41 protein-coding genes, 1 tRNA gene and 1 pseudogene (1 of these 43 running past the window's edge) are annotated in these 57671 nt (G+C 46.3%); 32 read left to right on the top strand and 11 right to left on the bottom strand.

Going from position 1 to position 57671, the window contains the following annotated elements; genetic code table 11:
* Positions 1 to 1393: the end of an autotransporter domain-containing protein gene (locus HMPREF9439_RS05330; protein ID WP_244862394.1), read on the top strand. 1823 nt of this gene lie to the left of the window's left edge; 1393 of the gene's 3216 nt are visible here — the last part of the coding sequence; its start codon lies off the left edge, out of view; it ends in the stop codon at positions 1391 to 1393.
* Positions 1394 to 1517: 124 nt separating this feature from the next.
* On the top strand, positions 1518 to 2852 hold the full coding sequence (locus HMPREF9439_RS05325) for an anaerobic C4-dicarboxylate transporter (protein ID WP_040603436.1): 1335 nt from the start codon (positions 1518 to 1520) through the stop codon (positions 2850 to 2852).
* Between the two features lie 422 nt (positions 2853 to 3274).
* Here HMPREF9439_RS05325 and HMPREF9439_RS05320 read toward each other — a convergent pair whose 3' ends face one another.
* Both HMPREF9439_RS05320 and HMPREF9439_RS05315 read right to left on the bottom strand, forming a co-directional pair.
* On the bottom strand, positions 3275 to 4096 hold the full coding sequence (locus HMPREF9439_RS05320; protein ID WP_040603435.1) for an SGNH/GDSL hydrolase family protein: 822 nt from the start codon (positions 4094 to 4096) through the stop codon (positions 3275 to 3277).
* A gap of 339 nt (positions 4097 to 4435) precedes the next feature.
* Positions 4436 to 5359: a LysR family transcriptional regulator gene (locus HMPREF9439_RS05315; RefSeq protein ID WP_008864037.1), complete on the bottom strand. Its 924-nt coding sequence runs from the start codon at positions 5357 to 5359 to the stop codon at positions 4436 to 4438.
* 389 nt (positions 5360 to 5748) lie between these two features.
* Between HMPREF9439_RS05315 and HMPREF9439_RS05310 the strand changes: the two genes are divergently transcribed.
* Entirely contained in the window at positions 5749 to 9201 is a 3453-nt protein-coding gene (locus HMPREF9439_RS05310; protein WP_008864035.1) for an autotransporter domain-containing protein, read from the top strand.
* Between the two features lie 130 nt (positions 9202 to 9331).
* Positions 9332 to 10646 (top strand): annotated as a pseudogene (locus HMPREF9439_RS05305) (anaerobic C4-dicarboxylate transporter).
* A 322-nt stretch (positions 10647 to 10968) separates the two neighbouring features.
* Here HMPREF9439_RS05305 and HMPREF9439_RS12910 read toward each other — a convergent pair.
* Together HMPREF9439_RS12910 and HMPREF9439_RS05295 are read right to left on the bottom strand one after the other, a co-directional pair.
* Positions 10969 to 11595, bottom strand: a complete 627-nt coding sequence (locus HMPREF9439_RS12910; RefSeq protein WP_008864032.1) for a cytochrome c3 family protein — start codon at positions 11593 to 11595, stop codon at positions 10969 to 10971.
* 66 nt (positions 11596 to 11661) lie between these two features.
* A complete protein-coding gene (locus HMPREF9439_RS05295; RefSeq protein ID WP_008864031.1) occupies positions 11662 to 13128 on the bottom strand; it encodes an FAD-dependent oxidoreductase in 1467 nt (488 codons plus the stop codon).
* Between the two features lie 146 nt (positions 13129 to 13274).
* Between HMPREF9439_RS05295 and HMPREF9439_RS05290 the strand changes: the two genes are divergently transcribed.
* From HMPREF9439_RS05290 to HMPREF9439_RS05280, 3 genes are read left to right on the top strand one after another with little or no spacing between them, the layout of a single operon-like run.
* The gene (locus HMPREF9439_RS05290; protein WP_167535257.1) at positions 13275 to 15014 is read left to right on the top strand and encodes an ATP-binding protein; all 1740 of its coding nucleotides are present in this window, start codon (positions 13275 to 13277) and stop codon (positions 15012 to 15014) included.
* Between the two features lies 1 nt (position 15015).
* Complete coding sequence (locus tag HMPREF9439_RS05285; RefSeq protein WP_008864029.1) at positions 15016 to 15651, top strand: response regulator transcription factor; 636 nt, start codon at positions 15016 to 15018, stop codon at positions 15649 to 15651.
* A complete protein-coding gene (locus tag HMPREF9439_RS05280; RefSeq protein ID WP_008864028.1) occupies positions 15632 to 16882 on the top strand; it encodes an FAD-dependent oxidoreductase in 1251 nt (416 codons plus the stop codon). Before HMPREF9439_RS05285 ends, HMPREF9439_RS05280 begins: the two co-directional genes overlap by 20 nt.
* A gap of 379 nt (positions 16883 to 17261) precedes the next feature.
* On the opposite strand, the gene HMPREF9439_RS05270 is transcribed toward HMPREF9439_RS05280, so the two are convergent.
* The gene (locus HMPREF9439_RS05270; protein WP_167535256.1) at positions 17262 to 18467 is read right to left on the bottom strand and encodes an AAA family ATPase; all 1206 of its coding nucleotides are present in this window, start codon (positions 18465 to 18467) and stop codon (positions 17262 to 17264) included.
* A 1023-nt stretch (positions 18468 to 19490) separates the two neighbouring features.
* Between HMPREF9439_RS05270 and HMPREF9439_RS05260 the strand changes: the two genes are divergently transcribed.
* From HMPREF9439_RS05260 to HMPREF9439_RS05205, 12 genes are all read left to right on the top strand, one after another.
* Complete coding sequence (locus HMPREF9439_RS05260; protein ID WP_008864024.1) at positions 19491 to 20456, top strand: LysR family transcriptional regulator; 966 nt, start codon at positions 19491 to 19493, stop codon at positions 20454 to 20456.
* Between the two features lie 83 nt (positions 20457 to 20539).
* The gene (locus HMPREF9439_RS05255) at positions 20540 to 22747 is read left to right on the top strand and encodes a molybdopterin-containing oxidoreductase family protein (RefSeq protein WP_008864023.1); all 2208 of its coding nucleotides are present in this window, start codon (positions 20540 to 20542) and stop codon (positions 22745 to 22747) included.
* Positions 22748 to 22756: 9 nt separating this feature from the next.
* Positions 22757 to 23308, top strand: coding sequence for a 4Fe-4S dicluster domain-containing protein (locus HMPREF9439_RS05250; RefSeq protein WP_008864022.1), 552 nt, complete (start codon positions 22757 to 22759; stop codon positions 23306 to 23308).
* Positions 23305 to 23889: a TorD/DmsD family molecular chaperone gene (locus HMPREF9439_RS05245; RefSeq protein ID WP_008864021.1), complete on the top strand. Its 585-nt coding sequence runs from the start codon at positions 23305 to 23307 to the stop codon at positions 23887 to 23889. The genes HMPREF9439_RS05250 and HMPREF9439_RS05245 overlap by 4 nt, the downstream gene beginning before the upstream one ends.
* A 30-nt stretch (positions 23890 to 23919) precedes the next feature.
* Positions 23920 to 24888, top strand: a complete 969-nt coding sequence (locus tag HMPREF9439_RS05240) for a formate dehydrogenase subunit gamma (RefSeq protein ID WP_008864020.1) — start codon at positions 23920 to 23922, stop codon at positions 24886 to 24888.
* Positions 24889 to 24950: 62 nt separating this feature from the next.
* On the top strand, positions 24951 to 25646 hold the full coding sequence (locus HMPREF9439_RS05235) for a 4Fe-4S dicluster domain-containing protein (protein ID WP_008864019.1): 696 nt from the start codon (positions 24951 to 24953) through the stop codon (positions 25644 to 25646).
* A gap of 11 nt (positions 25647 to 25657) precedes the next feature.
* Positions 25658 to 28621 (top strand): molybdopterin-dependent oxidoreductase, encoded by a 2964-nt coding sequence (locus tag HMPREF9439_RS05230; RefSeq protein WP_050789278.1) that lies wholly within the window; start codon positions 25658 to 25660, stop codon positions 28619 to 28621.
* Between the two features lie 619 nt (positions 28622 to 29240).
* Complete coding sequence (locus HMPREF9439_RS12905) at positions 29241 to 30401, top strand: porin (protein WP_008864016.1); 1161 nt, start codon at positions 29241 to 29243, stop codon at positions 30399 to 30401.
* Between the two features lie 211 nt (positions 30402 to 30612).
* The gene (locus tag HMPREF9439_RS05220) at positions 30613 to 31437 is read left to right on the top strand and encodes a nitroreductase family protein (protein WP_087941994.1); all 825 of its coding nucleotides are present in this window, start codon (positions 30613 to 30615) and stop codon (positions 31435 to 31437) included.
* Between the two features lie 82 nt (positions 31438 to 31519).
* Positions 31520 to 33283 (top strand): sensor histidine kinase, encoded by a 1764-nt coding sequence (locus HMPREF9439_RS05215; RefSeq protein WP_008864014.1) that lies wholly within the window; start codon positions 31520 to 31522, stop codon positions 33281 to 33283.
* A 22-nt stretch (positions 33284 to 33305) separates the two neighbouring features.
* Positions 33306 to 33902 (top strand): response regulator transcription factor, encoded by a 597-nt coding sequence (locus tag HMPREF9439_RS13335; protein WP_217176397.1) that lies wholly within the window; start codon positions 33306 to 33308, stop codon positions 33900 to 33902.
* A complete protein-coding gene (locus HMPREF9439_RS05205) occupies positions 33895 to 35331 on the top strand; it encodes an FAD-dependent oxidoreductase (RefSeq protein WP_008864012.1) in 1437 nt (478 codons plus the stop codon). Before HMPREF9439_RS13335 ends, HMPREF9439_RS05205 begins: the two co-directional genes overlap by 8 nt.
* Positions 35332 to 35385: 54 nt before the next feature.
* Here HMPREF9439_RS05205 and HMPREF9439_RS05200 read toward each other — a convergent pair whose 3' ends face one another.
* On the bottom strand, positions 35386 to 37287 hold the full coding sequence (locus tag HMPREF9439_RS05200) for a flavocytochrome c (protein WP_008864011.1): 1902 nt from the start codon (positions 37285 to 37287) through the stop codon (positions 35386 to 35388).
* 299 nt (positions 37288 to 37586) lie between these two features.
* Here HMPREF9439_RS05200 and HMPREF9439_RS05195 point away from each other — a divergent pair, with 299 nt between their 5' ends.
* Complete coding sequence (locus HMPREF9439_RS05195; protein ID WP_021868568.1) at positions 37587 to 38414, top strand: hypothetical protein; 828 nt, start codon at positions 37587 to 37589, stop codon at positions 38412 to 38414.
* A gap of 126 nt (positions 38415 to 38540) precedes the next feature.
* On the opposite strand, the gene HMPREF9439_RS05190 is transcribed toward HMPREF9439_RS05195, so the two are convergent.
* Positions 38541 to 39767 carry a M20/M25/M40 family metallo-hydrolase gene (locus HMPREF9439_RS05190; protein WP_040603430.1) on the bottom strand — a complete coding sequence of 409 codons (1227 nt, stop codon included), beginning with the start codon at positions 39765 to 39767 and terminating at the stop codon, positions 38541 to 38543.
* A 335-nt stretch (positions 39768 to 40102) separates the two neighbouring features.
* Between HMPREF9439_RS05190 and HMPREF9439_RS05185 the strand changes: the two genes are divergently transcribed.
* Positions 40103 to 40567 carry a hypothetical protein gene (locus HMPREF9439_RS05185; protein WP_008864008.1) on the top strand — a complete coding sequence of 155 codons (465 nt, stop codon included), beginning with the start codon at positions 40103 to 40105 and terminating at the stop codon, positions 40565 to 40567.
* Complete coding sequence (locus tag HMPREF9439_RS05180; RefSeq protein WP_008864007.1) at positions 40564 to 41430, top strand: hypothetical protein; 867 nt, start codon at positions 40564 to 40566, stop codon at positions 41428 to 41430. Before HMPREF9439_RS05185 ends, HMPREF9439_RS05180 begins: the two co-directional genes overlap by 4 nt.
* A 49-nt stretch (positions 41431 to 41479) precedes the next feature.
* Here HMPREF9439_RS05180 and HMPREF9439_RS05175 read toward each other — a convergent pair.
* Positions 41480 to 41555: transfer RNA gene (locus tag HMPREF9439_RS05175), tRNA-Leu, on the bottom strand.
* A 331-nt stretch (positions 41556 to 41886) separates the two neighbouring features.
* Positions 41887 to 43356, bottom strand: coding sequence for an FAD-dependent oxidoreductase (locus HMPREF9439_RS05170; protein WP_155168013.1), 1470 nt, complete (start codon positions 43354 to 43356; stop codon positions 41887 to 41889).
* Positions 43357 to 43513: 157 nt separating this feature from the next.
* Here HMPREF9439_RS05170 and HMPREF9439_RS05165 point away from each other — a divergent pair, with 157 nt between their 5' ends.
* From HMPREF9439_RS05165 to HMPREF9439_RS05120, 10 genes are all read left to right on the top strand, one after another.
* On the top strand, positions 43514 to 44959 hold the full coding sequence (locus HMPREF9439_RS05165; protein WP_008864005.1) for an FAD-dependent oxidoreductase: 1446 nt from the start codon (positions 43514 to 43516) through the stop codon (positions 44957 to 44959).
* 5 nt (positions 44960 to 44964) lie between these two features.
* Complete coding sequence (locus HMPREF9439_RS05160; protein ID WP_167535255.1) at positions 44965 to 46722, top strand: sensor histidine kinase; 1758 nt, start codon at positions 44965 to 44967, stop codon at positions 46720 to 46722.
* Positions 46712 to 47326: a response regulator transcription factor gene (locus HMPREF9439_RS05155; RefSeq protein ID WP_040603428.1), complete on the top strand. Its 615-nt coding sequence runs from the start codon at positions 46712 to 46714 to the stop codon at positions 47324 to 47326. Before HMPREF9439_RS05160 ends, HMPREF9439_RS05155 begins: the two co-directional genes overlap by 11 nt.
* A gap of 80 nt (positions 47327 to 47406) precedes the next feature.
* The gene (locus HMPREF9439_RS05150; RefSeq protein WP_008864002.1) at positions 47407 to 48471 is read left to right on the top strand and encodes an acyl-CoA--6-aminopenicillanic acid acyl-transferase; all 1065 of its coding nucleotides are present in this window, start codon (positions 47407 to 47409) and stop codon (positions 48469 to 48471) included.
* Between the two features lie 135 nt (positions 48472 to 48606).
* Positions 48607 to 48801: a hypothetical protein gene (locus tag HMPREF9439_RS05145; RefSeq protein ID WP_155165838.1), complete on the top strand. Its 195-nt coding sequence runs from the start codon at positions 48607 to 48609 to the stop codon at positions 48799 to 48801.
* Positions 48802 to 48923: 122 nt separating this feature from the next.
* Positions 48924 to 50768, top strand: a complete 1845-nt coding sequence (locus tag HMPREF9439_RS05140; protein ID WP_157645837.1) for a sensor histidine kinase — start codon at positions 48924 to 48926, stop codon at positions 50766 to 50768.
* Positions 50765 to 51376 (top strand): response regulator transcription factor, encoded by a 612-nt coding sequence (locus tag HMPREF9439_RS05135; RefSeq protein ID WP_008863999.1) that lies wholly within the window; start codon positions 50765 to 50767, stop codon positions 51374 to 51376. The genes HMPREF9439_RS05140 and HMPREF9439_RS05135 overlap by 4 nt, the downstream gene beginning before the upstream one ends.
* A gap of 13 nt (positions 51377 to 51389) precedes the next feature.
* Positions 51390 to 52844 carry an FAD-dependent oxidoreductase gene (locus HMPREF9439_RS05130; protein ID WP_157645836.1) on the top strand — a complete coding sequence of 485 codons (1455 nt, stop codon included), beginning with the start codon at positions 51390 to 51392 and terminating at the stop codon, positions 52842 to 52844.
* A 104-nt stretch (positions 52845 to 52948) separates the two neighbouring features.
* Positions 52949 to 54436 (top strand): FAD-dependent oxidoreductase, encoded by a 1488-nt coding sequence (locus HMPREF9439_RS05125; protein WP_008863997.1) that lies wholly within the window; start codon positions 52949 to 52951, stop codon positions 54434 to 54436.
* 378 nt (positions 54437 to 54814) lie between these two features.
* The gene (locus tag HMPREF9439_RS05120) at positions 54815 to 56125 is read left to right on the top strand and encodes an anaerobic C4-dicarboxylate transporter family protein (protein ID WP_008863996.1); all 1311 of its coding nucleotides are present in this window, start codon (positions 54815 to 54817) and stop codon (positions 56123 to 56125) included.
* Between the two features lie 100 nt (positions 56126 to 56225).
* Here the strand turns inward: HMPREF9439_RS05120 and HMPREF9439_RS05115 are convergent, their stop codons facing one another.
* Together HMPREF9439_RS05115 and HMPREF9439_RS05110 are read right to left on the bottom strand one after the other, a co-directional pair.
* Positions 56226 to 57017, bottom strand: coding sequence for a hypothetical protein (locus HMPREF9439_RS05115; RefSeq protein WP_008863995.1), 792 nt, complete (start codon positions 57015 to 57017; stop codon positions 56226 to 56228).
* On the bottom strand, positions 56998 to 57671 hold a 674-nt coding region (locus HMPREF9439_RS05110), incomplete at its 5' end, for a LysR substrate-binding domain-containing protein (protein WP_008863994.1). The genes HMPREF9439_RS05110 and HMPREF9439_RS05115, both read right to left, overlap by 20 nt.

The raw sequence follows: 57671 nt of genomic DNA, 5'->3' as shown, positions 1-57671 counted from the left end.
GCTCGTCGACATTGCTAGAGCTCCGATACAGAAGGCCAATATAGTGGTGAACAACGGGGGCACCTATGCAATTGTTGCTGATCAGGACGTTCAAGTCGGAAATTTGACGTTTAATCCCGGATCGCTGGTTACGGTCACATCATTAACAAATGATGCTTTCGAAAAAGCTTACGACGGCATCGATCAAGTCGGAACTGTGACAGCCGATAAAATTGAAGGCTTTAACCAAAATGCTGTTGTTACGCCCGACTACGCCTTAGTGGATCATAAAGTGACACTGGAGGGAAACACTTTAACCGGTATCCTGACCAAAAGTGATAAAACGCTCGCCGATTATGCTTTGACATCTAACGGGGTTGCGGTGGCCAACGCTCTAATGGCCGACAGCAATCTTTTAGGAGGGCTGGCGGATTCGACAAAAGCTGAGGCAAGAAAAACGATTGCTTCTCTTGCCAATGATATTCATGTGACAGCCAATGCGATGACGATTGCAAACGGCCAGTCTTTAGTGAGAGAAATTAAAGATCAGGCAATCGGGATCGACGGATCGGCTCGAGTTGCGGAAGTTGACGGCGGTCGGGCTCGATTGTGGATGTCCACAATTGGTAACTGGTCGAAAATGGACCGTGACGGAGCATCCAAGCTGAAGTCAGATTTTTATACCGGCTTGATTGGTCTTGAGGCAGATGTCAATGTCAGCAATAAGGTTGGCATATTCTTCGGCGCAGGTAAGACCAAGTTTAAAGGCGGCCATGACGGCAAGATTGATTCCAAGGATTTCCATTTCGGTATTTATGGCCAGTCGAATTTGGATCCGGTACGCTTAAGTTACGGTTTTGCTTATACTCATCAGGACCGAGATTCCAATCGAGCGCTGTTCTATAAGAGTCAAGGCTTCGGTTCTTCGGCCAGCTATAACGCCAAACTCGCTCAGGTCTTTGGAGAAGCAGCATATACCGGTCTGAATCTCGGCACGGTAAATATTGAGCCCTATGTCGGATTGGCTTGGATGCATTTGTCTGCCGACGATTTCTCAGATACGTATGCCGGTCAGAATGTGAAGACTAAGTTTGATAGTCAGAATCTGGCGGTCACGAATGTCGGTACGCGTGTGAAAGTTCCATTCGAAGTTGGAGCCGCTAAATTCAAGGCGGTTGCGGATGTGAACTGGACTCAGTTTATGGGTGATACTCGCGGTAAATCTACTCTCAAGATCGGCAGCGGAGTCGGTGCCAAGATCCAAAGTGACAAGCTGTCCTCTGTTGCAGCAGTCGGACTCGGCCTTGAAGCTCAATTGGCGAAAAGAGCATCTCTGGGAGTTTCCTATTACGGTGCCTATGGCAGCAAGATCAAATCCAACGGCGTTGGCGCCACATTCAAATTTGCTTTCTAAAGAAAGTTTTATCTTGGAGGAAGGGGCCCTGGTTTGAATTGGCCCCTTGGCAGAGGGCGATTTCCCCTTGGCCCTCTGCCGCTTCCTTTTTTCGATCTCAATAAAGTTAATAGAAGGAAAAATTATGGATATCATGATTATTCTTCAGCTCATTGTTCTGTTAGGAGCTATTTATATCGGTGTTCGTCTCGGCGGGATCGGCATCGGATATGCAGGCGGTGCGGGTGTATTAGTACTGGGACTTTGTCTCGGGATGAAACCGGGCAATATTCCTTGGGACGTGATCATGATCATCGGCTCGGTAATTGCGGCTATTTCCGCAATGCAGCTGGCCGGCGGTCTCGAGTATCTGGTTTACATTGCTGAAAAGATTCTCTACAAGAATCCGAAGTACATCAACTATCTTGCGCCGATCGTAACCTATGTCTTAACGATCTTTGCTGGTACCGGTCATACGGCTTTTTCAATGATTCCTGTCATCGTTGAAGTAGCTAAAGGCGAAAACATCCGTCCTTCTGTCCCGCTGTCGATGTCGGTAGTTTCCTCTCAGGTCGCTATTACAGCTTCTCCGGTTTCAGCTGCCGCTATATTCATGACGGGCGCTTTGGAACCTTTTGGCTGGAGTTATCCGACGCTGCTTGGAATTTGGATTCTCACCACTTTCGTGGGCTGTATGCTGACCGCTTTTATCATGACGCACATCTCCAAACTGGATCTGTCTTCAGATCCTATTTATCAGGAACGCCTGAAAGAAGGCTTGGTTAAACCGCCTGTTGGCCTCCAGGAAATGGTCATTACTCCCACAGCCAAATTGTCTGTTTGGATCTTCCTGGTAGGTGTTTTATGTGTGGTTGCTTACGCCTCTGCTATTTCGCCGGCAGTTGGTCTTATTAAACCGGTTGTCGTCCCCCGAGACGCAGCGATCATTAGTTTGATGCTGGCAGTGGGCGCGCTCATCACTATCTTTTGCAAGATCAAGCTTGGTGATGTGGCAGGAACTTCAGTCTTCAAATCCGGAATGGTGGCATGTATCTGTGTTTTAGGAGTTGCGTGGCTTGGTGACACGTTTGTTTCCGGCCATACCAAAGAGATTAAGGATTTTGCTTCGCACACGATTAGCCAATACCCGGCGCTTCTTGCAATTGTGTTTTTCTTGGCTTCAATGCTTCTGTATTCTCAGGCGGCTACGGCAAAAGGTATTACGCCGACGGTTATTGCCGCTCTCGGCATTACGACAGCGAATCCGGATAATTCATACATGCTGGTTGCATGCTTCGCGGCAGTTTCCGGAATCTTTGTGCTTCCAACCTATCCGACGGTACTCGGAGCCATTCAAATGGACGACACAGGTACTACTCGCATCGGTAAGTGGATTTTCAACCATTCATTCTTCTTGCCCGGAGTTTTAGCGGTCTTCATCTCGGTGGCTTTAGGATTTGTGGTTTGCGGATTCATCTAAAAGGACATCAATTTCAATTGCAATATTTATTCTAATCGTCATGACCGCAATCTTTCTGTGGATTTGTAAGGCAGGCATCGTTCTCTACATGCTGACGATGGTGGTTTTGGCTATCGCCTATTGTTGTGTGAGTGTCTACCGAAAATTCGTAGATAAAACTATTAATTAGGTTAGAAAATTCTCCTGTCTGCCTCGAGATCTCGAGGTTTTAGGCAAAGGCGGAGAAGCCTGCGGCTTCGATACCTTTGCCTCTTTTTTGCGCCTGCGTTCTGTTATATGTGTGCCGCGGCTAGTTGGGTTAAAAGGATCTTTTACTGTAAGAAAAAAGGAGAGGCTAACGAAATAATTAGCATCCCTCCTTTTTGTTCAACGCGAAGTTATTAGCGTGAATACCGTAACTGGAGTTGAACTACTAGCCGAGATTATTTCCATCCATAGAAATTTTTTACGGTATCCCAGGCCACTTGCTGCAAAAACGCTGCGTCTTTTTCTTTTAATGGTTTCTCACAGCCGCCTAAAAAAGAAGCGCCTTCCGGAGATTTTTTCGTCAAGGCGGCTAGGATCGTTGCGGCTTCAAGATATGTGCCGGCGGCCGTTGGATGACGATTATCAGCAACAGTCAGTTTTAAATCTGGACGCTGCTTTAATGCGTTAGCAAAAGCAAGGCCGGCCGGAATGACCAATGCATTGTTCTCGTTTGCAACCGCAGTGGTTGCATCAGCTAACTGTTTGGTCATTTCCGGTTTATCTGCATAGGCCCAAGTCATCAAGAAAATAGGTGCTGCTCCGGTTTCTCGTATGTCCTTACTGTGAATTGCTGCGTATTTCTTAAAAAACTTTGATAATTCCGGATGGATTGGTCCTTGGCTATTGTCTTGAAGCACAACAGCTTCAAAAACTTTTCCGTCAGGATATTTGTTGAAACTCAGTTTGTTGCTTCCGTCGTTAAGCGTTGAATAGCTTGCAAGGCCATCCTTACGTAAATAAGTCTTTACTAGGTGCCAATCCAACCCGGCCCCGCCAATGGTCGCCATTGTGGTGCTTAACTTGATGCCTAAAGACTTGCTTAGGCCGCTGATATAACTGTTGACCCCGCAGTTGTAGTACATGAAGGAGTTTCCGACCAAGAGAACTCGGCTTGGCGTCTGTGTTAACTCAGTTACTTTTGGTTTGACGGAATAATCGGCGGCACACACAGACAATGATAAAGAACAGAGAAGTGTGGCTAAAAATAGTTTTTTCATGAGCAATCCTTTAAAAGGCAGTATGTTGTTAAGAGCAGCAATGAATTCCTTCTACCAGGCGGTGTTTGGCTTGTTTGCCGCGGTGTTTCCGTGAAGCTCATCACCTGTATTGGCTATCATTTGCTCAGGATTTATCGTAATAGCCCTCGAATTTTATTGTCACAGGGAAAACGAGTAATTTAGTTGTTAATACGGCCAATAAAAATTGTATTTAGAGGTCTGTCAAGGCGGATTTTTCCAAGATTCAAGCAAATAAAACTCGCTGCAGCACAGGCTTTTTAGACTGAATGGACCGCAACGAGACGATGCATATAAGGACACTGGCAGTGTTCCTCAAACTTACCAAAGTTCAAAATGCTTTTGTTCTAGATTTACAAACTCTATGATCTTCAGGATCTTTTTAACTTGCTCGGTTGGATGCCTGGAATAAATAACACCGAATGGAATGGTTTCATCGACTTCTAAAGGTACGGACTTGAGAAGCGGATGGGAGAACGTCCAGGCATTAGTAGCTAAAAGCAAGGAACCCGAACTCGCGCACCGATTCAATATTTCCATATTTAACGAGTCGAAATATTCCTTTCTCACTAAGTTGTCCTTAAGAAAAATCTCCCTGACGCTGTTATAACCTTTGACAAGGTCTCGGCTCATTAATAAGAGAGATTCTCTTCCGGATCGAATATCTTCGATGGTTAATTTGTCTTTATTCGCCAATCGGTGATTCAATGACATTGCGATGGAAAGCGATAAGTCTGTTAACTTGAGTGCGGTGCACTTCTTCTCAATTAAGAAGTTCTCGTCATAGGTCGTAAGCATGATATCGACCAGACCTTCGTTTCCTAAGTGGCTGATAATATCTGCCTCAACGACCTTTTCATTCTCAAACGGAACAAGCTCGACACGCAGGTTCGGATATTGTTTCATAACTACTGGCCAAACTTGTTTTAGAAACGCGACTGGGGTTAAAGGCGAAAAGGCAACTCGAATAAGATTTTCTGAGTTCTTTTCGATTTTTTTCGCTCTCTTTACGGCTTCTTTAGCGAAGGACTGAAGAAACCTTGCGTCCTTATAGAAGGAACGCCCGGCTTGGGTAAGTTTCATTCCGGCTGGGCTTCTGTCAAAAAGTTTTATCCCAATTTTATTTTCGAAGGAAGAAATTTGTCTAAAAATGGTTTGAGGGCTTTTTTTTAATTGACATCCCGCTCTAGAAAAACTTCCTAAATCTGCGACAGAAATAAAAATAGGTAAATTAGAGTCAATCATTGCAGATCTCCTAAATGGTAATGTCCAATAAAATTAAGCTCAATCCTATTACTTCGATCAATAAAATTAAAGCTCTAAATAAATTGTTCTATTTGTTTTTTAATGAAATTGTCTATTTGAACAACTATGGATTGTTATTATTAAATTATCCTTAAAATTCAAATAAATAAAAATAAATCAACAATTTATAAAAATAGTGAAACGTGTTGATTAAATTGATAAAACATAATCAAAATTTAGTTTTTTTGTTGGCATTTTTACCGATGTTTAATTTTCTTAAATCCTAAAGACTAAAAGGGAGAGATTTGCTTAGATAAATAAAGACATGAGGAGCTTTTTATTTATCTCTCTCAATTCCATTTTTATGGATAATCAAAGGAGATTAAATAATGAATAAAGCATTTAGGACGATATGGAACGATGTTCGGCAGTCTTTTGTCACGACCAGTGAGATTCAAACTTCTCACGGCAAAAGCACAAAATCTTCCGTTAGTCTTTGTGTCGCCGCAGCCCTGTTTGTGATGGGAGGTGTCGCCTCTGCTGCCTACGTGGAAACCGGTGTGGTCGGCGATAAGTCTTCCTGGGAAACCCCTGAATATCAGGCAGATTGGGGTCTTGAGGCTATGAAGTCTTCCTCTGCTTATTCTCTTGGCTTTTTTGGTCAAGGATTAACTGTTGGAGTCATGGATTCCGGGGCACTTCTTGCCCATCCGGATTTGTCTGGAGGACGTATCACGGGAACTGTTGTGTCCGGAACATACGGATCGAATGGAAATCGTTATCCGCAAGCTGTGTTAACCACGATTTACCCAGGAGAAACGCCCACTTCTTCTAATGGAGCGCCTTTTAGTGAGGGAGAGGCCTTTAATGTTACAGGCGATTGGATAAAAGACGTCAACGACAGACATGGTACTCATGTGACAGGCACTGTCGGAGCAAGTAGAAATGGCATCGGTATGCATGGTGTTTCTTGGGGATCTGATGTTCTTGTAGGCAATACAGGCGCAACGGACAGTAATAATTACGGACCGTTTCAGGATTACAAATATTTCTACCAAGGCTGGAAAGCCATGGCAGACAAATTAGTCGCCGACAACGGAACTGAGCGGGGTGGTGTGATAAACAATTCCTGGGGAACAAATGTTCGCGTGGCAGTAGTACAGCAATACGACGCAGCTGCAGACAAGTGGCGAACGATAAACCAGTTACCGACAGTCTCTGAAGCCAAAGACGTAATGAATCAGGTAAATGCCGGCACGACGGAAGCGCCTCAAGACGGCGACTTGAGACTCTCTTTTTCAGGCCACATTCCGACCAATAACGTTGCTCAAGCGGAATATGAATTCTTCTACCACAACAAAACTTATGGAGGCATGGATAAAAGTTTTGTAGACGCTGCTTGGGATGCTGTTAGGGGTACAAATGTAGTCCAGATTTTCACTACTGGCAATAGAGATTCGAACAACCCGTTTTACCGGCCTTTATTCCCGTACTTTAATCCTCAAGCTGAAGGTCAGTGGATAGCAGTAGCTGGATTGCGTCGGGTTCCGGGGACGGCGGGAAATCCTGATACCTATACTCTCTATGACACTTTCAATGAGGCAGGATTAGGAAAATGGTGGACAGTCGCAGCTCCGGGCAGAGATATTTACTCAACAAATGTAGACATGACAACAGGGGAGCCGGCAGGATATCGATATTCGAGTGGTACTTCTATGGCAGCGCCTCATGTTGCAGGAGCGATGGGTGTCTTAATGTCGCGTTATCAAAGTATGAGTGCACCTCAAGTCCGCGATGTCATGTTTACTACCGCTAATCATAAGAATCCTGACGGTACGGATATGCTTGGTTGGAGCAACAAAGATGGGACGACTCCGCTTGAGGGAGAAGTTTCTGATGCAATGGGATGGGGCGTTCCGGATCTGGAAAAAGGAATGCATGGGCCGGGCCAGTTTTTGGGTAAATTTGACTACAACCTGAATTCAACTCCCTTAGATGTGTGGACGAATGATATTTCTGAGGTGGCGTTAAAACAGCGAGAAAGAGAGGATAACGCATGGATGGCCGCAACCAAGAACGGTACGGATACAGTCGGAGAATATGAGCTGGGTAACGGTTTTGTCGTAGGCGATGGTGATACAGATCTGACGAACCATATTATTTCGCAAGAGGAGGCCAGACAATGGAGAACTGAGTATTACAAACGCCGTGCCCAAGCGATCCAAAACAGAATCGACCACGATCTCTATAAAGGATCTTTGGTGAAGCGAGGTTCCGGCACGCTGGTTATGACCGGTAATAACTCGTATACCGGAGGTACCACGGTTGAAGACGGCGGTTTGTTTGGTTTCTCCGAATCCTTCGGCTCCGGAACAGTTAATGTTAACGGTGGAGTCTTCGGTATCTTGTCGAGCTTCAATGATAATTTCACTCAGAAGGGACTGCTTAATTCTCTTGTCGGCGTCGCCAGAGCTCCGATGCAGAAGGCCAACGTTGTTGTCAATAACGGAGGTACCTATGCGATTGTTGCTGATCAAAATGTACAAGCTGGCAGCTTAACATTTAACCCCGGTTCGCACGTTGCGGTTATTTCTTTAACCGGGAATGCTTTCGAGAAAGCCTACAAGGGTGAAGATCAGGTTGGAACCGTAACAGCCGACAGCGTTAATGGCTTCAATGAAAATGCTCTGGTAACACCCGATTATGCATTGGTAAACCATACTGTTACATTGGACGGCAATACACTTACCGGTGTTCTCTCGAAGGGCGACAAGACACTTGCTGATTATGCAGCCAATAGCAACGGAGTTTCTGTTGCCAAGGCCTTGTCGGCTGATCCGGCTCTTCTTGGCGCCTTGGCTGACGCCACAAAAGACGAAGTCAGAAAAACTCTGAGCTCCTTAGCCAATGACATTCATGTCACTGCTAATGCCATGACGGTTGCCAACGGACAGTCTCTGGCCCGTGCTATTAAGGATCAGGCCATGGGAATTGACGGAGCGGCTCGTGTCTCAGATGTCGACGGCGGCCGTGCTCGACTCTGGGTATCCGGTCTTAGCAACTGGTCTAAGATGGACCGCTCCGGAGCCTCTAAATTGAAATCTGACTTCTACACCGGTCTGATCGGTTTGGAAGCTGACATCAATGCCAACAACAAAGTGGGAGTATTCTTCGGTGCTGGTAAGACGAAGTTCAAGGGCGGCCACGACGGAAAGATTGATTCGAACGATCTCCACTTCGGTATCTACGGACAGTCTAAGTTTGAACCGGTTCGTCTGGACTATGGCTTTGCTTACACGCATCAGGACCGTGACACAAATAGTTCAGTCTTCTTTAAAGATCAGATTTTCAGAGCCTCCCCGAGTTACAACGCTAAAGTGGCTCAGATCTTTGGTGAAGCGGCATATACAGGTTTGAACTTTGGTTCTGTCAGTATTGAACCGTATGCCGGTTTGGCTTGGATGCATCTGTCGACCGATGATTTCAGCAATGACATCGGAGGCGTGAAAGTCAGCACTAAGTTTGAAAGCCAGAATCTTGCGGTTTCGAGCCTCGGCGCTCGCGTTAAGGTTCCGTTTGAAGTCGGCCCGGCTAAGTTAAAAGCCGTGGCAGACGTGAACTGGACTCAGTACATGGGCGATACCCGCGGTAAGGCAAAACTTCAGTCCGGCGCATTAAACGCCAAGATCAGAAGTGAAAAACTTTCTGCGGTCGCAGCAGTCGGTGTCGGACTTGAGGCCCAGCTCAGTAAGAGAGCCGCCTTGGGCGTTTCTTACTACGGTGCTTACGGCGGCAAGATTAAATCCAACGGTGTCGGCGCGACATTCAAACTGGCTTTCTAACAATCAACGCTTTGCTTGAGAAAGCAGGGGCTCTTAAAGAGCTCCTGCGGCAGAGGCCCTTTTTTCTTAATGCTCTGAGTCTTCGTTATATCTCTGTCTATTTCAAGCGAAAGTTAATAAAAGAAATTTTATGGATATCATGGTTATTCTTCAGATCATCGTCCTTGTGGGCGCGCGATCTTCATCCGTGTACGCTTAGGTGGAATCGGTATCGGCTACGCCGGCGTGTTAGTCCTGGGCCTTTGTCTCGGCATGAAACGGGGCAGCATCCCCTGGGACGTTATCCTGATTATTGCTTCTGTCATCGCAGCAATTTCTGCTGTGCAGTTAGCCACGGTCTTCAGTACCTTGTCTATATAGCTGAAAAAATCCTCTACAAGAACCCTAAGTACATTAACTATCTTGCTCCGGTAGTTACTTATGTTCTGACCATTTTTGCAGGTACCGGTCATACTGCTTTCTCAATGATTCCGATGATTGTGGAAGTAGCAAAAGGCGAGAACATCCGTCCTTTGGTTCCGTTTCTATCGCAGTGGTCGCTTCTCAGATCGCGATTACAGCTTCTCCGGTATTTGCAGCCGTCATTTAAATGACAGGCGTCTTAGAGCCTTTCGGCTGGAGTTATCCTGAACTGCTCGGAATTTGGATCTTAACGACCTTCTTAGGCTGCATGATTACTTCATTCATCATGACGCACATTTCTAAGATGGACCTCTCAAGTGATCCGGTCTATCAGGAACGCTTGAAAGAAGGTTTAGTTAGACCTCCTGTCGGCCTTCAGGATATGAAGATTACATCTTCAGCAAAACTTTCTGTTTGGATCTTCCTGACTGGTGTTCTTTGTGTTGTCTTCTATGCTTCTGCGATTTCTCCGGCTGTCGGTTTGATTAAACCGGTCATTGTTCCTCGTGACGCAGCCATCATGAGCTTAATGCTCGCAGTCGGAGCACTCATCACGATCCTTTGCAAAGTTAAGCTAGGAAACACTGCCGGAACTTCTATATTTAAGTCCGGTATGGTTGCTTGTATCTGTGTGCTCGGCGTGGCCTGGTTTGGAGATACTTTTGTTTCCGATCACACAAAAGAGATTAAAGACTTTGCTTCCCAGACAATCAGCCTATATCCGACTCTGCTTGCCGTCGTGTTTTTCTTGGCCGCTATGCTTCTGTACTCTCAGGCTGCTACTGCTAAAGCAATCACTCCAACGGTTGTTGCAGCGCTTGGTATTACAGCTGCCAGTCCGGATAACTCCTACATGCTGGTTGCGTGCTTTGCAGCCGTCTCCGCACTGTTTGTTCTTCCGACTTATCCGACATTGCTTGGCGCGGTCCAGATGGACGATACGGGTACAACACATATCGGGAAATGGGTCCTTCTTTATTCCCGGTGTTTTAGCGATCTTCTTCTCTGTCGCACTTGGATTTGCTGTTTGCGGATTGGTTTAATCAATAGGGGGACGGGATCGTCTCTCTTTAATCACTTAAAGAATCTCGGAGGATATAGGGTGTTCTAGGCAGAAGCGATTTTTTTGAGTCCTGTTTTATCGCTTTTTGCAGAATGAGCTGCCAATGCGGCAACTTGGTCGATAGGTACAAATCCTTCCTATATCCTCGGGTAGCTTTTGAGATGATTCTCAAAGGCTTTTGGGCAAAGTTTGAATCCCCGGCTTTTTAGTTTGGATTCGGACTTTGCCATTTTTTTCTTGATTGATAGCAGTTGCTGCAGTGATCCTCATTCCTACATTTAGCTTCTGCTGAAAGTAATTAATCAATTTTCCGGCATTTTCTGATTGAAATTGCTGTGACACTCTAAACAATAGGATTTCGTTTTCGAATGACCGGCATGACAGCGGCTGCATTCAAGCTTCCCTTGATGGCTGCTGTGCGGGTTGTCTGATTTCTCAGCTTTCTGAGTTTTCTTTGCAAGCTCTTCATAACTGCCGTGGCACGAGAGGCACCTGTCATTGTCGACGGTCGAGCCTTCCTGAGGGGCGGATTCTTTGTGGCAGCTGCCGCACGTTAGACCTTTAGACAAATGCAATTTCGAGGCGCTGCCTTCATCAGTGCTAAGCAATTCGGAATAAAGCTCAAAATCATCTTTCGAAACCGAAATCGTTTCTCCGCTGCTCAATTGGCGTAAAACCACGGAATTTTGGTTAGTGAGGTGGCAGGAATTGCAGGGAACTTTACCTTTGTGGCTTTCATGAACCTTTTGGAAAATTCCTTTTCCGTTGTTTGCGTGGCATTTGGAACAATCCGTCGCAGTCAATTGCTGCACATTGGGATGTTCGCTGCTAAGCGGGACAGCGGTTGAGTGGCATTGTCCGCACTGGGTTTGAGCAAAAACAAGGTTGGGTAAAACAGAAGTGATGAGAGCGAGTAAAAGTTTTTTCATTATGGCGCTCCGGGAGCCGGAAGATGAATGTCTTCCGGCTCAGTGATGCATAGATTTCAGAGACGTTTAGTTTTTAGCAGCGTTTTCTCCGGCCATCTTGCCGATAGTGAAGATCTCGGCAACCGCATTTCCGCCGACTCGGTTCGTGCCGTGAACGCCGCCGGAAACTTCACCGGCTGCATAAAGACCCGGGATCGGCTGACCGCGGCGATCCATAACCTGAGCGTGGGAGTTAATTGCGACGCCGCCCATCGTGTGGTGCACGGCCATCGTTAAACGTCCCGCGTAGAAGGGACCTTTTTCGATCTTATGAATCAGCATCTTCGGGTCGCGTCCCAGAGGATCTTTCTTTTCGTCGACGGCTTTGTTATAAGTTTCAACCGCTTTCTTCAGGTTTTCAGCAGGAATCTGAAGTTTTGCTGCCAGTTCGTCTAAAGTGTCGGCCTTGAAAGCGTCGCCGATTTCAAACGCGCCGTTGAAAGCCTTGGTTGCGCCCTTGTTCATGGCGGTGTAGCCGTCCGCATCTCGAATACCGAAGACGACTTTTGTCGGAGATCCTAAGATCGCATCCGCGATGACGTCACGGCGTTTGTCTTCTGCGACGAAGCGGTCTCCGTTCTTATTCACAAAGATGACGCTTTCAACCGGACTGACCATACCGATAAATCTTCCGGTTGTGGCGCCGCCCGGAAGCAGCTGGATGTAGTCCATTCCGACAACTTCGGCACTGATGTCTTGTGCCGGAGCAATAAGGTCGCCGGTTGCGCCTTTGTGGTTTGTCGTCGGGAGATCAAAGAGTCTCGGATCATGAAGGGCTCGAGCCTGAGGATTTGCGCTGAAGCCGCCGGAAGCCAGTACAACGCCTTTCAGTGCGCGGATGTATTGAGTCCTGCCGCGCTTTGTCTGAACTTCAACTCCGATGACACGGCCGGATAAATTGCCTTCTCGAACCAGGCGCACAACCTTCATATTCAGGAGGATGGGTACATTAAGTTCTTTGCATTTGTTTTCCAGAGCTTCAATGTATCCGAGGCCGAAAGGTTTGGTTGAACTGTGTGCGCGGGGATGAAGGCCGCCGTAAACTTGATAAACGCCGGGAAGGAAGACGACGCCGCAGTCTTTAAGCCACTGGAGCGCTTCAGGTGCGCGTTTTGTAAATTCTCGAACGAGTTCGGGATTGCCGCGATAATCACCGGCTTTTAATGTCTGTTCGGCATGCAGTTCAACACTGTCTTTGATTCCTTTCTTTTCTTGCTCAACAGGATCGACGGCATTAAAGGCGCCCCCGGTGATGCGTGTATTGCCGCCGACGATATCCATTTTTTCCAAAATGACGGTGGAAGCGCCGTTCTGTGCTGCAGCGACACCGGCGGAAAGACCCGCGCCGCCCGAACCGACGACAACGACATCGTAGGTCTTAGACCATTGAATTTTGTCTGCAGCTTCTGCCTTCACAGTAAGAGGAAGGAGAGCGGCAGCGGAAGCTGCGATGGAACCTGTGAGGAAGGAACGACGTTTTGTGATGATTGTCATTTTTTACTCCTTGTGTTTGTTTGACTCAACGTCGCCAGTTTAAAAATTCATTCTTCTAACGAAAATTGTGAGATAAGACTACGTAAAACACGAAATTGACGCTTACTTCATCCTTTTTCATAATGAAAGGATTCAAAGAAAATCCTATGCCTCTAATCATCCGTTTAACATTGGTACTCTTACCGTTCTGTACGGTTTGTACAAATTCATATTCTTATGAATATGTCAGAACGCCTCTGATCATCGCTGTGCAGAAAGAGGGAAGCCAAGAGATTCGGCCTTTAATCGAATCGACATTGAAAAGCCTTTCTCAAGTAGAACGAACCCGAGTACCTGAGCTCCGATACCTTTCGCTTGAAAGTTTAAAAGACCAGAGCTCTTTAAAAGATATAGATTACCTAATTGCCTCTGCCTCTGTTTTTGCCGCGCTGGAGAAATACAGTGGGCTTAAAGCAGTTGCATCGGTAAAGCCGGCCGTGTCATTTAGTGCTGATCATGCTTCTTCAACGGCAATTTTGGTCGACAAACAAAATCTGTCTGTTAAAACGCTTAAGGATTTAAAAGGCAAAACTATCGGACTGCCTGCACAATCGTCTCCCGAAGAACGCGTACAAGTCTTAAATGAATTCAAGATGCAGGGTTTCAAAGAGTCTGATTTTGCTACCTTTAAGAGAATATCGGGGGAATATGGTAAATGGCTAAAAGATCTTAAAAACGGTTCCATCGACGCTTTAGCCCTTGATCCGCTTGCTTTCAGAAAGCTTCCGGAGTCTATCCGGATGAGGATGAATCTTCTAGAGCCGAGAATAAAAGATGACTACATCTTAGGACACACGACGGCGACTTATCCGGGCTGGGTTATGGCGGCAACGTTAAAGGCCGGAAAAAAGGAAACGGTTTACTTGGAGGCGTTCCTTAAGAGTTTGAGACCGGTAGAAGGACTAAGCTGGGCGCCTCAGGCTGATTACCGTCAAACGCACCAAGTTTTAACTTCTTTGGATGATCCTTTCTACAAGAGTTTCAAAAAAAGAACCTGGCGAGAAATCGTCGAAGAGAATTTAGTCTGGTGGGCGTTAGCCGGTGTGGTGCTTTTCAGCTGGCTCCTGCATACGCTGTTCACTAATAGGCTGGTCAACATGCGGACACGTCAATTGTTCGAAGCGAACGAACGTCGCCTCAAGGCAGAAGAGCATTACCATAATTTAGAGAAGGCTTCGATCGTTGGCCAAATGTCGAATATTGTGGCGCATGAGCTTAGACAGCCGCTGGCGGCCATCTCTAACTATTCATTGGCAATGAAAAGACGCTTGTCGAAAGGGAATCTCGACGAGGACGCGCTTTCGTTTGCCATATCAAAACTGTTGGCTGAGAGCGGCCGAGCCTCTGAAATTATTGAACACGTCCAGAGATACGCCAAAGGCAAGCCGTCAGATTGGAAAAACTTCTCGGTCAGTGAATTGTTGAAACCCATTTGTGAAAATTACCGAGATTCTCAAGATATCCCATTGGTCCGATTTTATTGTCGGGAAGAGCAGAACTTTATAGGCGATCCCTTGGAAATTGAATTGGTGGCGAGAAACTTAGTAAAAAATGCCATCGAAGCAACGAGCTGCGTTAAAGATCCTCAGATCCTTTTAGAGCTGTGCCCGGAAAACGGAGGTGTTCGGATTACTGTCGCTGACAACGGCCCTCAAATTAGCGACGAAGCCTTAGTAAACTTAAGGGAGCCTTTGAAGAGTACAAAAATTGGAGGGCTAGGCTTGGGACTCTCCATCGTCAAGAGGATTTGCGAATCCTATGAAGGTCACGTCGAATTTTCCAAAAATTCACCTACAGGTCTTAAAGTGACTGTCTGGCTCTATAGTAAGGTCAGAGAGGAAAGATAAGATGGAAGACATAGATTCTTTTGCCGTTGTAAGGATTGTTGACGACGATGTTGGTGTCCGAGAATCCTATAAATTTCTGATTGAAAGCGATGGCTGGCTGGTTAAAACTTACTGCAGTGCGGAAGATTTTTTGGAGCATGATAACCCAACCGTCCCCGGGTGCGTCGTGCTGGATGTTCGAATGCCCGGATTAACCGGCTTAGAGCTTCAGAATCGACTGAACAGCTTTGTCTACAAAATTCCGGTCATTTTTATCAGTGCTCATGCCGACATAGAAATGGTCGTAAAAGCCATGCAGAACGGGGCCTTGGATTTCTTGCCGAAACCGATAAAGGACGAGAGCTTGTTAGTAGCAATCGAAAAGGCCGTGCGTCTGGACCATACCAGACGAGAAAAGACAAAAGAAAAGTCGGAAGTTAATCAAAATTGGTCTTCGTTAAGTCCGAGAGAACAAGAAACCGCTCGACTTATTGCCGAGGGCTTATTAAATAAGCAGATAGCCGACCGTCTGGGCATCACGGAGCGAACGGTACAAGTTCATCGTGCCAACGTGTTTTCTAAGTTCGGAGTGCGAAACGCTGTGCAGTTTGCACAAAAACTGATGCTGATTAAGAGCGATGATGTCAATAAAGCCTGATCTCATAATTGTTGGGGCCGGCATGGCCGGTCTTTGTGCGGCAAAAACGGCTATAGAGGCGGGTGCACGTGTGCTTGTCTTAGAAAAGGCCTATCGGTCGGGCGGAACGACGCGGCTTTCTGACGGCGTTTTCAACGCCTGCGATCCGCAACGGCAGTACCCGCTGGATATTCATGATTCTCCTGAAAGGCATTTTCAGGATGTGATGGAGCAGGGACGCGGAAAAAGTCATCCGAATCTGCTTCAAGCTTACACATATGGCGCACAGGAAACGTTTAGTTGGTTAGAGCATTTGGGCTTTAAGTTTGACGACAGAGTAACTCAGGAGGCAGGCACACTCTATCCAAGGTGTCATAAACCTTTGGAAGGAGGAGGCGCTTCTTATATCGAATTTTTGCTGTCCGTTCTTTCATCGTCTCTTTGCACAGTAGCTTATGGATGTGAAGTTATCGGATTAAAGACAAATTCGAATTCATGTCCAACCGTAATCGCCCAAAAGAAGGGTGATCTAATTGAATTGACGCCTCGGAAAGGTGTCTTGCTCTGCGCTGGAGGTTTTGCGGCGAATCGACGCATGGTAACTTCGCAATTCAGTTTGCTGACAGGCTCAGAGTACATCGGGAGCAGAGATTGCGACGGAGTCGTTTTGTCGGCGGCAGTGCATATCGGCGCCGAGTGTTTACATATGAGCTTTTTTGATCTTTGCTCGGATTCAAATGAAATTGAAGAGCTCTTGTCCAATCCGGCTGATTTCATCCTTCTCAATGATCAAGGAAAAAGATTTTGCAGAGAGGATTTGGACGTTCAATCCCTTTACGAGGCCATTCTCCTTCAAAATAACCATTCAGCAGACCTTGTTTGTCTTGGTCCTGTGAAGCGGGAAAGTAATTCTCGACAATCTAATTATCCTCTTGAAGCCTTGAATAAATATGCAAAAGCTTGCCGTCTGAAGATTGACGATGAATTTGGCAAAAATCCCTATTTTCTAAGATATCCCTTTGAAGTCGTAAAACAATTCAAAGTTTCTCCTAAAATGAAATGCTCATTAGGCGGCCTTCTCATTAACGAAAAGGCACAAGTGCTGAATAGAGAAAGAGAAGTAATGCCAGGACTTTACGCAGCGGGAGAAATTGTCGGGGGAATATTGGGTGAAAAATCGGCTTCTGGAGAAGGATTGGCTTCGGCTGCGGTCTTTGCAAGAATCGGTGCGCGCGAAGTATTAAGAATTTGAAATGGAGCGCCCATCCTCTTCAGTTAGAACGCGATAATAGTTGACCACGCAGATGTCGTTGCACTTATAACATTGACAGACGGTGGGGGTGCTCCTATCTGAGTGGTGGAATCCCATCGGAATGTAGGGTTTTGCTCTAAAAAGTGCGTCTTAACGGCGGGCGCCGGAAACTGTCCTAGCGGCAGGCCGGCGCTTTTGATTTCCATCGCCTGTTTCTTGAGCTTTATGAAAAGCACTCGAAAGAGACGTTTAATTTCTTTTGGTTTCGCGTCTCCCCATCTTGTGAGATTCCCAAGATCTAAGACCTAGCCGCTATCCAAAGTCGAAGTTAAAAAACTTTCTTGTTCTCGCCTGTTTGTTTCAGTAAACAACCCTTTGGCTACAAGTTTGGTAATCCCCCCATTCTTCCTTCGAAATAACTCTTTCGAATATCCTTATCCAACCTTAATTCTCTGAAATCTGCCATAGGGTAAAGAATCGTGGAACCATCAGACTCTCGATTTGCAATCCAAAGCTCGTCCCTTCTTAATAGATCTTGATTAATCAGAAAGGGATTTTGCGTCGTGACAATTAATTGTTTTCTTGTTTCAGCGCCGCAAGAATATAAGAAGCGATTGAGTAAATGCTCAGTGAGTAATGAATGCAGGCTTCTGTCAAATTCATCAATGAAGTAGGTGACGGAGGCGTCGCGCCTTTTCAGGTTTTTCATTGCCGGTAGAAGGTCAAAAAGTCTTTTAACGCCTTCGGACTCATCTTGATCAGGAATAATTACTTCATACCCTTGTCGAGTCACATGGACGGCAAGTAGTTTTTGCATTAGGAGACCGTCAGAATTTCGGCCCACTCTGATAGCACCTGACTTTGGATCTCTGTAATACAAAAATTCCCCGTCTTGCAGATCTCTGGCTAATCGGCTGACTTCGTCGGGTAAATTCACTTTGCAATCCTGATACCCGATTTTTGTTATGCCGGTGTCAAGGTATGCGAAATCCTCCCATAACTCTCCGTCGCTCTCTGCAAATTTACTAATTGATATCGAATTAGGAGTAATTATTCTGAGGGAATGTTTGAACCAGTTGAATACATCCTTTACATGGTCAATATTTGCTTCTCCAAGGACGCTTAAAGCGGGTTGATTCTTATCCAAAAGAGGCTGGATGAAACGAAGAGACTCAGTGGGAATCGTTTTGGAAAGGGCAGGGCCAGTTTCAAGTTTTGTTCCGGAGCGGCTGAATAAAAGATTGCTTGAGGAAGTATTAATGAGAATAAGAGATTCGTTGACAATCCTTTGGTTCGTGAAAGATAAGAAGTAGGAGTAAACGTACTTTCCAAGCATTAGCTGGATTTCGATTTCGCTAGGCTCGTTTCTTAATTTTTCGTCAAAACAGAAAGCGTATGGCTTGGAGGAGAAAACGCCTTTTTCCGGCTCTGTTAACAAACGCTGTACGAATGAAATTGCTTTAATGAAATTAGATTTGCCGGAACCATTTGATCCGAAAATAGCCGCGATCGGGAGCAGCTTAATACGAAACCGCTTGAAGTCAGCTAACGTAGATCGACTTGATTTCTCTTTTCCGGCTTCCATCGTGAAAAAAGTTTTGTCCTTAAAAGACATCCAATTCTTGATGGTTATGGATACAATCATTCTGCCTCCGTTGATATTTCTACATATTCAGAGAAAAAATCACGATATATGTAAAATATTATCAGATAACATCTTGTGATTTAACTTTTATATAGGATACTTCTGAAGAAACGGTAAAAACTTAACGACTGTCAGGGTAAAGACAATGTTTATAACCTCTTTGTGCGATTTCATTCCATGAACTGGTCTTTAAAACTTAATGGCTAATCAATACTCAATAACTGACAAGGTGTGGGTCATGGGTAGGCCAAAATCGAAGCGTTTTCACGGTTCTTTGCCCGAAGAATCTTATGCAATTGTCAAAGAGACAGCAGAGCGAATAGGGATGTCAGTGAAAAGTTTCCTTCCCATGGCGACGATTAAATACGCGCTGGAGTTTTAATAAAACTCTCGCCCCCAAGACTCTTTGCCTCTCTCAAGAAGGCTGGGAACACTTCTTCAGGCTGATGGAAGATCCGGATAAGTATTTTGGCAAAACTCACGCTAAGTTTCGTCGAGTGGTAAAACAAATCGACATCAAGGCGTGAACTATAAAATCCTTTTAGCTCTCGAAGTCATTATTAGATTTTTTGATTACGTGCCATCTGACGTTTGAAAGTTTTCGCCTTTGACGAGGCCATTTCACGGCCTTCAGTCAATATTAATCCTCCATATCGGGACGGGAGTCGGTGCCTCAGATGCTATTGAATTCATAAGCGAAATCATGGGTGACAAAGAAAGCAATTAGCACAATCCCCTCATAAATCTTGATCAACTTATAAATCAAAAGTAAATTGGGGTAAATCATCACTCTTATTTTTTCTTATCTTGCAAAACGATCTTTTCAATACATTGATTTAAAACGTTTTTCATAAATTAAAAATTGGTTTTTTCGAAAAAATCAATTTTAAGAAGTTTGATAATTATCAAATTCTTAAGGATGGCGGCTTCATATAATTGACTCAACTTCAAAGAAGCCCCAATATGACAATTAACCAGTTAACGTACCAGCTCTGCAAAATCTTTCTTGCAGTCTTCAAGTTAAGAAATGCAAGTCAGGCTGCAACTGAGCTCGGAATCAGCAATTCTGCGATTAGTCGTGCACTCGCTTCCTTGCGGGAAATGTACGACGATCCGCTGTTTGTTCGCACGCAGAGCGGCTTCTGCCCAACGCAGAAGGCCGTTGAGATCTCGCAAACGATGGTCGAGATCGTTCAACTCTTCCGAAAAATGGATAAGCAGCACTCCAAGTTTGATCCATTTACCTCGGAAGGGGCTTTTGAACTTCGTGTCTATGACGAGTTCTGCTTTCCGACGCTGAAAGTGATCAATGAGAAGCTGCTCCCTAGAGCCCCGAAGATGCGCTTCAATACCCGCATTCTCTCTCACAACTGCATCCCTGAGCTAATCAATGGTGAAGTGGACTTCGCGATAGTCTATGAAGGTTTCGGTGATCCGCGTCTCAATTACGAATGCTTCGCTGAAACCAGTGACATCTATCTTTTCGGAAGAACCGGTCATCCTCTGTTTACACAGAAGAAATTCTCGATCGATGATATTTCTAAATATCCGCTTTTGGAAATCGACAATTACAGCGATGTGGCTTGTCCTCTGTTGGTCGGCGTATGTGAAGAGAAGGGCCTTCAGATGCAGGTATCGAACTACACCGAAAGCCTCGCAGCAGCATTCCGCCTGCTGATGTCCACGGATTCGGTGGCCGTCGTCTGTAACCAATTTACACGCCAGTATTCCAAACTGGTTCCGGGCGTCTCTTATATGACGCTGTCGCGGCAGGTCATCAACCGCATTAAGAAAATGCGCAGCGCAGAGCGCCCGATCGGAAATTACATCGTTTACGGAAATACCAATCAGTCTCCTGCTTTCGACTGGGTAAAGCGGGAACTTAAAAAAGGTTTAAGTGAAGAGTGGCAGACCGCCCTCAATGAATAAGAAGCAGTCAACTAGGACAGGATCCGGAGCTGTCTTGGGAAAAGACGTTTATTAAAAACCCCAAATCTAAAGGAGTCATAAATATGATGAAGCTTACGCGAAGATATTTTCTTCAGGGTATCGGCGCATCGGCTGTCCTTGGAACGCTGACAGGACTTGCTCCGACCAAAGCGCTCGCGATGAACAGCTACGGCGCAAATACTTCGCTTCTCGCAAAAAGAGCAGGAACCATCAAATACAGCAGCTGCCTCAGAAACTGCGCAGACAGATGCCTGATGAAGTTCAGCGTTCAGAACGGCCGCATGACTTATGTCAGAGGTGCCGATGAACAGTACAAAACCGGCTCTTGCCCGTGCGTTAAGGGCCTGACATATGTTGAATACACTTATGCGCCCGACCGAATCCTTCATCCGATGGTCAGAGTCGGAGAAAAGGGCTCCCATAAGTGGAGAAGAATTACCTGGGAAGAAGCCTGGGATATTCTGATCAAGAAAACCAATGAAGTGATCGAGCAATACGGCTCCGAGGCCATCCTTCCGTATTCCTATTCAGGCAACTACGGTGCTATCGGTATGCGCGGCGCCGACCGTTTCTTCAACCGCATCGGTTCTTCCATTCTGGATCGCCTGGTTTGTACGGAAGCAGGTGTCTGGGGCTACGGTAGCGTGCAGGGTACCACTGACGGTCCTGACCCCGAAACCATCCCCAACTGCGACTGCTACGTATCCTGGGGCTTTAATGAAACAGTCTCTAATGTTCACGGCATTAAGCTGATTAATGAGGCTAGAGACAAAGGCGCCAAAGTATTAGCTGTCAATCCGAACCGTACGCCGATTTGCTCTCAGGCTGACATTTATCTCCAGCCGAAACCTTCTACCGATGCATGGGTGGCAACCGGTGTCATGAAATATTTGATCGCTCATGACATGATCGATCACGACTTCCTCAAGAACTGCTGCATTGGTGCTGATCAGGCGATCGCTAAAGTCAACTCCGTCGATTGGAAGGACATCGAACGAGTAACCGGCCTCACGCAAAAGCAAATTGAAGAATTTGCCGATGTGTACGGCCATGCCGAACGAATCATTATCCGCGCCGGCTACGGTATGCAGCGTAACTACAACGGCGCCCGCATGACGCGCGCGATAGCCATCATGCAGGCCATGAGAGGTATGTTCGACAAACCGTCCTGCGGCATTATTTATGATAATGTTCGTCCGATTACCGGCATGAATCTGAATCTCGGCCGCGGCAATTATCTGCGTAAGGGCAAACAGCAGCACGTCAATATGACGGACTTGGATATGGCCTTAAAGGCAGAAAATCCGACCACCGAAAACCGTCCGATCAAGCCGATCCACCTTCTGGTCATCTACAACGGAAATCCGGTGGCAGTCTCTCCGAACGTCAATGCCGTGATCGAAAATCTCAAGAGAAAAGACCTGTTCGTCGTGGGCTTTGACATGATCATGACAGACTCTCTTGAATACTGCGACTTGATCCTCCCGGCTTCTACCCAGTTCGAAACCGACGACATCATCGGCGACTACCACTCCTGGTATGTTCAGATCTGCGAGAAAGTGATTGAACCGGTCGGAGAATCCAAGCCGAATTGGGACTTCTTTGCCGAATGGGGCAGAAGAATGGGCTTCAAGGATCAGGCTTTCCGCGATACACCGAAAGACATCATCCGTCAGTTCCTGCAGACAGAAACTCCGTGGTATCAGGGCATCACGCTTGAACGTCTGGAAAAAGAAAAGTTCATTCATCTCGATATGCCCGAAAGCGTCCCGGTTCGCTCCGGCGGTAAGGCAGAAACGGAATCCAGCAAGATCGAGCTTTATTCCAACATTATGAAGAAAGCGGGATTTGATCCGGTGATCGATCTGGCTCTGTGCGAAGAAGAAATGCCCGAAGAAGAAAAGAACCTGCCGTTCCGTCTTCTTTCTCCCGGCATCCCGCAGCGCGTTAATTCTTCTTTCTATAACGTTAAATACATTCGCGCTTACAACGCTTATGAATGCGAAGTCAATCCGGAAGACGCAAAACGCTTAGGCATTAAGTCCGGAGACAAAGTTCGCCTGAACAATCAGAGAGGCGAGGCCTTCTTTGTAGCTCGAGTGACGACACGCGTCGCTCCGGGTGTGGTTCGTACGGCCAAGTGCAATTGGAGAAGCACCAACCCTTACGGTCAAAACACCAATACCAATTCTTTGACAACCGGAAAGCTGACGGACATGGGTGGCTGTTCTGCTTACCACTCAACCAGAGTGAACCTTAGCAAGGCATAGGAGTTAGAAATGAGCAACAAATTTCAAAAAGGTTTCATTTTCAGACAGGAAAACTGTGTCGGTTGCGGCGGCTGCTCTGTTGCCTGTCAGATTCATAACGAACTGCCCGAGGATGTCCGCTTCCGCAAAGTGGACCTCTATGAAGTGACGTCCGCAGACGGCCGCGTCAGAGACGTTTGGTTCTCTCACGCCTGCATGCACTGCTCGAACCCGACCTGTCTGGCAGTTTGTCCGGCAGCTGCTTTCACAAAGCGCCCTGACGGGATTGTAGTTTTGGATAGAAATAAGTGCACTTCCTGCGGTTTATGCAAAGAAGCCTGCCCGTATGACGCGATTACGATCAGCAAGATCGACGGCAAAGCAGCCAAGTGCAATCTTTGCGTTGAACTCTTAGACGCCGGTCTCAATCCGGCCTGTGTCGACGGCTGCCCTGTCAAATGTCTGCAGGTCGGCAACGTCACTCAGGTGCTGGCGCAGAAAGCCTCCGCTTCTAAACAGGGTATCGGCTATTCCGACGGCCCCAATAAACCCAACATGATCATCATCCGAGAAAGAAAATGACATCTAACGGGCAAAAGAAGATGCTTGAGGTTTTCAAAGATTTATTTTTGAAGCCCGGTCTTCCTTCGACTTGCTCGAACCTGCAGCTTTGGGCACAAAGCAGCGGCTATCCCGCTCTTGCTGAAGAAGCGAAAGAAGCGGCCCTGCACCCGGAGGAGACAGAAGCGGAATTCAATCGGCTCTGCATCGGTCCTTACCGCTTAATCGTCGTCCCCTATGAATCAGCCTGGGTGACGGGGTCGAGAAAGCTCAACGGACCGGTAGCAGAAGACGTAGCGAATTTTTACGTTGCCGCAGGCCTCTCCAGTGCTTCTCTGTTGAATGAGCTGCCGGATTTTTTCGGCAATGAACTTGAGTTTCTTTATTTCCTTGATGCGCTCTTTGATGAAGTGCGCGGAAAGGGGAACCAAGAGCAGCTGCTCAAAGATATTCAAGGTTTGTCGGATGCTTTCCGCGCAGAGCATTTTGACAAATGGTTCGAGCCGTTTCTGGACGCGATTGCAGAGAACACTAGTCAAGACTTTTGGAAGGAAGCCTCTGCAGCGCTGAAGGCTGAGCTTCGCCGAACCCAAGCCGTCTAACTTTTGCCCGCATTCCAAGGAAAAAATATCATGAACAAATTTTTAGCCTTATTTGCTTCCGTCATGTCGACAACGGCTATCGCCCAAGAGACAGCGGTCAAACAGCCTGAATTTTGGTCTCCGGTGGTTGAACACCAGATTCAAAGAGACATCCCTCAGTATTTGGGTTATACCGATAATGCGGGTCTGCTGATGTCTACGTATGACCCGAATTCGGTCTCTTCCGGTTATCTCGGCTTTTTGCAGTCTGCCGAAATGATCTCGAACCTAATCTTCGCTTCTATCGTTGCGGTTGCTGTTCTCTTTGCAGTTTTCGTTTTAATTAACGGCCGCGCAAAGCTCACCGAAGGTTTTTCGGGAAAATTGGTTCAGCGCTGGTCAGTAGGAGACGTTGTCCTTCACTGGTGCGTCGCGATTCCCTGCATCATCCTGATCCTGTCCGGATTCGTTATCGGCGCCGGTAAGGTCTGGCTCGCCCCGATGATGACGCCGGCCCATTTCCACAGTCTCGTATACGCCAGCGTTTTGTTCCATAACATTTTTGCCATTCCCTTCATCATTGCTGCGGTGATTCTCATGGTGAAATGGAGCAAAAATCAGCTTCCCGAAAGCTGTGACGGCAAATGGTTCCTTGCGCTCGGCGGTTACATCAATATAGGCGGCAAGGCTAAGCACCCTGATGCAGGGTTTGCCAATGCCGGTGAGAAAGCTTTCTTCTGGACCTTCACAATCTTCGGTCTGGCGCTTGTGGCTACCGGCTTGCTTCTGCTGTTCCCCGGAATCTTCGGAACACTCTCTAAGAACGGCGCACTCTTAGCACTCATTATCCATATTTGCAGCGCCGTAATCCTCGGAGCCTTCTCCGTAGTCCATATCTACATGGGCGCTGTCATGAGCGAAGGCGGTATGGAAAACATGCTGAGCGGCAAGTGCGACGAAAACTGGGCGAAACAAAATCACAACCTCTGGTACGCCAAGGTCCAGGGTCAGAACAAGTAAACGCCTCTTCGGCTCCGCTTCTTCAGGCGGAGCCGAACAAAAGAATCTCTAGGATTAAAACGATGTTAGACAGAAGAACACTCTTAAAACTCATCGCCTCAGGCACGGCTTTCACGACAGTCTCCCCGAAAGTTGTGCTTGCTAAGACTCCGGACAAACATTACGCCATGGTTTTTGATGTCAGAAAATGTACCGGCTGCTTGTCCTGCACGGTGAACTGCAGCATAGAAAACCAAACCGAACCGGGACGCGAACGCACGGTCGTCAACCAGCTCTCATTAACAAATGACGACGGCGTTGCCATGATCGCGCTTCCCAATCAGTGCAACCACTGCGAGAACCCGACCTGCGTTAAAGCCTGTCCGGTCAAAGCAACTTATAAGCGTCCCGAGGACGGCATCGTAGTGATCGACTATGACAAATGCATTCATTGCATGAACTGTACAAAGGCCTGCGCTTATGGCGCTAGAAAACCGGATCCGACTCATAAAAACCCGCCCGAAAAATGCAACTTCTGCATTCACCGTCTGCAGGAGGGTCTGCTTCCCGTTTGCGTGGAAAGCTGTATCGGTGTTGCCCGTTATTTCGGTGATTTGAATGATGAAAACAGTGAAGTGCACCAATTGATTAAAAACAATAAAACCTACGTGCTGCTGCAGTCCGCCGGCACAAAACCGAATATTTTCTATATCGGTTTGCCTGAGAACTTTGAAGATAAGAAATGGCTGCAGGCCGATTTCAAGAACTGGCAGCGATAAGGGGAGGAATCATGGCAAATAACGCAAATCATTTCGGCAATCCCGCAGCACCTGAACTGAAAGTCAATCGAGCAGGCGTTGCTTTACAGCCCGGTGTTCGAGTAGGCTTTACACGCTGCTTTACCTGCAACAATATGTGCGGACTTCGTTATCGTGTTGACGAAGCCACTGACAAAATTACGAGACTCGCCGGCAACCCTTATTGCGAAGTCGTTACCGGAGGAGCTCCGCTTCCTCTTAAGGCATCTGTAGCGGAAGCTTATCAGGCGCTTTACCTTGGAAAAGACGGCAAAATCTTTAGAGCGACTTCCTGCGGTAAAGGTGCCAGCGGCCTTGATTCCGTCGATGATCCTTATCGCGTTCTAAAAGTCTTAAAACGCGCCGGCAAACGAGGAGAAGACCGCTGGAACACGATTCCTTATGAACAAGCCCTCCAAGAAATTGTCGAAGGCGGCAATTTGTTCGGAGAAGGAGAAGTTCAAGGACTGCGCGCCATTCGCGATACAAAAACACCTGTGGTGCCCGGAGTTCCCGAGTTCGGTGTAAAGAGCAATCAATTATTTGCGACATTCAACGAAGAAGATACGATGCGCGGAAGCCTTTACGGCAGATTCATGCGCCAAGGCTTCGGTACGGTAAACGTCACGACAAAACACGGTTATTGCGGGGCTCCAGTCGGCGTCGGTTACGCCATGGGTCTTGCTCCTGAGATCGGCGCGGGCATGTGCGATGTTGATTGGGATAATTTTGAGTACGCGATCTTCATCGGTACAGCACCCGGCTGCTCCGGCGCAAGCATCAACAGGACGGGTTCAGGCTTAAGCAAAGCACGCGTAAACCGTAATGCCAAGTACGTTTGTGTGGATCCGATCTTAAGAAGCAACGTGACGAAAGGAACAGGGGCTCAGTGGGTTCCCATCCGCCCAGGCGAAGACACCGCATTCCTGCTTGCTTTGATTCAGGTCATTTTGAATTCCGGTAAAGAAAATCAAAAATTCTTAAGCACTCCGAATGAAGCCGCCGCGAAAAAGATCGGCGAAATCAATTGGTCTAACGCCTCCCACCTCATCAATACAGAAACGAAAACTTTGGCAGATGCCTCAGAATTCGGTTTGGGAGAGAAAGGCGACGGCGTTGTTTATTCGGAGGGCGTTCTTCAGGCTGCTTCAAAGAGCGGTCCGGCAGAACTTTATGTGGACAGAGTGTTCACCAATGCCTCCCCGAAAAACGTTCGTTATAAATCCGCTCTGCAGCTTTTAAAAGAAAGTGCCAATGAGCACTCTTTGAAATATCTTTCTAAAGTGTGCGGTGTGCCGGTTGAAACCATTGAAGCGGTAGCGAAAGAATTTACTTCTCACGGAACCAAGGTCGTGGCCGTCTCCAATACCGGCAACAACGGCTGGGATTCTGTGATGAGTTCTTGGCTGATCTGTATTTTGAATACTCTGGTCGGTTCTCATGACCGAAAGGGCGGGGCGGTTTACGGCAACGGCGCCTTCATGGGATTCAGCGGAAACTACGACCTGGAAAATGTTCAGGGCGGCGTGAGTCAGGACGGCGTGGTGAGTGTTTGCAGGAACTATCCCTATGAAAGCTCCACCGAATACGCCGAGCACGTTAAGAACAAGGAAAATCCGTATCCGGCCAAGCACGTCTACCATCCTTTAGCTTCCGACTACACGGGGCTTAATGCCGCAGAAGCACTGCTTGCCATTGCCAATGAAGAGCCTTATCAAGCTAAAGCGCTGATTAATTGGCGCAGCAACCCCGTTTACAGTGCCAGTTCATTGCCTTGTGAAGCAGAAAAAGCTCTCCGTGATACTAAGAAGCTTCCTCTGTTTGTAGCGATTGACGCTTTTGTCAATGAGACGAACAGGAATGCCGATTACATTATTCCGGATCGCGTCATGTTTGAAGAATACGGCTGCGACAGAACATGGGGTAACTTTGACCAATGTGTGGTTGCCGGAGTCCCTGTTGTCACGCCGAGAACCGCTTTGACTGCAGACGGCCGCCATATCTGCATGGAAGAATTTATTTTTGACGTTGCGAAAAAATTGAATCTTCCGGGCTTCGGAGAACAGGCAGTTGCTAAGAAAGACGGAACTAAAGCTTCCTTGAAACGATTTGACGATTGGTATGCCTACTATCTGAGCAATGTTGCTTCACAGTGTGAACATTTGCCCAAAGTTACGGATTCCGACAGAGAATTAGCAGCTTTGCCCCGCGCGATGAAACCGCTGGAAACGGTACTGACACCGGAAGAATGTGCTCAGGTAGAAGCACTGCTTTCTCGCGGCGGCTACTATGAAAAATCAGAGAAATACAACGGGGACTTCTTAGCGAACGGCGGCGGAAAATTCCTGCAAATCTTTAATCCGGCCATCGCAGCTCAGAAACACTGCTTCAGCGGAGAAGCCTATCCCGGCATTCCCGCCTATGAAAAGCCTAAGTTCTTTAACGGCGAACAGTGGGAAAAATATTGGGATAAAGATCAGTATCCGTTGGTCTTATCAACCTATAAGCCGATCCTCAGATCCAACTATTCCGGCTTCTTTGACCACTGCAACCAGGTATCGCCGCAGAACTTCATTTACATGAATAAGAATTCGGCGCAGCTGTTCGGCTTGAAGGATAAGGACCGTGTCATTTTGACGAGCCCGGACGGAGTAACGGCTGAAGGCGTATTGGCTTGCGACGACGGCGTTGCCGAAATGACGGTTTGCGTTCCGCATGCCTACGGTCACTGGGCGGGCGGCGCTGAGGTTAGAGAAGTTGATGGTAAGTCGCTTCCGGTCGCCAGACGACGCGGTGGCGGCACTGCGGTTAATAGGCTGATCCCTGTGGATCCGACCCGACCGGGTGCAGTGAAAGTGCTGAACGATTACTATGCAGGTGCTTTCTGTCGGTCCGGCATTCCGGTTAAGGTAGAACAGTACCGAGAAATGAAACCGATCGGATGTCCTGTTATGTAGTTCTTTAGTTAACAGATTCTCTTGGCCGAAGAAAAACACTTTTTCCATCTATGCAAAAAAGAAATCGGCCAAGAGAAGATCAAAGTTTCTTCTTGTCTTGTTGAAATAGCATTGGGGTGAATTTCATAAAACTAGAGAAGTTTTTGGAGCCTTCGGGCTCTTTTTTTTTCGAAGGTGCCGTGGACATCCAAAGAGGCGAGACACTGGACGCTAAACCGGGAAATAAGGTCACGTCTGCTCCGCCTTCATGTTAAGAACGTCCCGAATTTGGACACCGCCGAATCGATTTTTGTCTAATTTGTCTGAATGAAATATAAGGAATTGGAGTATTTGATAAAACTAATAATAAGGTTCAGATCGATATTTGAAATTAGGTAACACAATTTGCACAACGTTTTTGCAAGATCTTCAAAAGAGATCTATCTCTTTGAATATATTTATAAACATTAAACATAATTTTTGTTTTTTTTTGTTTTCTCTATACGCTTAGATTCACACCTCGGTTTGTTGACCGACTTTGCGTAAACGGCAAAATGTTCTTTTAGAATTTGCCTGTCGCTTTTGAAACTCTCTCATCAAAATGATCTGAAATCTCACATGACTAACCAGAGAGTTTCAGATGAAAGTTTCAAAAACAGCAGTTCTTGTTTTGTCCGCCTTAACCTGCGGCGCTGCTATTGCAGCTGCTCCGTCTTCGAGCGTTAAGCTCTATGGAGTATTAGATACTGGTGTCTATGCTCACCATGCATCTAATGGTCAAACCATTGTCGAAATGGCTTCAGGTATAACAAAAGGCTCTCGCTTCGGCCTCGAAGGTCAGGAAAACCTCGGCAACGGATACAAAGTTTATTTCCGTTTAGAGCAGGGTTTTGAAAGTGATAGCGGCGATGCAAAAGATGCCGATTCTGCCTTTTACCGTGACAGTTATATGGGTGTAGCCACTCCGTTCGGTGCATTTGAACTAGGCCGCACAGGTGCTCTGACCGCAGGCACCCACGGCGGTATCGTCGGAGGAATGAGCCCGTTTGGGATCACCTGGAAAGAAGGTGCATTGACTAAAGTCTTTGCCGGTAATATCGCAGCTCGTGTAAATAATATGGTCAAATACGAGTCGCCTGAACTCAGCGGTTTTAAGCTCTACGCCCAATACTCAAACGGTATCGACGATGACGATGTCGTCTCCTCACAGAAGAATCGTTACATTGCTTTAGGCGCAACCTATCGATATAAGAATTTAAAATTGATCGCTGCCTTCGATAATTTGTTCTACAACGATTCTGCTGTCAAAACAGATGCCGGAGTGGCTGCCGGCAAAGACCTGAAAGATCAGAGAACCTACAACATTGGCGGAACATACGATTTCGGAGATGTTCGTATGTACTTAGGTTATCAATATGGCCAAAACATTAAAACTCCTCGTCAGGGGGACGCAAAGGCTATCGCGGCAGCCAAATACGACAGCAAAGACAGCAAGGCATCTGAAGGTTACGATACAAACGCTGTAACACTTGGAACGAAAATCAAATTATTCGGCGGCGAGCTGAACGGCACATTTGGCTATGCTCACGCTAAGCGTGATTATCAGGATTCTAAGGCCGATGTTTACCAAGCGATGCTCGGTTACAAATACCCGATCTCCAAGAGAACTTACGCTTATGGCGCTGTCGGATACATCCATGGCAAATCTGAGAACACCAAGTTATCCAAGAAGGTATGGAAACACACCGTAGAACGCGTCAACACAAGATCTTTCTTTATGGGTCTGTGCCACGAGTTCTAAGATCTAATTGATTATCTTTAGGTTTACTCCTGTTAATGGCTTCCGGTCGGCTACATGCCGCGGGAGCCATTTTTTCTTTCACAGATACTCGGGCCATAAAACACTTATCCCGTTGGTTCAAACGCCGGGTCGAAAACCGAATTCCTGGCCTAATTGATGAGAAAATTTCACTCATAGAAGAAAAACCAAACTCAACCCAAGCGAGAACATCATGCCATCTCATTGCACAACGAGTTCTGATAACTGCATCGGCTGCGGAACCTGTATTCTTGTCTGTCCGAAGCGCCTGTTAATTCTTGATAATGGTCGTCCAAAAATGATCGAAGGACGGGAGCATCTTTGCAACGACTGTGGACAATGCACAGCATATTGTCCGGTAGGGGCCGCTATTCACAACGGTATTTTGGCTGCCGATCTAGAGAAGACATCAATGCCTTCTTCTTCAGCCTCAAAAACAATTATTCAGGCCCTCAAACAAAGACGTTCATATAGGAGTTTTTCCTCTCAGCCAGTGAAGCAATCCGATCTCGAAAAGATTCTTGAAGTGGTCGGATATGCGCCCTCGGGTGGAAATAACCGTTTTTTGCGTTTAATCATCACAAAGCCGGAAACGACTAAAAAATTTTTGGAATTAATCGCACAGTGGTTCGACGGGGACTGTCGAACCGATCCGGTTTACGGCAAACGTTATGCGAGCAAAATCGATTCCATCCTAGAGCGTTATCGTGCAGGACAAGATCCTATTCTCCGTAATGCGCCATCGGTTGTTTTCAGTGTCGGACCTAAAACCGCAGTTTGGGGCAGCGTGGAGAGCGGGATTAATCTGACTTACTTCAATCTTGTAGCAGAAACGATGAATATCGGTTGCTGTTTTGCCGGTTATGCAACCGCTGCCGCAAAAAGAAGCTGGGAAGTTCGAGAGCTTTTGGGGATTAAAGAAGACGAGGAATGTTTTAGTGCGATGTGTTTCGGATACAAGACGATTCGGGCTCAGCGAATTCCGACTCGTCGATTAGTGGAATTCAAGACAGTCTGAAGCAGTTAAATATTGTCTGACCTGATTCTTCATTCTTTTATTTTCAGTGAGATTCAATTTTTAACCCCTTCAGAGATAAGTTGTGTTTAGGTCAATTTCTAAACTCTTATTCTTGATTGCCCTTGGCGCAGCTTGTGCGACTTCTGTGTGGTCTAAGACGATCACTATTGGCATCTTAGATACGATTGACCCCTGGTTTTATGTTCAAACCTTCGGGCCAACGATGGAACATTTGAGAAAGGTGATTCCTCAATATGAAATCAAGTCCGTCGAGTTGTCGTTCGAGAACCTGCAAAAGGCGATTAAAGCAGGAGAACTCGATTTCTTTATTGCTCCGAGTGGATTCTTTGCCTATGTGGCAGAATCTGCCGGCGCGCGCCATATTGCAACACGCCATCCTCAAGGAGCCAAAGATCCTTCTAAATCTGTAGGCTCTGTATTTGTGGTTCGTGCGAACGATTCTCGGTTTAATACTCTTTCCGATTTGGTTAGGGTTTCCGTTGCTGCGACGGACTCAAATTCCTTCGATGGCTGGATTATTGCGCTAGGAGAACTACTTCTTCAAAACTTAGATCCTAAAAGATTGTTTTCAGTTATTACCTATACGGGTTATGGGATACCGGACGTCGCCTCTATGGTGCTCAATAAGCAGGTTGACGTTGGGATACTCAAGACTTGTGATCTGGAGCAATTCGAGAGGGAAGGGACAATAGCAAAAGGAGCCCTAAGAGTACTAAACCCTAAGAATGACTCTTTAATTTCATGCAAAGTGTCCACAGACCTATATCCGGATGTTGTCTTTGCTTCCTTACCTAAAGCAGACTCGAATTTAGTTAAGACAGTGTCAGTGGGACTGCTTACCATGGATCGGACGAGAGGTGGAGACAGTTGGGGCTTTGCCAGCGACTTTACGCCGGTTTCCTCTTTATACCGTTCTCTGGAAATCGGACCCTATGAGTACTTAAAAGAAACCGGATTCATAGGATTTGCAAAACGATACCGTCATTATTTATATGGCTTCGCTGCTCTATTGATCTTAATTCTTCTTTATACGGCTTCCGTGAGAAGAATCGTCAGCATCAGAACCCGAGATCTGACTATTGCACTGAAGGAAAAAGACAAAGCCGAAAAAGAGGCTCGCGAGAGCAGAGAAAATCTCTTCCAGTTAGAAAAAGCCGGCGTTGTGAGTGAACTGTCTGCGATGTTTGCTCACGAAGCCCATCAGCCGATCGCGTCTCTAATTAATTATGCCGACGGCCTAAAGCTTTATTTGAAAGGAAAACGCGAAGATCCATTAGTGCAGGAAGCGCTGTCAGAAATTTCAACGCAGGCAGATCGACTTTCAAAAATCATTCAAAGAGTCAGAACCTACGCAAAACGGCAGCACCACGAAGTTAAGCAAGAAAACTTATCCGAGATAGTAGATCGAGCGTTGGTTTCATTTAGAAGATCGTCTCTATCTTCAGGAATAGATGTCGAGGTAAAAGCTCCCGGTAAAGCTGATGCTCTTGCCGACGCTCTTGAACTTGAATTGCTGATTGTGAACCTGCTCAAAAATGCCGCTGCAGCCAGCAAGGATAGCCGAGAAAAGTTAATAAGCGTCCAATTGTCGGAAGAAGCAAACGAATGGCTGTTAAGTGTATCTGATCATGGTCAAGTGATTTCAGATAAATTATTAAGTCGGCTTTCGCATCCCGCCAAGAGCTTTTCAGACGGCTTAGGTTTGGGACTTTCAATCTGCCGTCTTATCGCAGAAAACCATGGAGGCAAATTAACCTTTAAGCCGAATAATTCCAAAGGCTTGATCGTGACGCTTCATTTGCCTAAAGCTAATAAGGAGATTTAGAGTGGAAGCCCTAATAAGAATCGTGGATGACGAAGAAACGGTTAGAAACTCAGAGATTTTTATTTTCAAGCTTGCAGGAATTCCTGCTGCTGCCTATTCCTCAGCAGAAGAATTTTTAGCTAAAGATGATTTGACCGTTCCGGGCTGTATTATTCTGGATCTCCGAATGCTGGAAATGAGCGGTCTTCAGCTCCAACGTTGTTTGCTGGAGAAAGGCAGCGATCTGCCGATTATATTTTTAACGGGTCACGGGACGGTGGATGCAGCTGTAATGGCTCTAAAAAACGGCGCAGTAGATTTTCTTCAAAAACCGGCTAAGCCTGAAAGGCTTCTTGAAGTGGTTAAAGTTCATCTGCAACAGAACAAGGAATTACGGTTGTCGAAAGCACTTATTCAAGAAAAAATCAATAAATTTGAACGCCTGACGGATAGAGAAAAAGAGGTGCTTCGGGAAGTCGCTACAGGCAAACTTAATAAACAGATCGCTAATGAGCTAAATATTGCTGAGCAAACCGTCAAAATCCATCGAGGTAATGCGATGCATAAGCTCGGACTTCGCTCAGCCTTGGATGCGAGTGCATTTTTACTCGATATCGGGAGGGTTACTGGAGATGAATAGAAGGAGCTTGTTTTCCGCTTTTCTCTTAACGATCCTTCCCCGACCTTCCCACGCCGGTCTTATTGAAAACATCTTCAGTAAAGGTAAATCTTGGGATGTAATCGTTGTCGGAGCAGGGGCGGCCGGATTATCAGCGGCCGTGGAAGCTGCTGATAACGGCGCTTCTGTGCTTCTATTGGAAAGTCAGCCGGAAATCGGAGGAAATACTTTAATCTCCGGCGGATTTTATGCCTCGGTAGATAAAAAACGTCAAGAAAAACAGGGAATTACTGACTCTGTAGAGTTGCATGTTCAGCAAACTTATGAACTCGGCGGCCGTTTAGGAGATCCTAAATTGGTGAGAACAATGGTGACAGAGGCGCAGGAGTCGCTCGAATGGCTGGAAAAATTAGGTATGCATTTTCAGCCTCGAGTTTTTGAACTTTATGGTGCCCATTGGCCCAGAGCCCACATTCCAGTCTTGCCTCTCGGACAAGGATACATTCGAACCTTGGCGGATGCTTGTGTAAAGCGGAGAGTCGAACTAAAGGTTAAAAGCGAAGTTCGAGAAGTATTGACTAAAGACAATAAAGTCATTGGTGTCGGGGCTTATTGCGGAAATGAGTATAAGCAGTATTATGCGCGCAGAGGAGTGGTGCTTGCGGCCGGAAGCTTTGCAGCTAATCCGGATTTAATACAGAAGATCTCGCCGAAACTCAAAGGGCTGACGACTAACAATGCGCCCGGTTCTAATGGGCTTGCCATGTTGGCAGCAGAAAAAGTCGGAGCAAAACTCGTCAATCTAGAATTTATTCAGTGTTTGCCGGGTTGCCCGCCGGGTAAAAAATATCGTGTCCGTTTTCATAATGACGTCTCTCATTTCATTTTCGTGAATAAAAACGGAGAACGGTTTATCCGTGAAGATAGTCCCAGAGATGAGTTCAGAGACGCCGTTCTCTCGCTGCCTGAAAAGTATGGATTCATCATTATCGACGACGAAGGGTTTAGAAGGGCTGGAATTTTAGTGCAGAAAGAAGCTGTAAAGGCAATTGAAGGAGGGGAGGCTTGGAAAGGCGAAACACTTAAAGAGCTTGCCGACAAAATGGGTGTTCCTGCCGATAATCTGATCCGCACCGTTGAAGACTACAACGAAGGGGTTAGGTTGGGTAAGGATCGTTTGGGCAAGAAAATTCATTCCTTAACGCTTCCGATTGCTCATCCCCCTTTCTGGGCTTGCTATGCAGGGATGACGGTCCATTACACTGAAGGCGGTATCGCCATCGATGAAAAAACTCGGGTTTTAAACAAGAACAATCAGCCGGTCGCGGGTTTATATGCTGCCGGAACAATTACAGGGAATGTCCACGGTAAAAATCGTCTTGGAGCAAACGGACTGGCGGATGCCATTGTGTTCGGACGTATTGCCGGACGCCAAGCTGCTAAAAATTAAAGGCGAAGTACCGTGAAGGCACTCCGCCTGGCCTAGCGATCTTTATTCAGCCGTTTATTTACCTGCAGCGGTAAGACCCGCGATTCTGCCGAATGTCAGAGCATCAGGAACCGCATTGCAGCCGACGCGGTTGGTTCCGTGGATACCGCCGGTGATTTCACCTGCAGCAAACAGACCGGGGATGACTTTGCCGCTGTTATTAATAACCTGGGCTTTTTCATTGATTTGAACGCCGCCCATGGTGTGGTGAACAGAGGGAGTCATAAGCGTTGCGTAGTAGGGGCCGCCCTCGTCCAGACGATGGTCATCCATACAGGTCGGACGTCCCATTTCGTCACCGGTACCTTTCTTGCAGAATTCATTCCACTTCTTAACAGTCTCGACTAAGTTCTTACCATTGATCCCGGCTTTTTGAGCCAGTTCTTCAAGCGTATCGGCTTTGAAGGATTTGCCGGAAGAAAGAATGTCTTCGACTTTCACACCGTAAGCATTGCGGCCGTCTTTATCAACGAGAGCACGTTTGGCGGAAGAAATCACGAAGAAGAGCTGATCTTTCTGAGCCAGATTGGCTTTTGCAAGAACGTCGCGGCGTTCGGACTCATTCACGTAGCGTTTGCCGTCACGGTTTACATAAATGCAGGAGTTCTCGCCGAGTTTGAAGCTTGTTGCGCCAGTCTTCGGATCGCCGGCAGGGAACAACTGGATCCAGCCCATCTGAGTTAAATGAGCGCCGGCCTTCTTGGCTAAATTAATGCCGTCGCCGGTAGCAGAGGGAAGGTTGGTTGTCGGAGTATTCTTACCGAGTTTTTTGCCCCAAAGTTCGTCATACTCGTTACGCATCTTAACGTTAGCGCTGAAACCGCCGGTTGTCAGAATGACGCCGTCATTTGCGTTGATGACGTATTTTCTGCCGTTTTTGTTTTGAGCTAGAACACCTATGACTTTGCCGCCTTTAACAATGAGGTCATCAGCCGCTGTGTTGAGCATCAAAGTGACCGGGAGTCCTTTTTCCTTGATGTAGGCTAAGTAGGTGTCAACATAACCGACGCCGGACTTGAAGTTTTCGGCTCGGTTTGATCTCGGCCAAAGAGCGCCGACGAACTGGTTGGCCTTTCCCCGCCAGACAAAGCCCATCTTGGAGAGCTGGTCCATTGTGCCGGAGACGTTCTTGGTTAAGGTGTAGACGAGGTTGAGGTTTGCCTGGTTGTCCCCTGACTTCCATGTCTGCAGAGCGTGCAGTTCTGGAGAATCGAAGAGTTTGTTTGAACCGCTTTCTTTGTATTTAGTCCATTGGTCTTTAACTTTATTAATTAATTCGGCGTGAAGCGGATTCAGTGGTTTTTGGTTGATGATGCCTTCGACAATCTTCTTCTGTCCTTCAGACATCGTCAGATGGTCTTGGTTGCGATTGGCAACGTTGAAGCAGCCGCCGGATACGGAAGTATTTCCGCCGGCAAATCCGTTCTTCTCAAGAAGAATAACTTTCTTGCCGGATTCAGCCGCTGCAACAGCAGCGGAAAGACCAGCACCTCCGGCACCTACAATCACGATATTGGTGTCTTCAGTAACGGTGTCATTGTAATGAGCGGGTTTAGGAGCGGGCTTCTGGAACTGTTTAACATCTAAGCCGGCTTCCTTCAGGCACTTGTTAACTGCTGCCTTAATGGCAAAGCTGGAGAGCGTTGCACCGGAGATGTTGTTGACGTTTGTTGTCTGATATTTGACGATTTCAGGAATCAATTGAGTCTGAGTTAAATCGGCAACGGGATGCGTTTCGGACCAATCCAAAACCTTAACGGATTCGATCTTATTGCCCTTTACGATGACCTGTACTTTGACGGCTCCGTTTCTACCTACTTCCTGAGCAGTGTAGGTTCCGTCTTTAGCAAAGGCAGAAGTTGATAAAGCTGCCGACGCGACTAAAAGTGTAACCGTAGCTAATTTAAAGCTTTTCATATTATCTCCTTGGAAAATAACAGCTACAGTCTATGAAGGCAGCTAAAAAAAGAAAATAATACCTTGGTTCTAGTTTTGGATAATAAGGGGTATTTTTTTATTAAGATAATAAGTTATTAGATAAGGACTTCTTAATTGGGAGCTCTCCAAAAAGTAATTCTCATTAAGTCCTACTCTCACATTAGATTTCCACGCCGACATTTTGCGTAATTAGCAAAATTGTTTTGCCTAGAATGCATTGGATATGTCGATAGTCGGTGAAAAAATGAAATTCTCAAATCCCTCAATCGAGAATGACTATGAAAAAATTCCTTGCTCTCACCGGTTTGATCGTTGCTTGCTCTCTGCCTTTTGCTGCTCAATCTCTGGAGTGCTCTGTAAAGCCTAAGGTTACTTCCATTGAAGCCCCGCACAGCTATATGTTCGTGGGCAATTCCTATACATATTATTCGAGCGGTCTTGCCGGCGCTGTTAACGGTCTGGCAAAAGCTGCCGGAATCAAAGTCAGACGCAACCGTATGGTGACCATCGGTGCGGCTGACCTCGGTTGGTTCAATGTCTGGGAACTGGTGCGTCCTTCCGGAATGGCTTCTACTTATGTCGACCACAGCGACGGCGGCAAAATCAAGAAGTTTGACTTCAGGAAAGAAAAGGTTTTTGACGCTGTCATTCTTCAGGACAACAGCACCGGTCCGATCCATCCGCAGCGCAAAGAAATCTTTGAGAAGTATGCAAAACAGCATGCATACGATCTGCAGTGTTTTGGCATCCAACCTTTGATCATGATGACTTGGGCAAGAAAGAACAAGCCTGAAATGACCCAGCAATTGGCAGATGCCACAACAAAAGTCGGCAACGAAGCCGATGCAATGGTAATTCCGGTTGGTTTGGCTTTTGCCGAAGCGATCAAGCAAGATCCGAAGTTAGAGCTCTACCGTGCGGATAAAACACACCCTTCGCCTGAAGGCACTTACTTAGAGGCCTGCGTTGTCTTTGCGAGCATGTACCATCGTTCGCCTGTCGGACTGAAATACTACGGAATTGAGCAAGTTGAAGAAAAGACGGCACATTTCCTCCAGGAGGTTGCTTGGAATACCGTTTGTGAATACTTCGACTGGAAGAAATAGTTTCGCTCTGAATCTCTCAACCAAATCATTAGAGCGGTGAATTGATCTAAAACCAAAGTTTTTGAGATCTACCGGCTCTGTCTTAATGCTCTCGTGCGTCCTTTTAGGACGCACATTTGTCTTTGCTTAATTAGCCTTATTCTTAGCGATAAGTTCCAAGACTTTACGGCCGAGTTCAATTCTAGGTTTGACAGTAGATAGATCTGACCATTCTTTTTCAGGATTATGTAAATCTCCGCCGACTACACCCATGGCGCAAGCAACCGCTGCTCCGCCTCCGGAGAAACGGTTGCCGTCGGAAGCGCCGCCGACATCCATCCATTTTGGAGCAGGCTGGTTCAGATCTTTGGATGCCTGATCCACCAGTTCAATTAATTTCTGAGATTTTTCCGTATGCGATAGAGCAGAGCTCTTAGCAACATACTTCAGCTCAGACGTCACGTCAGGTGCAAAACCTCGTTTGCAAAGTGCTTCAATCTTGTCCAACACGGCATCGCGTGTTTGATCGTTGAAGAAACGGAAATCAAATACGACGGTTGCGTCTTCAGCGATAGTGTTGGGTGTCGTTCCGCCTTTGACAACGTCAGCGTTCAAAGTGACGTCCTTGTATTCAGAGGCAATCGCTTTGATTTCAGGAATGGCTTTCGCCATGGCTTCTATCGCATTTCTCCCATCTTGCGGATTGTTTCCTGCATGAGCGGGTCTTCCGTAGAAGTTGATCGTCAGGAACATAGAGCCCTTGCGAGAACGGACAAATCCGTTGCCCGGTCTGCCGGGTTCGTAAACCAACGCAATATCAGTTTTCTTGGCTTGCTCATCCATAAAGGCTCGGGAAGCCGGGGATCCTGACTCTTCGCCCGGATTGACGATGACAGCGATGTTCAATTTTTTCAGGGCTTCCGGCGGAATTTTCTTGCATATCCACCAAACAGCATTCAATGAGCTTTTATCGTCGGCAACACCGGCGCCATGAGCAATATTGTCCTTTATTGTCAGAGGATACTTTTGAGCATTACCGACGGGCTGGACAGTATCTGAATGAACAGAAAGCACAACATCATAATGATCTTGGTTCGGTGTATTGGTGGCTATTAGAGCTTTGCCTCTTCCGGCGCAGTCTCTTGTTGTCACTGTCCATCCGATCGATTTGAAGCGTTTTTCTAAGATATCAGCGATTTTGTTTGCACCTTCGACGTGACCGGATTTTGAGTCAATGGATACAAGCTCGTTAAGTTCTTTGACATATTGCTTCATATCAAAATCAGAAGCATTGTCATTTGCGGCAGCAAAAGCAAATGATGGTGTCAGACTTGCAGCCAAGCAGCCTGATACAAATTTGCGGCGTGTTGTCATTTGTAATTCTCCTTTTGTGATTGAGGAAGTGGCTTTAGATGAAAATTTTCGCTTCAGTGTTGTGAGAGGGGCGTTGCGAGTCAATTCATATCCCTTAATTATTAACATGCTATTGAATGTTAATCCTCTCCTTCGAGCTTTGGGTGGATTTGATGTTCAAGAATAAATTTCATTAAGTATGAGCTGCATTAAAGGCCGATCTAAACCCTATTGGCTCAGTTCGTTAGAATCAAATTTCCCAAAGGATATTTAAACAAGCCATATCATGGACAAAGATTTCGATACTCTCATCAAGAATCTTCCTCAAGATAAGATGGAAAAACTTCTTAAGAAGTATGCAGGCAAGGACGAAAAGCTCCGAGAGGAAATTTTGTCTAATCCCTCCTTCAAAGATCCTTCTTTTAAACGATCTGGCCTTAAAGGAATGGCAGAGAAGAATTGATGACGCCATTGAAGAAGACCTTGCTGGCGACATTGACGAATATTACGCAAGCAAGACTGTTAACTGGGATACAACAATCTCGATCTTGACAGATGCTGTTAAGGATCTTATGAGACGGGGGCAGGCTAAAGATGCCGCCATACTGATTGAGGAGACTGAAGATAAAACAATAGACGTTTCCTCTGTGGAACATGAGGAGGGCGAATATTGTGAAATTGACGTCGAGTACAACTGCTCACCGGAAGATTTCAACAAATTGAGGTATCTCGCTCGCTCAGGAGTAAGGAAGCAAGGAAGGAGTTTTTCGAAGATTGCAGAAAGGAAGCGGCAGAAGGCGATCTCAAAGATGTTTGGTTGAAAAACTATACCTCTCCGGAAGAACGATCCATTCAGCTGCAAACGGTACTGAGCTGCATAAAAAAGTCAAAATCAAAAAGAAAGCCAATTCCTTATGGGTATTTGAAAACGGCATTTGAGTTGCTGCTCAGTCTTGATAACCGTAAAGGATTAAAGGAATTTTTTGAGAAGAATTCAACGGATCGAGATTTACGAGAACGTATGGTCAAATGGTGTCTTGAGCATAAGGAAGAAGATTACGCTCAAAAAATCCTTCTCGAAGACGTAAGAAATGGCGGCTCAATTCGATCCAGTGACGAACTAAACAAAATCCTTAGAAGAAAAAATGAGACAGATCTTCTTAAAGAGGAACTTCTCAGACGTGTTCAAGATAACTTGAAACTGGAATTCACTTTCTTTTCTGAACTTAGAGAGTTATTGCCAGAGGCTCAATGGAAGTCCGTCGTTGAAGAATACATATCCCAAACGGGTTCTTACCGTAGCCTTCGAATGAAGTTATGTGGAGAAATCGGCGAAGAAAATAAGATAAAAGAAATTATCGAGAAGCAGGTGGAAAATTTTGCCGGCAGCTTTTGCGATAAATATTCGAGTGTAGATATAGCCTCACAACTGGCTTTGGCAGAGAAATTATTAAAGAAAACTGATCCGGAATACGCTAAAAACCTAGGCAAACAAATGGTGAAAACCCTTTTGCGTAACCCATGGAAGAGAGGCGGTTATGAAGCTTTGCGTCAGATTATCAACGGTTTCCTGAGTGCATCTGAAACTAAGGAGTTTTTGGAGGAATTGGTTAAAACTTATCCCACTCGGCAAGCAATGCGCGAAGAGTTCGGTTGTCGTCGTTCTGAGAGAACTAGACGTTAATAATCGGAAAGCGCAAAGAGAGAACAAGGATTCGTCTAATGATAAGGAATGGTCGAGCGGCAGGATTCGAACTTGCGCCCCTTGCATTCTAAATGCAACGCTCTACCAGGCTGAGCTACGCTCCGAGATCCTTATTCTTAATGCTCATTTAAAAAAGAATAAAAGCGAAGAAGAGGTTATTTCATAAAAGCTTCTTCTATTGCTAGTCATGTAAGTTGTTTAGGGGTGTTAAAAAGTCCTTAACCTCAAAACAGAAGTCGTAATTGTCTCATTCAGCACCGATTCTAACTTTGATGAAACAATAATTAACTGCCTAGGGGCACCTTCTTGAATGGCGTAACAGCCCGGAATCCCTCGGAAAAAACATCCGCCCATTGGGGCGGATGTGTGGCGGGCGGTATGTGAAACCGGAGCTAGTTATTTAATTCTTGTTTAACTTCATATCAAATTAAAAGATTATTTTCCTGCAATCGAGTCGACGGCAATGCGGCCGAAGCAGATAGCCTTACCGAAGGCTGTGCCGGTCATATAGGCTGCACCATGGACACCGCCTGTTAATTCACCGGCTGCGTAAAGAGCAGGAATCACTTCATTGAACACATTGATAACCTGAGCTTTTTCGTTAATCTTCAGACCGCAATATGTGCCGATGAGGGCCGCGGTTGTCGGCATGATGTAGAACGGCCCCTTTTCAATAGGAACGGGTTTGCCGAAGCCGCTGGTGAGGGATTTTCTTCCGAATTCATCATTGCTTTCTTTGATGCCCTTGTTGTATTTCTCAACGGTTTCTTTAACGGCCTTAGGATCAAGACCTGCTTTTTTAGCGGCTTCTTCCAGTGTTTCACCGAAATAAACCCATTTTTGACCGGCAGGATCATTTGTGAGAGCAGTCATCATCTCGATACCTTGAGTATCGTTTTTGACATCGTAGTCCAGAATGTTTTTATCAAATAACTGGTAAGAATAACCGTCTGTTTGAGCTAATGAAGCGTCGCCTTGGAGTTTGTAAGACTGAGATTCATCCGTAAAGCGTTTGCCTTCTTTGTTAATCATAATGGCACCGCTGTAGGTGATAAGGCTCATGTCCTGAATGATTGTCGGATGAAGTTTAAAGCCGTAGGAGGCCTTAATGTAAGTTGTGTCAAGAGTGTCAGCACCTATGGCTTGAGCCATAAGAATACCGTCACCCTGAGTACCGGCGCCGGCAATCGCATCGGCTTTTGCCATAATCGGATTAAACTTGGCCAGCAACTGAGGATTCCGAGAGAAACCGCCGGCCGCGAGAATGACACCCTTATTTGCACCTAATACAACGTTTTTCTTGTTAATTGTTGCTTTGACTCCAATGACTCTTCCAGAGGCGCAGTCAGTGACCAAACGATGAGCAGAGGCGTTAAGAACAATTTCCACACCCTTATCTCTAGCGTACTTAGTCATGGCTTTAATTACTTCGGGAGGATTAAAGGTATGGGCACGAGGAACGCTCATGCCGGAAGCAGCCATAACGCCTCTTGGATGAACATTTAAGGTTTTCGTTAAGAAGTCATATTGAATCTTACTCATATCGACGAAAGCTTTAACCACTTTCGGATCGTTCATGTTTTTGCCTGTCTTCATCATGTCATTGAAGAACAGTTCGGCGGTGTCTTTTTTACCTTTCTTTGCCTGCAAATCTGTACCGAATGTGGAAAATTGACCGCCGCATAAAACACTGGAACCGCCGATAATTCCGGTTTTCTCGAGGACAATAGCTTTAAGTCCTAATTCACCTGCACGGCAGGCCGCTGCTAACCCGGCTCCGCCGGCACCGATGATCACGATGTCATATTCTTTATCAAAACCGGCAGCAGAAGCTTGGCTCAGGGGAACAAAGGCAAGAGAGCTCAGGCCGGCTGTTTTGAGAAGATTTCTACGGGATAACGTCATATTTCTCTCCTTGAATTTGATCAGTCTTGAGATTTCAAAACCTGAGTTCATCTTAGGTTGCAAAATACCTAGGTAGGTTGATAAATATCAATGCTTGGCGAAATATCTTGTCTCCCACTAAGATTGAGTTATACCGACCTATAAAAATCGCTCAACCATGTTCAGAAGAACCTTTCTATCGCTTTCTGTGCTTCCGTTAATTTCCGGAACTGCAATCGCTTCTACTTTAAAGTCAGTAGACCTCTTGATAGTGGGTGCCGGCGCAGCAGGTTTGGCAGCAGCTTGCAGGGCAGCTGAACTGGGCATTAAAAATGTAGTGATAATAGAGAAAGAACCTCTGATAGGAGGGTCAAGTATTAGATGCGGAGGTCATTGGTCTGTTTCAGAAACTGACTACCAACGTTCATTAGGTATCAAGGATAAAGATGAATGGTTCTTTTCGGATTTGATGGAAGCCGGACAGTGGAAAAATGATCCTCAGCTTGTAAAGGTATTCATTGAAAAGGGTCGTGAAGAGTATGAGTTTCTAAATTCTCTCGGCGTCCAACCATTCAGCCTATGGGCGTCCGGAGGATCCGGAGTCCCTCGAGGACATGTATTTGATCCTCATAAATTAGTTCGAACTCTGTTGACGTTTGCAATTGACCATGGTGTCAAAGTATTAACAGGAGTAAAAGCCCAGCGGTTGTTAATGGACAACTCGCAATCAATCACTGGTGTAGAAATCAAGAGGCTGGGCGGAACAGAGGTTATCAAAACAAAATGCGTTCTCTTAGCAAGCGGAGGATTCGGGAATAATAGAAAAATGCTTGAGCGCTATGTCAGCGACTTGGAAAACGTCCAGGTGTTTTCTGGGAACGGAAATACGGGGGATGGTCATCAGATGGCTATGGCGTTAGGGGCTGAACTCATTGATACTGAATATATAAAACCTTCCTACGGATTTATAAGGAACGCCGCAGACGCGAATGACTTCAGTATGATTTTCTATAGCGGCGCCGTTATCTTGAACCAAAACGGAGAACGATTCGTAGACGAATCAATGTCTTATAAAGATATCGGACCCATCGCATTAGTACAACCGAACGGCCGAAGCTATATCATTTTTGATGAAAACATTCGGCTCATGCAGCTGCAGAATCGACCGCCTGAGAAAAGACTGTTTGGCCACATAACTCAGGATAGTAAACATATTTATTTTGCTGAAGATTTGTCTGAAGCCGCCAGAAGAGCCGGTTTAAATCCGGAAAATACCGTTCGAACAATTCAAAATTACAACCAAAGCATAAAGACAGGAAAAGAAGTCTCCTTTAAACGCTTGTCATTGTCCGGAGCATTCGGAACACCGGTTCCTATTGAAAAAGCTCCTTTTTACATAATGCCCGCTACTTGCGGAATTATGGGAACTTATTGTGGTATTCGTGTAAATGCCAAAACGCAAGTCTTGATTCAAGGTAAGCATCCTGTGAAGAATCTATTGGCCGCTGGTGAAATCATGGGGGGCGTTCACGGTGCCAACTTTACGCCCGGTTGTGGTTTTGGAAAGGCTCTGGCATTCGGAAGAGCAGCCGGGGAAACAGCGGCAGGAGTGCTTGCAATATGATAAGAATGTTCTTGATTCTGCTCATAGCTCTTTGCTTCGGAGGGAAAGTTTGGTGTGCTCAGACTCTTCGAATAGGGATTCAGGAAACCATCCTTCAAGGACAGGAGAAAGAACTTATCTATGAAACTATCTCTTCGTTGAAGTTAAAACTTAACAGAAATATAGAGGTTTGCGAATTTTCTTCGAAGGACCTACAGAGGGCGATTCAAAATAACGAAGTCGATCTTTTCATTTCCTCGACCCCCTTCTTTATAGCTGAGGCAAAAAGCGGTGCCCGAGATATTGCTACCTTGGTATCTGATCGTGCATTTGATCCGAATCAAGGTTTAAGTGCTTTAGTTCTTGTTAAAGAAGAGGCTAACGGCTTAAACAGTCTTGCTGACTTAAAAGATAAGACAGTCGTCTTTAATCCTCGTTACGGACAAGAGACTGTCTATTTGGTCAAAGGAGAGCTTGAACAATCAGGTAAAGATAGTTCGTTTATTCTAAATAAGCTCACCGCCCGAGATGAATCTGTCAAGGAGTTGCTTGACGATTTGTCTCAAGAAAAGTTGGATGCAGTTGTTTTACCCAGCTGTCTTCTAGAAGAAGAGGCCGAAAAAAATGAAATCAACACCCTAAACCTTCGAGTGTTGAATGAGAAGAACCATCCGAATTTACTTTGTCTTCACTCTACGTCGCTTTATCCGAGTACTACTTTTGCAATGCTTCCGTCCGTGCAGGCAGAGTTATCTAGAAAACTGAGGTTAATTTTATTAGGCCAAGAAGCCATAAAAGGCGGGATGTATTGGGGTACGTCTTCTGATTACGACAGCGTAGACCGTTTGTTGAGAAGTCTAGACATGGATGCATACGCTTCAGATCGAAAGTGGACTCTAAAAAATGTCGTGAATAAATATTGGTACATCTTTGTCGGATTTCTGCTCCTTATTCTCGGTCTGATGGCGCATAGTGTTCGAACTGAGGCCCTCGTAAAGAAGAGAACGGCCCAGTTGCAGGCTTCATTAAAACAGAGAGAAAAGCTTCAGGTTCAAGCAGCGAAAAGTGAAGAGGCACTCGGAAAGCTTCAACGATTAGGGACTGTCAGCCAGATAAGCAGCCTGTTTGCTCATGAACTAAGGCAGCCACTGAATGCGATACGTTGTTACGCCTACAGCCTACTCAAACAAACGATGAAAGCCGGAAGCAACTTAGATAAAGAGAAGTTTGCTTCCGGATTAGAGGAAATTAATGAGCAGGCTCAACGGGCAGACGAAATTATCCAGAAAGTGCGTGATTACGTGAAGGACAAGTCAAGGGATCTCACGCAGGTTGACTTAGATCAAATTCTTAGGAAAACGATTGAGAGCTTCTCACTTGGCCACCCTGACTGCGAAATTCAAGTGCAAACGATCCCCGCGAAAGTTCTGGGCGATCCATTGGAAATTGAACTGATCATTTCTAATCTGATAAAAAACGCTTATGAAGCTTCAGTGGGGAAAAAGACCGAACCTCAGGTTTATTTGAAGGGCGAGAGAAAGAGCGGCAATTTCCAAATAGAGGTTTGGGACAACGGTCCTCAACTTTCTGAAGAGCAACTGAGTGAGATTTCAAATTCTTCCGGTTCAACCAAGGCTGACGGCCTAGGACTGGGCTTGTCAATCGTGAAAACTTTTGTCGAACGTCATGGAGGCACCTTGATTTACAGCCGTAGTCCGTTGGGAGGTTTGTTGGTTTCATTCAACCTTCGATTAGTGAATGGAGAAAAGGGAAATGGATCCTAAAGCGATAGCGTTGATACGTGTTGTCGATGACGACAGAGCGGTTTCCAAGGCGATTCAGTTTCTTTTGGGAAATGAAGATTGGACAGTACAAGTTTTTTCCAGTGGCGAAGAATTTCTGGTCAATGAAGCACCTTCCGTTCCGGGGTGCATAATTCTGGATATCCAGATGGGCGGAATATCAGGCATTGAAGTGCATAAGGAGTTAATTGCTCGGGAGTCGGAAGTTCCGATAATTTTCTTGACTGCGCATGGAGATATTCCGATGGCTGTGGAAGCCATGAAAGAAGGTGCAGCCGAATTCCTCGTCAAACCCTTGGATCCTGAAAAACTGCTTCAACTTGTCGAAAAACATGTCGAATGGGACATAAAGAGACGGCAGTGGAGCGTCTCAAAAGAAGAAGCCGAGCGGCGTGTTGAAAGTCTCACATTACGCGAGCGGCAAATTGTTGAATTGGTTTTAAAGGATTTAAGTAACCAAGAGATTGCCGAAGCACTGAAACTTAGCCGACGAACTATAGAGTGTCATCGCCAGGTTGCCTATAAAAAATTACAAGTCAACAACGTTAAAGAACTAAAACTAATACTGGAAGAAGGAAAACAATAGTTTTAATACTTCTTGGTTCTTTTAAATTACGAGATCCCAATGATCAATAACTCAATGCCTAAAAGTTAAGGAGAAGCGATATGCATCAATACATCAAAGTATCCGGGACTCCCTATGAAAGAGGATTTCAATACGGATCGCAGGCAAAGGAAAGAATCTATAAAGTAATCGAAGAATACAAAGTCCTTTTTGAAAAAGAAGCCTTCATTACCTGGGACAAAGCGTATGAACTCTCTAAACCTTATCGCAAAGAAATAGAAAAATATCGTCCGGATCTTGTTGAAGAGATGAAGGGAATTGCAGACGGCGCCGGTCTTGATTTCAATACGATCCTCACGCTTAATTGTCGCTCCGAAATCATGTTTGCTAAGGCAGATATTGCCGAAGACGCGTGCACAACGATCGGCGTGCCGCCTGAAGCTAGCGAGAACGGGCATACACTGTTAGCCCAAAACTGGGACTGGTGGTCGATGGGATATGGAACAACCGTACTTTTGGAAGTTGAACAAAAGCCATTCGCTAAAGCCATAATCATCACAGAGGCCGGTCTTGTCGGGGGAAAGGGATTGAACGACTGCGGAATAGCTCTTTCAATGAACGCCATGTCGGTAAAGAAGGGAAAACTTGGCGTCCCGCTTCAAGTCCTTCTCCGAGGAGCTTTGTCTTGTAAAACGATTCCCAAAGCCATTGATGCGATTGCTAAAGCCAATAGAGCCGGGAGTGCCTGCGTGGGTCTTGCAGGAGCCGACGGTTTGCTTTTGTTCATTGAGTACGCTCCAAATGACTTAGATATTCTTTTGTCAGGGGGAGAACCTTGCTGCCACAGCAATCACTGGCTGTCCTTAAAAATGATTCTTGGTCCCGAAGCCAAGAACTATTCTTACAACTCAACGTTCATTAGACTCGATCGAGCTAGAAGGTTGGTCAAGAAAGAGGACAAGCTGTCGGTAGAAAAGATATTCGAAATCTTGTCTGACCATGCCGGTTATCCCGACGGCGTTTGCAGACATGATGATGAAACACTTCCGATTTACCATCGACATAGTTCTGTTTGGTCCATGGTGATCGATGTGAACGAGAAGATCATCTACTTAACCGACGGAACGCCCTGCAAGTTCAAACCTAAGGAATACAAGCTTTACTAGAAAGAAAACAGAACTGTAATAGGGTTCAGTAAAGAGGCCGAGGAGGGCGAGATCATTTTAATGCTCTATCTCGCTTTCCGTCGGCCACATTTCCTGGTCACTGCCAAAACGAGCTTTAAAGGATGGAGGGCGGAAATGAAGACATCGCTGCAAAATACTTTAGAGGATATCAAGTCTAAGGAGGATAAAGACTCGGACATTCCGGCATCTCGTCGGACACGTAGAAAACTCCATTTAGACGATCTTCTAGACAAGTTTGAGAAAGCTCAAGCAAGCACTCGACGCAATTTAGAAGACAGAGAATGGCTGGACTGCAAGGAACTGCTCTGAAAACTCCAAGAGCCCTTGATGCAGTTCAAGCTTTTTCCTTAAACGTCCTTTTGGCCATAAGTCGGATAAGTCCTGCCTGTGGAAGCTTGAGTAATTATCTCAATTGATCGCTGATTGCGTCTGTGGCAAAGTTACGTCCAATAGAACTACCCTTGACAGTCATGGGCGCAAGCCGAATCTTCGATCCCTTAATCTCCAGAATCCCGATCCTGTTCACCGCAGCTTGTATATGGTCGTGGACAAGCTGTGCACATGCCGTGACTCTAGATGCCCAGGTTATCGGAGAAGATAGAAGTGTGATCGAAACGATAGCGACTACATTGGATCACTTGCGCGAAGAAATATCCGACGAGTTCTTTGAACTGAATTATCTTGCCAAGGAAGACCTTCTTAAAAAGACCAAAGATAATCCCGCCTTCTTTTTCATTACGGACGCGGTGACTTTCGCAGCCTTGTCGGAGGCAGGGGCCTGGGCGGTTGCTGCAATGAAACATCCTTTGGCCATTGACTCTTCTCATACGAGCGGAGCCGCTTTCATTACCCGGAAAGATCGGACGGATATCAATTCGTTAACTGATCTGCAAGACAAGAAAATCGTAGGGATGTCTCCGACCTCATCATTGAGCTATCTGATCGGCTTAAGAGAACTCCAAAGAATTTTCGGTCCCGGTCATTTCTCCAAGGAAGTTTCCTTCAGCGGTGCTCCGATTGAAAAGGTTGTACACGAGATCTTGGAAGGAAGAGGCGACGTAGGAATCATTGACGCCTGTCTCCTGGAGCGAATGGAGCGTGACGGCAACATCACTCCGGACTCTTTAAAAGTCATCAGTCCGCGTGACAGCAGCGATCTTCGCTGCCGCCACTCGACAGGTTTGTATCCCGGCTGGGTAATGGCTGTATCTAAGCCGGCTTCAGAACTTACAGAAAAAGAACGCAATCTCATCTTAAAAGTTAGTTCTGTTTTGCCAACGGTTCCTAAACTTCAAGGTTTAATGGAGTGGTCAACGCCGAGCAACAACGACGCCATTGCATCGTTGCTGTCAGCATTGGAAGATGAAAATAAAGACAAAGCTTTTTGGAAGAATTTCTTTAGTAAATATGGTCCATGGTTGGGAGCCTTTGTTATTTTCCTATTTTTGCTGTTTGCTCACACGATTTACGTTTCTTGGCTGGTTCGCAAACGGACGGCTCAATTAACGGCATCAATGCAAAGAGCCCAAAAACTTCAGCATCTTGTGAACTCTGAACAAGAAAAGATCTCAGCGATGGAGAGAGCAGGTATTGTCGGACAGTTGTCTTCGATGATAGCCCATGAGCTTCAGCAGCCGATCAATGCGATTACAAACTTTTCCCGGGGACTGAGAATTCGAAATGAACGCGGATCTTTGGATCCTGAAGTCTTGCAGGAAACGCTTCAGAGGATTACTCATCAAAGCGAAACTGCAGCTCAAATCGTCAATAAAGTGCGAGCTTATGCAAAGCAGCATAGTGCGGAGAAGGTTAGAGTGAATCTCCTGGCTCTTTTGAAAAAATCCATCCAAAAGTTCAAGCAGATCAAGGGTTCTAGACTGAGTTTTGATTTGAATTGCCCTGAGACAATTGAGGTAGAAGTTGACCCGCTCGAAAGTGATCTTGTCCTCTATAACCTCTTCAAGAACAGCTTGGAAGCCTGCAAAAATGAAGCTGAGCCTTTAATCATTATCAGTGTTGGACAGTCAGAACAGAAAGCAGTCATCAAAATTCAAGATAACGGACCTGAAATTTCTGAGGATTTAGTCAACTCTATCTTTATCCCGAAAGTCAGCCAGAAAACGGATGGCCTTGGACTCGGTCTTTCAATATGTAAGGCTTTAGCAGAATCGCACGGAGGTAGCTTGACTGCCATAAGAAACGAACAAGGTCATTTGGTCATGAAGCTTTGTCTTCCAATGGCTGTGCCAGCAAAAGATATAAGGAAGAATCAATGACAAACGGAACGATTTACATAGTTGACGACAATGCCGAAACAGCTCAGTCTTTGGCATTCTTCCTTGAGTCTCTCGGATGGAGGACCCGTGTTTGGAATGATCCCGAAACCTTCCTAACTGACTATGATGGACTGGCTGCCGAAGGATGTTTTATCTTTGATATTCGGATGCCTAAGATTGACGGATTGGAGCTTTTGGAGCGTCTTAATGCAAAAGCTAACAAGCGGCCCATAATCTTCTTAACCGGTCATGGGGACGTCAACATGGCCGTGAAGGCTTTTAAAAACGGAGTATTTGATTTCTTTCTGAAGCCTCCTGCCGAAAAGGAGCTGATTGAAGCGGTCGAGAAGGCGCTGACCGTTTCGAGTGATTTGAAATTCCAAGCAGAAAAGCTTGCCTATGACAGAAAGCGTTTTGATTCTCTGACAGATCGTGAAAAAGACGTGGTAATTCTTGTCGGCAAAGGCATGATGAACAAAACGATTGCCGATACCCTTAAGATCTCTGAGAAGACGGTCCAGCAGCACCGCGGTGTAGCCTGCAAGAAACTTAACCTCATCAATGCAGTAGAAATTGCTGACTTTCTTCGAAGCCTAAATCTTCGCTAATGATATGAACAATATGTGGACAAGAAATCGCCTCTTAAAAAGCCTGTTGGCTCTCGGCTTGTTGCCGCTTGGCTCTTTTGCTCAGTCAAAAGTCGAAGCTCAGAAAGAAGATCTGCTTCCGGATAAAGTGGATGTCATTGTGATCGGTTCGGGAGCCGCAGGGATGTCTGCGGCTATTTCAGCCAAAGACAAAGGAGCCAAAACCGTCATCCTTGAAAAGATGCCCATCATCGGCGGAAACACTTTAATTTCCAGCGGTGTTGTTAATGCTCCCGACGAAAAGAATCAAAAACTTCAAGGAATCGAAGATTCCAATGAATGGTTTTATAAGCAGACATTGGCAGCCGGTCATGATAAAGCCGATCCAGCATTGGTTAAAGTTCTGACGGATCGCTCCTATCAGACCATTCAATGGTTAGAAAGTATTGGCGTTAAATTCAAAAAGGGTGTCTTTCAGGTTTATGGCGGCTTGTGGCCTCGAGGTCATTATCCTTCGGTGTCTCACGGGAGAGGGTACGTCGCAGCTTTGTCAGAGCAGTGCCGAGCAAAAGATATTCCGATTCTCACGAATGTTGAGGTGGTCGCTTTAATTAAGGAAGGTTCAAGAGTTGTAGGTGTAGAAGCTCGATTTAAAAATCAGCTGCGAAAGTTTTATGCCGATAAGGCTGTCATTATTGCTTCTGGTGGATTTAGTGCGAACAAAGCCCTTTACGCAAAAATGGATCCCCGCTTAGAAGGAATGACATTTACCGGCGCCTCCTCGGCAACGGGCGAGATGATTGGTATTGCGGAGAAAGCAGGCGCTGCTGTCTCTGATATGGAATATATCCAGTGCAATCTCGGACCGGACGTCGGCTATACCCATCGTTCCGGATACCATCTTGATGTGACTCGTCATGTGTTGGTGAATATTCACGGTAAACGTTTTGTGGCGGAAGACGGAGCGAGAGATTACTTGCGTGATGCAGTACTGCAGCAGCCTAATAAGATCGTTTATTCGATCGTCGATAAGAACGGATTCCAGAATTTAAGTTCTCTTTTCCAGCAGGCAGGAATCTTGGGCGAGATAGAAGGCGAACACTTTGAAAGTAATGACTTGGCAGAGCTTGCCAAGAAAATGAAGGTTCCTCCCGAAAATCTCGTCAATACCATTAAGGAATACAACCAAGCGGTCGAGACTAAAAAGGATCCTTACGGCCGAGAAGTTTGGATGCTGACGCAAAAGATTGAAACGCCTCCTTTTTATGCCGCTCGCGTAAGAATGGCCGTCCATTACACCATGGGCGGCATCGTGATCAATGAAAAGGCTCAGGTTCTTTCTAAGGAAAGAGAACCGATCAAAGGGCTTTACGCGGCAGGGGAGGTGACAACCGGCGTTCACGGCTCTAACCGAGTCGGCGGAAACGGCCTTTTGGATGCTTTTGTTTTCGGTCGGATTGCAGGAGAAAATGCCGCGGTTGGTCTTTGATGATCTGCACATCCGATCTTCATCGGATATGAGAAAAAGCCCGCTCTCCTTACGATGATGACAGAGCCTGAACTACAGGCAGTCATCCAAACCAAGGAGAATATATGAGCAAATTTACTGTATCTCGCCGCGGTCTTTTGTCCGCCGGTGTCGCAGCTTCTGCCGCCTCTCTGGCTTCTTCCGTTTTTGCCCAGGAAAAGAAGTCAAGTCTTGTTCCTGATAAATGGGATTTAACGACTGAAGTACTCGTTGTCGGTTCCGGCGGTGCAGGTCTTGCAGCCGCCGTTTCTGCAGCACAGGCTGGTGCAAAGGTTACCGTGATTGAAAAATTAGCTTTCATCGGCGGCAACACAATGATTTCCAGTGGCTACTTCAACGCCGTCGACCCTGAACGTCAGAAAAAACAGGGTATCGAAGACAGTATCGAAAAACATATCGAACAGACTCTGGCGGGAGGTGACGGCCGTGCCGATCCTGAGTTGGTCCGCATTCTTTGCTCTAACGCTTTAGGCTCTCTGCATTGGCTCGAAAGCATGGGTCTTAAGTTCCGTCCTGACGTCATGCAAGTTTACGGAGCCCTGTGGCCTCGTTCTCACCTTGCCACTGAACCGAAGGGAACAGGTTTTATCCGCGTGCTTTCCACAAAAGCCAAAGAACTTGGCGTTGATATCATGACCAATACAAAGCTGGTCAAGATCATTCGTGAACAGTTTGATGAAGGCAGAGCACTCGGTGTTATGGCCGAAAGACAAGGCAAACCTTTCTATATCCGTGCCACAAAAGGCATCGTTTTGGCAGCCGGTGGTTTTGCAGCCAATCCGCGCCTCCGCGCGATCCATGATCCTCGCATGTTAACTCTCACAACCACCAACAACCAAGCCTGTTCTACCGGTGAAGTCATGCTCGCCGCGAACGAAGCAGGCGCCTACCTGATGGGTCTGGATTACATCCAGTGCAACCCCGGCTGCCCTCCAGGACACACATCTCGTCAGGCTCTGCACCTTGACGTTTCGCGCTATGTATTCGTAGACAAACGCGGTAAACGTTTTGTGGCCGAAGATGCCCGTCGTGACGTTCTTCGTGACGCCATCCTGAATCTTCCCGAAAAATTCGGCTACGCCATCGTCGATAATGATGGATTCAACAGCTACAACCAAGTGGTTCGCGACGATGCAATGAAAGGCCTGAAGACCGGCGATGCTTTCAAGGCCGATACATTGGAGGGTTTGGCTAAACAGATGGGTGTTCCTGCCGATCAGTTAAAGAAGACGATTGCTGACTACAACGCGATGGTTGATCAGAAGAAAGATCCGGACTTCGGTAAAGCAGAACGCAATCTGTCTCACAAGATTGAAAAAGCTCCGTATTGGGCCGCATTGTCCAGTATGGCTGTACACCACACGATGGGCGGCGTGAGAATCGATAAAGAAACTCGCGTGCTTGATCGCCAAGGCAATGTGATTGAAGGCCTGTATGCCGCAGGCGAAGTGACCGGCGGTATCCATGGTACGAACCGCTTAGGCGGCAACGCCATTGCCGACATCTTTACTTTCGGCCGCATCGCCGGAAGCTCGGCAGCAAACCAGAAGTAAAAACTTAAGTTGAATCTCCTAAAGTAAGTCACCGTCCGGCGAGTGAAAAAGCTCTCCGGACGGAATTGTGTCGGCTATAAGTAGACTTCAAAGCTCGGATTTTTAGTTTGCTTTCAGCAGGTTATTTTTCAGTTTCTTGAACCTCCAGGCCTTTACTCATAATTCTCTTAAGTTCAGAAATCTGTTCTTTCAGAACCTCAAAACATTTAGCACATTCAAAAAATCATTTCTAAGTGTTTATTCTTAGAAGATTTTTCAAAAACCGCATGATGTTCGCACTTGTGCATAACTAACTTGCATCAGGAACAACATATGTGACACTTTGTTGCAATTGCTTGAAGATTTGCACATAACTCAAATCCACAAAGGAGAAAACCCATGGATGTATTCTTACAAGCAGTAGTAGTTATCGGCGCCGTAGTTATCGGCGTACGATTTGGCAGCATTGGATTAGGTATCTGCGGCGGCGGTGGCCTAATGATCCTTAATCAAGTTTTCGGACTGCGTCCAACAGGCGCCCCGGTCGATGTGATTCTTATTATTTTGGCGGTTGTGACTGCTGCATCTACGATGCAGGCCGCAGGCGGCATCGACTGCATGGTCAGAATCGCAGAACGAATCATTCGCGCGAATCCCAAACGCATTGTTTTCATTGCACCGCTCGTCACATGGTTTTTCTCTTTCTTAGCCGGTACAGCTAATATCGTTCAGGCATTGATGCCTGTGATCTATGAAGTGTCTTACGCTTCTAAAGTTCGTCCCGAACGCTCTATGACGGTATCTGCCATTGCTGCTCAGCAGTCTCTGGTTGCTTCGCCTGTCGCCGCCTGCACAGCAGCACTTCTCGGTCTCTTAGGTTCCAGCGGCTCTAATATGACGCTTGGCCAGATCATGATGGTCACGATTCCTGCAACACTTCTCGCAGTTCTGATTACTTCCACGGTTATGTCCTTCTACGGTAAAGAACTGGACAAAGATCCGGAGTATCTCCAGCGCGTTAAAGAAGGCTTGGTTCTTCCTCCAAAACCCATCGAGCACAAAGAACTTCCTAAGACGGCTGCTTGGTCTGCCATCATCTTCGTCCTCGGCGTCGTCTTCGCAGTGGTTGCCGGTTTCTTCCCCGAAATCCGTACTCCGCACACCGGAAAGATCATCGGTATGGGTACCTTCCTTCAGATGTCCATGCTCGCAGCTGCTTTCCTGATTCTTGTGATCTGCCGTCCGAACGTGAAGAAAGCACTTGAGTCTTCCGTGCTGAGAGCAGGTGTTTCCGCCATCATCGTGATCTTCGGTCTGGCTTGGATGGCTGACACCTTCATTTCCGCTCATAAGGCTGCATGGATTGCCTCCATGGGTTCCTACCTCCAGGATTATCCGCTTCTCTTCGCCGTCGTGTGCTTCTTCGCTTCCTCTTTCTTAGCTTCTCAGGCAGCTACCGTCAGAGCCATTATGCCGATCGGTATTGCTTTAGGTCTGTCTCCGGCAACTATCGTCGGTCTTTACCCGAGTGTTAACGGAACTTCATTCTTCCCGGCCAGCGGTCCCGTGATCTCCACGATGCAGTTCGACCAGTCCGGAACAGTTGTAATCGGTAAGTATGTTTTGAACCACTCCTTCATGGTTCCGATGTTAACCGCCACAACATCTGCAACCCTGATCGCACTGGCACTCTCCAAAGTTCTTCTCTAGTAGCAAGCAAAGCGGGAGGTTCTTCTAAAGGGCCTTCCAAACAAAGCAAAAGGCTCCGTCAAAAACGGGGCCTTTCTTATGGGCTCAGTAGTCGTAGTTTTCAAGAAGTAGTTCGGGTATCAAAGAATTTAATAATCCTCTCTCTTAATTCTTCCGCTTCCTTGTTAACCGTTTGAGCAGGCGCCTTTGCAGGAAACTCTATATAAGACAGATTAGGAAGTTCTGTCTTTCTAAATTTATTGAACTCGGAGATCGGAAGACGCCCTGTGTTCTGGTAGGTTACAACGATAGGAACATCTTTGATTTCAGAGACTAATACATAGGGATCTTGATAGTCGGAAGCCAAGAGTGCGCTCATTGCTTGACCGAGCCCAGGACCATAGTTGGCCAGCATGTAGCTTCTGAAACTATACGGGCAATTGTGGAGAATCAATCCCGCGGCTTGTTCAGAGGCCTTTGAAACGTTCTCTAGAGCGCCGTACGCACCGATAAAATTACCGGAAAATAAAACCTTTTGTTCCTGAGGAATTTCCTGAAGAATCCGATCGACAAGTTTTCCGGTCTTACGAATATAAGATTCGATCGGGAAGCCCTTATCGTCCTCAGATTCACGGATATCAAACAAATAAACCTCTAATCCTAATTCACAAAGCCAAGCAGTTTCAGGAATGTGGGCGGTTAAATTTTTAGAGCCGTCATGGAAGTAAATCACCGAGCCTTTTGCTTCGATATTAGGTTTTGTCAGGCGCAGCACGGTTCCTTCATCTGAGAGGGTAGGAAGCTTTTGTCCGTTAAGGCCAGCATGTTCCGGTGACCAATAGACCTGATCCTCCGGGCTAAAGAACAAATCCTCAACGAGAACCGAAAGGTAATTAGCGAATGATTTCTTCATGTTTTAAGAAGGCTGAAAACGGGATTTTCTTGTCGTTATCTAAATCTATCGTATAGATATCTTCCTTCAGCCAAGGTGCAAATTCAATTGTCTTTTTCGCTAATTGTTCTCTCGTGATTCGGACCAACGACTCAACAATGAGGCGGAAGAGATCGAAGGGAAAAGATTTCTTCGAAACCAGATAGAGCTCTCTTGAAAGCAGGGGCTTGGGCATCGGAGCTAACTTAACGTTCGGGATCGTCTCCCAATGCTGGATGATCCCGGCGGGTCTGGTTATTGCCCAGCCCATGCCTTCGTTAATTAGTTCCAAGAGCACAGCCGTGCTGTCAACATTGATCCTCTGATGGATCGGGATGTTGTGCGTCAGAAGAAAGTTATCAAATAACTTGCCTCCGCCGCTTCCTGTGGTCAGTCCGATGTAAGGAAGTCCGCAAAATCTCAGATGCGACCAATCGATATTGCTTTCCGGGAACTGAACGGATGCCGGATAGGCAAGAAGCGACGGTTCTCCGTAAAAGAATTGTCGTCTGACGTCTTCTAACCCCAGGGAGGGATCGGAGGTGATAAAAACATCTAGCTCGTCCCGCTTAAAACAATGCAGCAAATGGTCACTGGTGCCTGATAAAGCCGTGCATTGGGTTACGTCTGAAGAAA

Source organism: Parasutterella excrementihominis YIT 11859 (genome assembly GCF_000205025.1).
Lineage (GTDB): Bacteria > Pseudomonadota > Gammaproteobacteria > Burkholderiales > Burkholderiaceae_F > Parasutterella > Parasutterella excrementihominis.
Note: the sequence above shows the minus strand (reverse complement) of the source record. Positions and strands in the feature narration are given on the sequence as shown.

Coding starts and splice junctions, on each gene's coding strand:
- HMPREF9439_RS05325 (WP_040603436.1), top strand. CDS start 1,518: ATGGATATCATGATTATTCTTCAGCTCATTGTTCTGTTAGGAGCTATT.
- HMPREF9439_RS05320 (WP_040603435.1), bottom strand. CDS start 4,096: ATGAAAAAACTATTTTTAGCCACACTTCTCTGTTCTTTATCATTGTCT.
- HMPREF9439_RS05315 (WP_008864037.1), bottom strand. CDS start 5,359: ATGATTGACTCTAATTTACCTATTTTTATTTCTGTCGCAGATTTAGGA.
- HMPREF9439_RS05310 (WP_008864035.1), top strand. CDS start 5,749: ATGAATAAAGCATTTAGGACGATATGGAACGATGTTCGGCAGTCTTTT.
- HMPREF9439_RS12910 (WP_008864032.1), bottom strand. CDS start 11,595: ATGAAAAAACTTTTACTCGCTCTCATCACTTCTGTTTTACCCAACCTT.
- HMPREF9439_RS05295 (WP_008864031.1), bottom strand. CDS start 13,128: ATGACAATCATCACAAAACGTCGTTCCTTCCTCACAGGTTCCATCGCA.
- HMPREF9439_RS05290 (WP_167535257.1), top strand. CDS start 13,275: ATGCCTCTAATCATCCGTTTAACATTGGTACTCTTACCGTTCTGTACG.
- HMPREF9439_RS05285 (WP_008864029.1), top strand. CDS start 15,016: ATGGAAGACATAGATTCTTTTGCCGTTGTAAGGATTGTTGACGACGAT.
- HMPREF9439_RS05280 (WP_008864028.1), top strand. CDS start 15,632: ATGATGTCAATAAAGCCTGATCTCATAATTGTTGGGGCCGGCATGGCC.
- HMPREF9439_RS05270 (WP_167535256.1), bottom strand. CDS start 18,467: ATGGAAGCCGGAAAAGAGAAATCAAGTCGATCTACGTTAGCTGACTTC.
- HMPREF9439_RS05260 (WP_008864024.1), top strand. CDS start 19,491: ATGACAATTAACCAGTTAACGTACCAGCTCTGCAAAATCTTTCTTGCA.
- HMPREF9439_RS05255 (WP_008864023.1), top strand. CDS start 20,540: ATGATGAAGCTTACGCGAAGATATTTTCTTCAGGGTATCGGCGCATCG.
- HMPREF9439_RS05250 (WP_008864022.1), top strand. CDS start 22,757: ATGAGCAACAAATTTCAAAAAGGTTTCATTTTCAGACAGGAAAACTGT.
- HMPREF9439_RS05245 (WP_008864021.1), top strand. CDS start 23,305: ATGACATCTAACGGGCAAAAGAAGATGCTTGAGGTTTTCAAAGATTTA.
- HMPREF9439_RS05240 (WP_008864020.1), top strand. CDS start 23,920: ATGAACAAATTTTTAGCCTTATTTGCTTCCGTCATGTCGACAACGGCT.
- HMPREF9439_RS05235 (WP_008864019.1), top strand. CDS start 24,951: ATGTTAGACAGAAGAACACTCTTAAAACTCATCGCCTCAGGCACGGCT.
- HMPREF9439_RS05230 (WP_050789278.1), top strand. CDS start 25,658: ATGGCAAATAACGCAAATCATTTCGGCAATCCCGCAGCACCTGAACTG.
- HMPREF9439_RS12905 (WP_008864016.1), top strand. CDS start 29,241: ATGAAAGTTTCAAAAACAGCAGTTCTTGTTTTGTCCGCCTTAACCTGC.
- HMPREF9439_RS05220 (WP_087941994.1), top strand. CDS start 30,613: ATGCCATCTCATTGCACAACGAGTTCTGATAACTGCATCGGCTGCGGA.
- HMPREF9439_RS05205 (WP_008864012.1), top strand. CDS start 33,895: ATGAATAGAAGGAGCTTGTTTTCCGCTTTTCTCTTAACGATCCTTCCC.
- HMPREF9439_RS05200 (WP_008864011.1), bottom strand. CDS start 37,287: ATGAAAAGCTTTAAATTAGCTACGGTTACACTTTTAGTCGCGTCGGCA.
- HMPREF9439_RS05195 (WP_021868568.1), top strand. CDS start 37,587: ATGAAAAAATTCCTTGCTCTCACCGGTTTGATCGTTGCTTGCTCTCTG.
- HMPREF9439_RS05190 (WP_040603430.1), bottom strand. CDS start 39,767: ATGACAACACGCCGCAAATTTGTATCAGGCTGCTTGGCTGCAAGTCTG.
- HMPREF9439_RS05185 (WP_008864008.1), top strand. CDS start 40,103: ATGCAGGCAAGGACGAAAAGCTCCGAGAGGAAATTTTGTCTAATCCCT.
- HMPREF9439_RS05170 (WP_155168013.1), bottom strand. CDS start 43,356: ATGACGTTATCCCGTAGAAATCTTCTCAAAACAGCCGGCCTGAGCTCT.
- HMPREF9439_RS05165 (WP_008864005.1), top strand. CDS start 43,514: ATGTTCAGAAGAACCTTTCTATCGCTTTCTGTGCTTCCGTTAATTTCC.
- HMPREF9439_RS05160 (WP_167535255.1), top strand. CDS start 44,965: ATGTTCTTGATTCTGCTCATAGCTCTTTGCTTCGGAGGGAAAGTTTGG.
- HMPREF9439_RS05155 (WP_040603428.1), top strand. CDS start 46,712: ATGGATCCTAAAGCGATAGCGTTGATACGTGTTGTCGATGACGACAGA.
- HMPREF9439_RS05150 (WP_008864002.1), top strand. CDS start 47,407: ATGCATCAATACATCAAAGTATCCGGGACTCCCTATGAAAGAGGATTT.
- HMPREF9439_RS05145 (WP_155165838.1), top strand. CDS start 48,607: ATGAAGACATCGCTGCAAAATACTTTAGAGGATATCAAGTCTAAGGAG.
- HMPREF9439_RS05135 (WP_008863999.1), top strand. CDS start 50,765: ATGACAAACGGAACGATTTACATAGTTGACGACAATGCCGAAACAGCT.
- HMPREF9439_RS05130 (WP_157645836.1), top strand. CDS start 51,390: ATGTGGACAAGAAATCGCCTCTTAAAAAGCCTGTTGGCTCTCGGCTTG.
- HMPREF9439_RS05125 (WP_008863997.1), top strand. CDS start 52,949: ATGAGCAAATTTACTGTATCTCGCCGCGGTCTTTTGTCCGCCGGTGTC.
- HMPREF9439_RS05120 (WP_008863996.1), top strand. CDS start 54,815: ATGGATGTATTCTTACAAGCAGTAGTAGTTATCGGCGCCGTAGTTATC.
- HMPREF9439_RS05115 (WP_008863995.1), bottom strand. CDS start 57,017: ATGAAGAAATCATTCGCTAATTACCTTTCGGTTCTCGTTGAGGATTTG.